Origin of the sequence: Pseudomonas sp. Leaf15 (assembly GCF_001421425.1) — a bacterium.
Classification (GTDB): domain Bacteria; phylum Pseudomonadota; class Gammaproteobacteria; order Pseudomonadales; family Pseudomonadaceae; genus Aquipseudomonas; species Aquipseudomonas salomonii.
Genome location: NZ_LMKI01000001.1, coordinates 225,126 through 280,795 on the forward strand (window position 1 = coordinate 225,126; position 55,670 = coordinate 280,795).

The window sequence follows — 55,670 nt, forward strand, 5'->3', positions numbered from 1 at the left end:
ACTGGGCCATGGCTACTCCGCCTGACAAACACTTGTTTGAAACATACGTTTCAGGGTGTGTCTTGTCAAGCCTGCGAGTCCGTTTTCCGGCCGGGCAGTCATCTATTTCATCGCTATTTAATCACATCCTTCGCGCCCTGTAGGCAGCGCTGTCTATGCCTTGTAGGAAGAGTGACAGACGACCGTCCAGCGGCGTGCCAAAAAAGGATGATTGCCAAGCGCAGTTCACTGTATATAATCCCAGTCACTGTATAAAAAGACAGAGCGATCAACATGCTAAAACTGACGCCACGCCAAGCTGAGATTCTGGCTTTTATCAAGCGCTGCCTCGACGACAACGGCTACCCGCCGACGCGAGCGGAAATTGCGCTGGAACTGGGGTTCAAGTCCCCCAACGCCGCCGAAGAACACCTCAAGGCCCTCGCCCGCAAAGGCGCGATCGAGATGACCCCGGGTGCTTCACGCGGTATTCGTATCCCGGGTTTTGAAGCCAAGGCCGACGAATCGACCCTGCCGATCATCGGCCGTGTCGCCGCTGGTGCGCCGATCCTGGCGCAGCAGCACGTCGAAGAGTCCTGCAACATCAACCCGACGTTCTTCCATCCGCGTGCCGACTACCTGTTGCGCGTACACGGCATGAGCATGAAGGACGTGGGCATTTTCGACGGCGACCTGCTGGCCGTCCACACCACTCGCGAGGCCCGTAATGGCCAGATCGTCGTCGCCCGTATCGGCGATGAAGTCACCGTCAAACGCTTCAAGCGCGAAGGCAGCAAGGTCTGGCTTATGGCCGAGAACCCTGAGTTCGCCCCGATTGAAGTGAACCTGAAAGATCAGGACCTGGTGATCGAAGGCTTGAGCGTCGGCGTCATTCGCCGCTAAAGGAGGCACCATGCAGCTCGTGCACACCCCGCAACACACACAACTGTCGCTGTTCGAGGCCTTTATGGCCCAACCCCTTGCGCCCATCCTCAAGGAAACGGTCGAGGCCCCTTGGGGCTCCGAACCTGAGGCGTTCAGTGAGCTGTCGTTGCGCGGTGCTGCCGGGAGCTGCCTGAGCCTGCTGGCGCCGATTCTTCGCGAATTGAGCGAAGAGCAGGACGCACGCTGGCTGACGCTGATCGCCCCACCTGCAAGCCTGACCCAGGCCTGGCTGCGGGACGCCGGCCTCAACCGTGAGCGCATCCTGCTGCTGCAACCACGCGGCGCGCAAAGTGCTCAGCAGTTGACGTGTGAAGCCTTGCGCCTGGGGCGTAGCCATACGGTGGTGAGCTGGTTGAACCCACTGAATGCGGCCGCCAAGCAACAGCTGGTCAGCGCCGCGCGCACGGGCGATGCGCAGAGTTTGAATATTCGATTGGGGTAATGGGGTCTGCTGCAGGCCAGCCCTGTGGACGGGCTTGTTGTGGCAGGCGAGCTTGTTGTGGCGAACGGGCTTGTTGTGGCGAGCGGGCTTGCCCCGCGTTGGGCTGCGCAGCAGCCCCAAAAATCAGGCACCGTGGAATACCTGATACACCGCATTAAAATATTTCAGGGCCGCTTCGCAGCCCAACGCGGGCCAAGCCCGCTCACCACAAAAAACCTGCTCACCACAAAAAAAGCCTGCTCACCACGCAAGCACGCTCATCGCGAAGACTCAGTGAAGCACCCGCGGCCCATCTTCCTTCTCCGGCTCGCCTTCGGCCAGGCGACCAGCCATCTGCACACCCACGCTCAACATGGCTTTTGCCACTTCCACATGCTGGCCTTGCAGGAACGCTTTTGCGTCCTCGGAAAAATCCAAAATAACCAGAGAACCCTCGTCCTCAGCCCGGCGCAGCTCGATTCGGCCGTCAGGCAGTTCAACAATTTCCAGAAAGGACGTTGGCATATAAGTCTGTTCTCCACGAAAGGCCGGGATTATATCAGTCATCCACCCAGCCTCGCAGAGGATCTGGACAGGTTTCTTGACGGCTTGATGAATGGTGCTCTGGGAGGGTTGCTCTCAATGTGGGAGCTGGCTTGCCTGCGATTGCGGTGTATCAGCAAAAGGCTGGCAAGCTGACCCAGCGCTATCGCAGGCAAGCCAGCTCCCACCTTGGCTCAGCGCAAACCTCTTAACACTCGTTCAAGCCTTCGCGAAACCGCAACGCCATCTTCTTCAACTCCTGACGCCAGCTTTCCAGCTCTTCACGACTCAGCGGCTTGGGCTCATCCTCTTCCAGCGCAACGGCCACGATCAGCGGCTGTGTCACATCGCCCTTGGGCACATGGGGCACACGCGGCGGCTGGAACATGTCTGCGTGAGCCTTGAGCAAGCGGGCGACCCAGCTGTCCGGGCTCTGCGCCATTTCTACCAGTTCGGCCAACTCGGGAATCGCCATGCTGTCCAGCACTTCGCGGTTCATGATCATTTCTGCGCGGGGCGCGCCTGCCTGGGGCAAGCGGTAGAACCCGGCAATTTCATGGCACAAGCCCAGCAAAGCGCCATAAAGGTGGAACAACGCCGCCTCACGCCCGGCCTGGACCAGCGCGATGGCATTCATCTCCTTCCCTTCCTCGGCGCGGCCAAGGGCTTCCAGGGACAAACCCGCGAAGTAAATTTTCTGATTGGTACGGGTATAGAGTTCGTTGGCCATAACGGCAATCTCCACAACGAAATAAGCGTGATGCTGGCTGAACAGTGTCACGGATCAGCCAAGTTTCCTGCAAGCGCAAAAAAAGGCCGCCTTTTCAGGCGGCCTTTGTAGTAGGCAGATCAGCCGATCAAGCGCCCTGGCGCTTGTCCTCGACCTTCCACTTGCCGCCGTCGTAGAAGGCTTTCCAGCCGGTAGGCTTGCCGTCCACTTCGGTCTGCACGTACTGCTCCTTGGTTTTGCGGCTGTAGCGGATCACGGACGGGCGACCGTCGGGATCCTTCTTCGGCGCTTCACACAGGAAGTGGTACTTCGGATCGATCTCGTCCTTGTGTGGCACGATCTCCATCACCAGCGGGGCACGGGTCTCGCGGTTTTTCGGGAACTGGCTGGCCGCCAGGAACAGGCCCGAAGCGCCGTCACGCAGGATGTAGGTGTCGTTGACCTTCTCGCACTTGAGTTCAGGCATCTTCACCGGGTCCATCTTCGGCGGCGCCGCGTCACCGCTTTTGAGCAGTTTGCGCGTGTTCTTGCAGGTCGGGTTGGTGCAGCCGAAGAACTTGCCGAAACGGCCGGTCTTGAGCTGCATCTCGCTGCCGCACTTGTCGCATTCCAGGCTCGGACCTTCGTACCCTTTGATGCGGTAGGTGCCTTCTTCGATCTCGTAGCCATTGCAATCCGGGTTGTTACCGCAGATGTGCAACTTATGCTTCTCGTCGAGCAGGTAGGCGTCCATCGCCGTGCTGCAGATCGGGCAACGGTGCTTGCCACGCAGTACCAGCGACTCGGACTCACCCTCGTCGTCGGCGGCAATCTCATCGCCTGGCACCAGGTTGACGGTGGCCTTGCAACGCTCTTTGGGCGGCAGGCTGTAGCCCGAGCAACCGAGGAACACACCGGTGGATGCGGTACGAATCTGCATCGGACGGCCGCACGTCAGGCATGGGATGTCGGTCATCACCGGCTGGTTGGCGCGCATGCCGCTGTCAGGGCTTTCGGCTACTTCGAGTTTCTTTTTGAAGTCGCCGTAGAACTCATCCAGCACGTTTTTCCAGTCGCGCTCGCCCTGGGCCACGTCATCGAGGTTCTCTTCCATGCCGGCGGTGAAGCCGTAGTCCATAAGGTTGGAGAAGCTCTCGGACAGGCGTTCGGTGACGATGTCGCCCATCTTTTCCGAGTAGAAGCGGCGGTTGTGCAGCGCCACGTAGCCACGGTCCTGGATGGTCGAGATGATTGCGGCATAGGTCGAAGGACGACCGATACCGCGTTTTTCCATCTCTTTTACCAGGCTGGCTTCGGAGTAACGCGCCGGCGGCTTGGTGAAGTGCTGGGACGGGTCGAGCTTGATCAGCTTCAACGTGTCGCCCTGGGCCATGTCCGGCAGTACGTCATCATCGCCTGGCTTGGCGATCTGCGGCATCACACGGGTATAGCCGTCGAACTTGAGGATACGGCCCTTGGCACGCAGCTCGAAGTCGCCTGCGCCCACGCTGACGGTGGTGGACAGGTATTGCGCCGGCAGCATCTGGCAAGCCAGGAACTGGCGCCAGATCAGCTCGTAGAGGCGCTCAGCGTCACGCTCCATGCCAGTCAGCTTGCTTGGCTCGGTGTTGGCGTCGGAAGGACGAATCGCTTCGTGAGCCTCTTGTGCGCCTTCCTTGCTGCTGTAGACGTTCGGCTTCTCCGGCAGGTACTTCTTGCCGAACTCGCTTTCAATATAAGTACGCGCCATCGCCACCGCGTCTTGCGACAGGTTGGTGGAGTCGGTACGCATATACGTGATGTAGCCGGCTTCGTACAAACGCTGGGCCATCATCATGGTCTTCTTCACGCCAAAGCCCAGGCGGTTGCTCGCGGCCTGTTGCAGCGTGGACGTGATGAACGGCGCCGACGGCTTGCTGCTGGTCGGCTTGTCTTCGCGCTTGACGATGCTGTAGCTGGAAGCCTTGAGCTTCTCCAGCGCGGCCATGGCCTGGGCTTCGTTCAGCGGCTTGAAGGCCTCGCCTTTCTCACGGGCCACTTCAAAGCGCACGTTGGCGCCCTTGGCAGTGCCCAGGTCGGCGTGGACTTCCCAGTATTCTTCGGGGTTGAACGCACGGATCTCACGCTCACGCTCCACCACCAGCTTGACCGCTACCGATTGCACACGGCCGGCGGACAGGCCACGGGCGATTTTCGCCCACAGCAGTGGCGAGACCATGTAACCCACCACGCGGTCGAGGAAACGACGCGCTTGCTGGGCGTTAACACGGTCGATATCCAGCTCGCCCGGCTTGGAGAAGGCTTCCTGGATGGCTTTTTTGGTGATTTCGTTGAACACCACACGCTTGTAGCGGCTGTCATCACCGCCGATGGCTTCGCGCAGGTGCCAGGCAATGGCTTCCCCTTCGCGGTCCAAGTCCGTCGCGAGATAGATGGTGTCGGCATCTTTGGCGAGCCGGCGCAGCTCTTCGATGACCTTTTCCTTGCCCGGAAGGATTTCGTACTTGGCCTTCCAGCCATGATCCGGGTCCACACCCATGCGTGAGACCAGCTGCTTGCGCGCTTTCTCTTTAGGGCTGAGCACCGGACCTTCGCCCGCAGCCGCCTTGCCGCGCTTGGCGGCAGGCTCCTTGCTGGCGCTAGCCGAACCGCTGGTGGGCAGGTCTCGGATATGGCCGATACTCGACTTCACCACGTACTCGTTGCCCAAGTACTTGTTGATGGTCTTGGCCTTAGCCGGGGATTCCACAATGACCAGCGATTTGCCCATGGATCGGAAAATTCCTGAATTCGAGAAGTGAAAGGCAGTTGGCGCCTGTCGCGGCAACGCTATATATAGTGGCAACAAGGTGAGGTCAAGCGCAGCATTCTGCGCGGCCTGCCGTTATTGCCCTGAAAAAAGACTGGGTTCGACCTGCACCAAAGCAAAGCGCGGGACCTGCTCGCCGTCAACTTCGACGGTCTGAAGGAACATGCTCAATGGGCGCACCCAAAAGCCGTAATCGCCATACAGTGCTTGGTAAAACACCACTTCTTCTTCGGTCTCGGAGTGCCGTGCCACATTAAAAACACGGTACTGCGGGCCCTTGTAATGTTGGTAGAGCCCTGGTTCGACTTTCATGCTTTGGCCCTCGTGCAAAATTTGTTGAAAAAAAATATTAAAAATTCCAAAAAACAAAAACCGGGGCACTGGGCCCCGGCTTCCGTCAGCGAAACGTTTAGATACGTTCGAAGACGGTGGAAATGCCTTGGCCGAGACCAATGCACATGGTTGCAACCCCGAGGTTGCCGCCATTTTGCTTCATCACGTTAAGCAAAGTGCCGGAGATACGTGCACCGGAGCAACCGAATGGGTGGCCCAGGGCAATCGCGCCGCCGTGCAGGTTAACCTTCTCGTTCATCTTGTCGAGTACTTTCAAATCTTTCAGCACTGGCAGGGCCTGTGCGGCGAAAGCTTCGTTGAGCTCGAAGAAGTCGATATCGGAGATGGTCAGGCCCGCGCGCTTCAAGGCTTTTTGTGTGGCCGGTACTGGACCATAGCCCATGATTGCCGGGTCCACACCTGCCACTGCCATCGAACGGATCACCGCCATCGGCTGAATGCCCAGGTCCTGGGCACGCTGCGCCGACATCACGATCATGCACGAAGCACCGTCGGTGATTTGCGACGACGTACCGGCTGTCACGGTGCCGCCCTTTGGATTGAAGGCGGGCTTCAAGGCCGCCAGGCTTTCCAGGGTGGTATCCGGACGAATGGTTTCGTCGTAGTCGAACAGTTTGAGGAAACCGTTCTCGTCATAACCGTTCATCGGGATGATTTCATCCTTGAACTTGCCTTCCACGGTCGCCTTGTGGGCCAACTGGTGGGAGCGCACGCCGAATGCGTCCTGGGCTTCGCGGGTAATGCCGTGCATTTTGCCGAGCATTTCTGCGGTGAGGCCCATCATGCCCGAGGCTTTTGCCGCGTACAGCGACATGTGCGGGTTAGGGTCGACGCCGTGCATCATGCTGACGTGGCCCATGTGCTCCACGCCGCCGACCACGAACACATCGCCGTTGCCGGTCATGATCGCTTGTGCTGCGGTGTGCAGCGCGCTCATCGACGAGCCACACAGGCGGCTGACGGTCTGGCCAGCTGCCGTGTGCGGGATCTGGGTCATCAACGACGCCATGCGCGCGATGTTCCAGCCCTGCTCCAGGGTCTGGTTGACGCAACCCCAGATCACGTCTTCGACTTCGTTAGGGTCGACCTTGACGTTGCGCTCCAGCAACTTGCTGATCAGGTGCGCCGACATGTCTTCGGCGCGGGTGTTGCGGTGCATGCCGCCCTTGGAGCGGCCCATTGGCGTGCGACCGAAGTCGACAATCACCACGTCTCTTGGATTCAAGCTCATAAATATTCTCGCTCTAGTCGTCTGGGCGCTTAACCGAAGAAGCTTTGGCCGTTTTTGGCCATTTCACGCAGCTTCGCGGTCGGGTGGTACAGCGGGCCCAAATCAGCGTATTTGTCAGCCAGGGCAACGAACTCAGCCACACCGATCGAGTCGATGTAACGCAGCGCACCACCACGGAATGGAGGGAAACCAATACCGTACACCAGGCCCATATCGGCTTCGGCGGCGGTTTCAACGATGCCGTCTTCCAGGCAACGCACGGTTTCCAGGCACAGGGCGATCATCATCCAGTTGATGATGTCCTCGTCGGACACCTCACGCTGTTCGTAGATAACCGGAGCAAGCACTTCGTGAACCGACGGGTCGGCCACTTTCTTCTGCTTGCCCTTCTTGTCAGCCTCGTAGGCGTAGAAGCCCTTGCCGTTCTTCTGGCCCAGGCGCTTGGCCTCGTAGAGCGCGTCGATCGCCGAGCGGCGGTCGTCTTTCATGCGGTCCGGGAAGCCTTCAGCCATCACGTCACGACCGTGGTGGCCGGTGTCGATACCGACCACGTCCATCAGGTACGCCGGGCCCATTGGCCAGCCGAATTTTTCCATCACTTTGTCGATGCGCACAAAGTCGACACCGGCGCTGACCAGCTTGGCGAAACCGCCGAAGTACGGGAACAGCACGCGGTTGACCAGGAAGCCCGGGCAGTCATTGACCACGATCGGGTTCTTGCCCATTTTCTTGGCATAGGCAACAGTAGTGGCAACGGCCAGCTCGCTGGACTTCTCGCCACGGATCACTTCCACCAGCGGCATCATGTGCACCGGGTTGAAGAAGTGCATGCCGACGAAGTTTTCCGGACGCTTGAGGGCCTTGGCCAGCAGCGAGATGGAAATGGTCGAGGTGTTCGAGGCCAGGATGGTGTCGTCTTTTACCTGGGCTTCCACTTCAGCCAGTACGGCTTGCTTGACCTTCGGGTTTTCGACTACCGCTTCGACCACCAGGTCGACGTGGCCGAAATCGCCGTAGGACAGCGTAGGACGAATGCCGTTAAGCACTTCAGCCATCTTCGCGGCGGTCATGCGACCTTTATCAACGCGGCCCACCAGCAGCTTGGCGGCTTCTGCCAGGCCTTGCTCGATGCCGTGCTCGTTGATGTCTTTCATCAGGATCGGCGTGCCTTTGGACGCCGACTGATAAGCGATACCGCCGCCCATGATGCCGGCGCCGAGTACGGCCGCCTGTTTCACGTCGCGGGCAATCTCGTCGTAGGCCTTGGCCTTTTTCTTCAGTTCCTGATCGTTCAGGAACAGGCCGATCAGGCTCTGGGCAGCCGAGGTTTTCGCCAGTTTGACGAAACCGGCGGCTTCCACTTCCAGAGCTTTGTCGCGACCGAAGTTCGCAGCTTTCTGGATGGTCTTGATCGCTTCAACCGGCGCCGGGTAGTTCGGGCCGGCCTGGCCTGCGACGAAACCTTTGGCGGTTTCGAACGACATCATTTGTTCGATGGCGTTGAGCTTGAGTTTTTCCAGCTTCGGCTGACGCTTGGCCTTGTAGTCAAATTCGCCGCTGATGGCGCCTTTGATCAGGTTCAGAGCGGCTTCAGCCAGTTTGTCCGGGGCAACCACAGCGTCGACGGCGCCGACTTTCAGCGCATCTTCGGCACGGTTTTCTTTACCGGCGGCGATCCATTCGATCGCGTTGTCTGCACCGATCAGGCGCGGCAGGCGCACGGTGCCACCAAACCCTGGGTAGATGCCCAGTTTGACTTCAGGCAGGCCGATTTTGGCGGTGGCCGACATGACGCGGAAGTCTGCAGCCAGGCACATTTCCAGGCCGCCGCCCAACGCGATGCCATTGATGGCAGCTACGGTTGGCACGTTGAGGTCTTCGAAATCGCTGAAAATCTTGTTGGCTTCGAGGTTGCCGGCCACAAGCTCTGCATCGGGCAGCTTGAAGTTGTCGACGAATTCGGTGATGTCAGCGCCGACGATAAACACGTCCTTGCCGCTGGAGACGATCACGCCCTTGACCGAAGCATCTGCTTTGATGGTGTCTACGGCCTGACGCAGTTCGTTCAGGGTTAGACGGTTGAACTTGTTGACGGACTCACCCTTGAGGTCGAATTTCAGTTCGACGATGCCACTTTCAAGAGCCTTAACCGTGATGGCTTTACCTTCGTAAATCATCAACTGATCTCCACGATATGGAAGCTGAACAGTACACACTGGACGCTGGCCTATTGGTTGGACATTGATAGTTGCGTCAATGCTCATGCCAATCCGCCAGGCACACCCGCCAATGCGCTAGTCGGGGTTCTGTATGAGCCGTCTGACAGACAAACGCTCAATTCATACGCCCGTTTGATTTGGGTACGTCACCTTCATCCAATTCAGGGCAATTGTCAATCGCCCGAAAGGCCAGGAAAAACGCGACTTTCCAGTCAGTTCAGAACCCCACGCCCACGCCTGCGCCCTGTCAATATTCAAATATTCACAGAATCAATAATAAAAAAGATGTGGGAAAAGGCTGTACAGAATCGGATATGCCGCTAGGCTTGCGACAACCGCAAAGCGCCCGTGATGAACACCCGGCGCGAGGAACACAGAATTACCGGCCTGCCTGGCCAACTCCAGCCCGATGATGATGTCGGGCTTTTTAATGCCTGGCTTTTAACGCTACGGCGTCATGCCAGGGCCTTGAGCAGCGTATCGATGTCCTTCAGCACGCTGGCCTCGCCCTTCTCGCCCCAATACAAGGCGATCATTTGCTTGTCGGCCTCGACCTTGTAGACGTTGGCCGGCAACTTCGCAAAATGCGGCAACAACTTTTCATCCTCACACACTTCACGCCACTGATTGACCCACACGCCTGGCGACATTTGCCAATAACTCCACAGCGCCGGCGTGCTGCCGCGCCGTGGCCTGCAGTACTGCGCGCAGGGGCTCGGCGGCTCTTGGGCAAGCCAGTGCGGCCACTCCTGCGGCGCCAATTGCATGGCCAAACCGATGCGGCGCGCCTCCATACGCAGGGCCATGCGCCCACTCTGATGGCGCGACGGGCGCAGCCATGCCAGGGGACTCAGAACCACCAGAAGGATTGACACCACTATCCAGACCGTCATATGTGTACTCCCGAATTTCTAGATGCTCGGATTTGAGCTGACGCAACCCCATCCGCTTGAAACCAGCCATACTGAACTTATTGCAGTCTCCTGGAGGAACGCGCCATGCCCAACGAACATTCCTACAAACATATCCTGGTCGCTGTCGATCTGACCGAAGAGTGCGACCCGGTTATCAAGCGCGCGCAGGCTTCAGCAATCGCCAACGGCGCCAAGTTGTCACTCGTGCATATCGTCGAGCCCATGGCCATGGCCTTTGGTGGCGACGTGCCCATGGACCTTTCCCAGTTGCAGCAACAGCAGTTTGATCAGGCCAAAGAGCGCCTGGATCGTTTGATTCTCAAATACCCGCACTTGAAAAAGGAAGACTGCCACCTCACCTACGGCCAGCCTCGCCAGGAAATCCATCACCTGGCCAAAGAGCAGAACTGCGACCTGATCGTGGTCGGCAGCCATGGTCGTCATGGCCTGGCGTTGTTGCTGGGTTCTACCGCCAATGACGTGCTGCACGGCGCGCCGTGTGATGTGCTGGCGGTGAAACTGGTGAAATCCTCGTAAGACCGATGAAGATCAAATGTGGGAGCTGGCTTGCCTGCGATGCAGGCACCTCGGTGCTTCAGGCAGACCGAGGTGCCTGCATCGCAGGCAAGCCAGCTCCCACATTTCGAATCGCATTTCATATAAAAAAGCCCGGCGCTCATAAAAACGAGCGCCGGGCTTTTTATTACCAACGAATCACTCAGGCATCCAGCTCAGCCCAACGCTCCATCAGCACTTCCAGCTCCTGGTTCAATGTTTCCAGGGAAGCAATCACCTTGGCGGTTTCCGCCGCCGGGCGCAGGTAGAAACCCGCGTCAGCCATGTCTGCTTCTACCGCAGCGATCTGCTGTTCCTTGGCGTCGATATCACCCGGCAAGGCTTCCAGCTCGCGTTGCAGTTTGTAGCTGAGCTTCTTTTTGGCGGCCGGTGCAGCGTCCGCAGCCGGAGCGGCAGCAGCGGCCACAGGCGCCACGACGGCCGAACTCAGGTCGGCCTTGCCGGATTTGCTCTCAGTCACGCCCAGCAGGCGCGGCGAGCCGCCTTGGCGCAACCAGTCCTGGTAACCACCAACGTATTCACGCACCTTGCCTTCACCTTCGAAGACCAGGGTGCTGGTCACCACGTTGTCGAGGAATGCCCGGTCGTGGCTGACCATCAGCACGGTGCCGTTGAAGGTCAGCAAGACCTCTTCCAGCAGCTCGAGGGTTTCCACGTCGAGGTCGTTGGTCGGTTCGTCGAGTACCAGCAGGTTGGCCGGTTTGCTGAACAGTTTGGCCAGCAACAGACGCGCACGCTCACCCCCGGACAAGGCTTTTACCGGTGTACGTGCGCGCTGCGGGCTGAACAGGAAGTCGCCCAGGTAGCTCAGCACGTGGCGGCTCTGACCGTCGATGTCGATAAAGTCGCGGCCTTCGGCAACGTTGTCGATCACGGTTTTTTCCAGGTCCAACTGGTGGCGCAACTGGTCGAAGTAGGCCACGTCGATCTTGGTGCCTTCCTCTACCTTGCCGTTGGTCGGCTGCAGGCCATTGAGCATCAGCTTGAGCAAGGTGGTCTTGCCGGTGCCGTTGGCGCCCAGCAGGCCGATACGGTCGCCGCGCTGCAGGACCATGGAGAAGTCCTTGATCAGGAACGGGCCGTCCGGGTGATGGAAACTGACGTTTTCCAGCACCATCACTTGCTTGCCCGATTTGTCGGCGGTATCCAGTTGGATATTGGCCTTGCCAGTGCGCTCGCGACGTTCGCTGCGCTCGTTGCGCAAGGCTTTCAGGGCGCGCACACGGCCTTCATTACGGGTGCGACGCGCCTTGATGCCCTGGCGGATCCAGACTTCTTCCTGGGCGAGCTTTTTGTCGAACAGCGCGTTGGCGGTTTCTTCAGCGGCCAGCGAGGCTTCCTTGTGCACCAGGAAGCTGGCGTAGTCGCCGTTCCAGTCGATCAGGCCACCACGGTCCAGCTCGAGGATGCGCGTGGCCAGGCTTTGCAGGAAGGCCCGGTCGTGCGTGATAAACAGCACGGCGCCCTGGAAGTCCTTGATGGCTTCTTCAAGCCAGGCGATTGCACCGATGTCCAGGTGGTTGGTTGGTTCGTCGAGCAGCAGCAGGTCGGGCTCGGACACCAGCGCCTGGGCCAGCAGCACGCGACGACGCCAGCCACCGGACAACTCGGCGAGGGTCTTGTCGGCCGGCAGTTGCAGGCGGCTCAGGGTGCTGTCGACCAGTTGCTGCAAGCGCCAGCCGTCACGGGCCTCGAGGTCTTGCTGGACGTGCATGAGCTTGTCCAGGTCGGCTTCGGTGACGCAGTTCTGCGCCAGGTGATGGTACTGCGCGAGCAACTCGCCCACGCCGTCGAGGCCTTCGGCAACCACGTCGAACACTGTCCGTCCGTCGGCCACCGGCAATTCCTGCGGCAATTCGCCAATCTTGAGGCCCGGCGCGCGCCATACAGAGCCGTCATCGGGCTTCTGGTCGCCTTTCACCAGCTTCATCATGCTGGACTTGCCGGTGCCGTTGCGGCCGATGATGCACACCCGCTCACCACGGGCGATCTGCCAGGACACCTTGTCCAACAACGGCATAGCGCCGAAAGCAAGGGACACATCGCTGAATTTGAGCAGGGTCATACGCTTCTCCAAAAACTGGGCGCGCATTCTACCTGACTTGAGGGTGGGATGCGGCCGGCATTTTTGCCACAGACACGTTCTGTAGGACATTTACGGTGAACTGCTGCCAGCCGGCCGGCAAAGCTTTCGCCTGCCGCAGGCAAAAGGCTAAGCTAGGGGCAATCAGTGTCGGCGATGCCGGTGCTAGTCGTGATTTCTCTGCACGGACGTCTCATGCGCAGTCGCCTTTTCAACTTTTTATCTTGTCTGCTTCTTTCCGCCACCGCCGTTCAATCCGCCCAGGCCGTGGACCTCACCACCCAACGTCAATATTACGATGAAGCCAAACGCGCCCTCGCCAAAGGCGACAGCGGCCCGTACATGCAATACAGCCAGGCCCTGGCCGACTACCCGCTCACGCCGTACCTGGCCTACGACGAGCTGACCGCGCGCCTCAAAACCGCGAGCAACGAGGAAATCGAGCAGTTCCTCGCCAAAAACGGCGACCTGCCCCAGGCCAACTGGATGAAACTGCGCTGGTTACGCTGGCTGGCCGACCGGGGTGACTGGCAAACCTTTGAAAAGTACTACGACGCCAAGCTCAATTTCGTCGAGCTGGACTGCCTGCATGGCCAGTACCAGCTGACGCACAACCTCAAAGCCGAAGGCTACAAGACCACCGAAAAACTCTGGATGACCGGCAAATCCCAGCCTGCCGCCTGTGACGCCACCTTTGGCCAGTGGGCCGCCGATGGCCAACTCACCGAACAGAAAATCTGGGACCGCGCCAAGCTCGCCGCCGAAGCCCGCAACTACGCGTTGGCCAACAGCCTGGTGAAAACCCTGCCAACCCTCGGCGCCCAAGGCCGCTTGATGATCGACGTGGCGCAAAAGCCCGACATGCTCAGCGACCCGTCGCGCTTCCTGCCGGCCAACGAGGCCATGTCTGACGCCGTGGGCCTGGGCCTGCGCCGCCTGGCACGCCAGGACCCGGACAAGGCCATGGCCCTGCTCGACGGCTATGCCAGCAGCATGCACTTCTCCCGTGACGAAAAAGTGTCGATCGCCCGCGAAATCGGCCTGACCCTCGCGCGCCGCTACGACCCACGCGCCCTGGACGTGATGACCAAGTACGACCCCGAGCTGCGTGACAACACCGTCTCCGAATGGCGCCTGCGCCTGCTGTTGCGCCTGGCGCGCTGGGAAGATGCCTACCAGTTGACCCGCAAACTCCCACAAGACCTGGCCACCACCAACCGCTGGCGCTACTGGCAGGCGCGCAGCCTGGAGCTGGCCGAGCCAAAAAACCCGCAGCCACTGGTGCTGTACAAAAACCTCGCGCAGGAACGTGATTTCTACGGTTTCCTCGCCGCCGATCGCTCCAAAGCGCCGTACCAGTTGAAGAACAAACCGCTGGTGATGAGCCAGGCGTTGATCAACAAAGTGCGCAACACCCCCGGTGTGCGCCGCGCGATGGAGTTCTACGCACGGGGCCAGATTGTCGATGGCCGCCGCGAGTGGTACCACGTCAGCCGTCACTTCAACCGCGATGAAATGGTCGCCCAGGCCAAGCTGGCCTACGACATGAAGTGGTACTTTCCGGCGATCCGCACCATCAGCCAGGCGCAGTACTGGGATGACCTGGATATCCGTTTCCCGATGGCCCACCGCGACACGCTGGTGCGTGAAGCCAAGGTACGCGGCCTGCATTCAAGCTGGGTGTTTGCCATCACCCGCCAGGAAAGTGCCTTCATGGACGACGCCCGCTCCGGCGTTGGCGCCAGTGGCCTGATGCAATTGATGCCCGGCACCGCCAAAGAGACCGCACGCAAATTCAGCATCCCGCTGGCCTCCCCGGCCCAGGTGCTGGACCCGGACAAAAACATCCAGCTGGGCGCCGCCTACCTGAGCCAGGTACACAGCCAGTTCAACGGCAACCGCGTACTCGCCTCCGCCGCCTACAACGCCGGCCCCGGCCGTGTGCGCCAGTGGCTGCGCGGTGCCGATCACCTGAGTTTCGATGTGTGGGTGGAAAGCATCCCGTTCGACGAAACCCGCCAGTATGTGCAGAACGTGCTGTCTTATTCGGTGATCTACGGGCAGAAGCTCAATTCACCGCAGCCGCTGGTGGATTGGCATGAGCGGTATTTTGATGATCAGTAAGACTGACTGAAGTGCGATCAGCAGGCTTGCTGTGGCCAACAGGTTTCATTTGGCCACCAGGCTTCCTGTGGCAAGTAGGCTTGTTGTGGCGAGCAGGCTTGTTGTGGCGAGCAGGCTTGCCCTGCGCTGGAGTGCGAAGCGCTCCCCATTCAGCCCCGCCGCGGTGTAACTGATAGACCGAGTCGGCAGGTTTTGGGGCTGCTACGCAGCCCAACGCGGGGCAAGCCCGCTCGCCACAACAAGCCTGCTCACCCTACTAACCTGCTTGCCCTACTAGCCCGCTCGCCACATAGATCGAGCTAGCCTTGGTTTTTCACAGCCTCACCGCCATCACTGAACTGCAACGCCGCTAACCGCGCATACAACGGGTTGCTCGCAATCAACTGTTGATGCGTGCCCACTGCCACCAGCTTGCCCTGGTCCATCACTGCAATGCGGTCGGCGTTCTTCACCGTGGCCAGCCGATGCGCAATCACCAGCGTGGTACGGCCCTGCATCAGCTGCGGCAAGGCTTGCTGGATCAAGTGTTCACTCTGCGCATCGAGGGCGCTGGTGGCTTCGTCCAGCAGCAGGATCGGCGCGTCCACCAGCAACGCGCGGGCAATGGCCAGGCGCTGGCGTTGGCCGCCGGAGAGGCCCATGCCGCCGTCGCCCAGATGGGTCTGGTAGCCGTCGGGCATTTGCAGGATGAAGTCGTGGGCGTGGGCGATGCGTGCCGCGGCTTCGACCTGTTCGCGGGTGGCGGACGGGTTGCCGTAACGGATGTTCTCTTCAACGCTGCCGAAAAACAGCGCCGGGCTCTGGGACACCAGCGCGAAATGACGACGCAGGTCCATCGGCTCGAGTTCGGTCAGCGCGTGCCCTTCGAGCAGGATGCGGCCCTGCTGCGGGTCGTAGAAGCGCAGCAGCAAATCAAAGATCGTCGATTTACCCGCGCCGGATGGCCCGACCAACGCGAGGGTTTCGCCGGGGTTGATGCTCAGGCTCAAGCCGTCGATGGCGTAGCTGTCAGGCCGCGACGGGTAGGAAAAGCGCAGGTCTTGCAGCTCCATACGACCACTGACCCGCTCCGGCAACTGCACGGAGCCTTCGGCGGGCGCCTGGATATCGTTGCTTGATTGCAACAGTTCGCCAATCCGCTCGGCGGCACCGGCGGCACGCTGCAACTCGCCGAGCACTTCGCTCAGGGTGCCCACCGCACTGCCGACGATCAGGCTGTAAAACACGAACGCCGCCAGCTCACCGCCGGAAATCCGCCCACTGATCACATCCATACCGCCCACCCACAGCATCACACCCACGGCGCCGAGCACCAGCATGATCACCAGCGTAATCAGCCAGGCGCGCTGTGCGATGCGTTTACGCGCGGTGGCAAACGCCTCTTCCACGGTGACGGCAAAGCGCTGTTCGTCCTGCACCTGGTGGTTGTAGGCCTGCACGGTCTTGATCTGGCCAAGCGTCTCCGACACGTAGCTGCCCACATCGGCAATACGGTCCTGGCTCAGCCGCGACAGGCTGCGCACGCGACGACCGAAGATCAGGATCGGCGCCAGCACCAGCGGCAGCGCCACCACCACGATGCTGGTGAGTTTGGGGTTGGTGACAAACAACAGCACGATGCCGCCGATGACCATCAAGGCATTGCGCAGGAACAGCGACAGGGACGAGCCGATCACCGATTGCAGCAAGGTGGTGTCGGTGGTCAGCCGCGACTGGATCTCCGAACTGCGGTTGTTCTCGTAAAAGCCTGGGTGCAGGTAGATCAGGTGATTGAAGACTTGCCGACGAATGTCCGCCACCACCCGTTCGCCGATCCACGACACCAGGTAAAACCGCGCAAACGTACCCACGGCCAGGCCCAGTACCAGCACCATGAACAGGCCAATGGACTGGTTGAGCAGGTGCGGCGACTGGGTCATAAACCCCTGGTCGACCAGCAGGCGAATGCCCTGCCCCATGGACAAGGTGATGCCGGCGGTGACAATCAGCGCCAGCAAGGCGCCCAGCGCCTGCCAACGGTAGGGCGCGATAAAGCGGCTGGCCAGGCGAATGGCGCGGCGTTGACGGACTGAGAACATGGCGGGCATACCGATGAGGAACCTGTACACCAACATTGGGGGAACTTAGCTAAATAACAATGCGTCAGGTTAATTATGCCCGCCGATGTCGATGCCTAGAGGCTATCGGTCTAACGCCTGGGTGGAAATTTGTATCGGTTTCTGCTGGACTGGGCGTTCGAACCGGTGATCGTGTAAGGAGTTGTAATAGCGCGGTCACGCGGGGGGATTAGATTAGGTACACAACCTGATGAGGAGACAGGCCATGACCTTGCAAAACAGCAGTGATGCCAAAATTAAAGTGATTCGCCAGCCGCAGCACCTGCCGTGCTCGTATATCGACGCCCAGGGCCGCGAAGTGCAGATTACCGAAGAAATGATCCAGCAAGCGTGCAGCGACCTGGAACAGCGACTGGTCAAACCTGCCAAGCAAGGCTGACGCGCCCACGCTCTTTCAGACCCGGCCTCTATGGCCGGGTTTTTTATGCCTGTAATTTTTGTGCTCTGTTTTGCGTGGCAGTCCTATAAAGGCACGGCGCCCAATGCAGTGACGATGTTCGACAACACTGCCGACTCGCCATTGATCCGCACCTTCAAGCCATCGATCTCGCGACGCTCCGGGTAGTGCTTGCGCAGCAGGTCAAACGCCTTGCGCTGCTCTTGCACGGTGCCTACGAGACTGCGGCGGAAATCCGCATCATCGCGGCGCGGGTCATACACACTGCGGCACAAGGTCGCCAGCGCCCAGGCCGGGTCTGTCGAGGCATTAAGATGCACCTCGGCCAGCCATGGCTGCGGCAGCAAATCCGCCAACCGAATACCGGGTTCCTGGTCCAGATAGGCGCAGAACGCCTGGTAGATCTGCGCCGTGCCGCGCTGCTTGCCGTCGAGGCTGTAGCCGGCGATATGCGGTGTGGCCAGCACGCACAGGTCGGCCAGGTCGACGTCCACTTCCGGCTCGCCTTCCCACACGTCCAGCACCGCTTGCAGGTCTTCGCGCTCCAGCAGCACCTCGCGCAGGGCCGCGTTATCAACGACAGGGCCGCGACTGGCGTTGATCAGCCAGGTGCCGGGCTTGAGGCGGCCGAGGCGTTCACGATCAAACAGGTGCCAAGTAGAGCCATTGCCGGATTTGGTCAGCGGTGTGTGCAGGCTGATCACGTCGCACTGCTCGATGATCTGCGCCAGGCTCACGTAATCGCCGTCTTCGGCGATCTGGCGTGGCGGGTCGCACACCAGCACGTTCCAGCCCAGGCCTTTGAGCACCTTGACCAGGCGCCCGCCCACTTCACCGGCACCGACGACGCCATAAGTGCGCTGGTTCAGGTCGGCGCCTTCGATTTCGGCCAGGGTCTGCAAACTGCCCAGCACGTAGTCCACCACGCCGCGGGCATTGCAGCCTGGGGCGCTGGACCAGGTGATACCGGCCTGCTTGAAGTAATCCAGGTCCAGGTGATCGGTACCGATGGTGCAGGTGCCCACAAAGCGCACCCTGGAGCCGTCCAACAAGGCACGGTTGACGTTGGTGACCGAGCGCACCAGCAGCACATCGGCCTGCTCGACCGTGGCGCGGTCAATGGAACGCCCGGGTACGCGGCGAATCTCGCCAAACCCTTCGAAGAAGGCATCGAGCAGCGGAATATTTTCGTCGGCAACAATCAACATGGCAGGCTCCTTTCGCGGATTCGCAGTGTACAGGGATGCGTAGTTTGAGTGTGGGAGCCAGCTCCCACATGGGCCAGTTCCCACAGGGATTTATCCTCTACCGGGAAAGCGCATTACAAATCAGCAACACAGGTTTTTTCCTGACCACTGCGTCAAAGCGTAGACTTCGCCGTCCTTTGCACCTCTTTTACTGGACACCCGCACGTGAACACCGCCACCGCCACCCTCTCCCGCCCCGCCCGCGTCAGTCGCGAGGTCCGCAGCCTGCTGACCCTGGCCCTGCCGATCATGATCGGCCAGCTCGCCACCACGGCCATGGGCTTTGTCGATGCGGTGATGGCCGGGCGCGTGAGCCCGCGAGACCTGGCGGCGGTGGCCTTGGGCAACTCGATCTGGATTCCGGTGTACCTGCTGATGACCGGCACGCTGCTGGCCACCACGCCCAAAGTCGCCCAGCGCTTCGGCGCCGGTCACCACACGGAGATTGGCCCGCTGGTGCGCCAATCCCTGTGGCTGGCAGTGGTGGTGGGCATCACTGCCTTGCTGATGCTGATCAGCGCCGAGCCGATCCTGCACGCAATGAATGTCGACCCCGAGTTGATCAAGCCCTGCATGGCCTACCTGCACGGCATCGCGTCCGGCATGCCCGCCATCGCCCTGTATTACGTGTTGCGTTGCTTCAGTGATGGCCTGGGCCGTACGCGCCCCAGCATGGTCATGGGCCTGTGCGGGCTGGCGTTGAACATTCCACTGAACTACGTGTTCATTTATGGCCACTTCGGCGTGCCGGCCATGGGCGGCGTGGGCTGTGGCTGGGCTACAGCCATTGTGATGTGGGTGATGATGCTCGGCCTCGCCGCCTGGACCCGCTGGGCACCGGCGTATCAGAGCAGCGAGTTGTTCAAGCGTTTCGACTGGCCGCAATGGGCCGTGATCAAGCGCGTGCTGGGCATCGGCCTGCCGATCGGGATCGCCGTGTTTGCCGAATCGAGCATCTTTGCGGTGATCGCCCTGCTGATCGGCAGCCTGGGCGCCAACGTGGTCGCCGGGCATCAGATCGCGCTGAACTTCAGCTCGCTGGTGTTTATGATTCCCTATTCGCTGAGCATGGCGGTCACGGTGCGGGTCGGCCAGGCATTGGGCCGTGGCGAGCCGCGTGAAGCACGCTTTGCCGCCGGGGTTGGCATGGGCACGGCACTGGCCTACGCGTGCCTGTCCTGCAGCCTGATGCTGCTGTTTCGCGAACAGATTGCCACGATTTACACGCCTGACCCGCGGGTAATCCACGTGGCATCGATGCTGATCGTGTTTGCGGCGCTGTTCCAGTTCTCCGACGCGATCCAGGTCACCGCTGCCGGCGCGCTGCGTGGCTACCAGGACACACGGGTGACCATGGTGCTGACCCTGTTTGCTTACTGGGGCGTGGGGTTGCCGGTGGGTTATGCCCTGGGGCTGACCGATTGGCTGGGCGCAGCGAGTGGGCCGAGTGGGCTGTGGCAAGGGCTGATCGTGGGCTTGAGCTGCGCCGCGGCGATGCTGGTGATCCGCCTGGCACGCAGCGCGCGCCGGCGGATTCGCCTGGTTTAAGCGGACTTCTTGCGAATCCAGTACAGGTATTTGCCGGCGTGTTCCTGCTGATCCACCAGTTCGTGGTCGAGGAACACGCAGAACTTGGGAATATCACGGCGGGTCGACGGGTCGGTGGCGATCACCTTGAGCAAGCCGCCCGGCGGCAGGTCGCGGATGTGCTGGTGCAACATCATCACCGGTTCCGGGCAGTTGAGGCCGGTGGCGTCGAGGGTGCGGTCGACAGGCAATTCAATACTCATAATCACTCCTGAAACTGGCCCGTTCCAGTGTGGGAGCGGGCTTGCCCGCGATGACCGGGGCACATTCAACATAGATTTCAACCGTTATACCGCTATCGCAGGCAAGCCAGCTCCCACATTTAAACTGAGCCAGACACACAATCAGCGGGATTTAGGTTTCTTCATATCCACCAAGCGACGCAAATGGCAGGTCACTTCCTCACGGTCGTGATACAGCTGTTTGCAGCCGATCTCCACCCGAATGCCACGGGCCTTGAAGCCCTCTTCGATGCGCTCAAGCAAACGTTTCACTTCAGCATAACGCTGCTTCATCGGCAGTTTCAGGTTCACCACCGCTTCGCGGCAATGCCCTTCGCCAATCCAGGTTTCCAGCAGCGCGGCGTTACGCGCCGGTTTCTCGACGATATCGCAGACCATCCAGTCCACCGGCTGCTTTGGCACGAAGGTGAAGCCGTCGGCCATCAAGTGCTGCACCAGGCCGGTGTCCATCAGGCTTTCGGCCATGGGGCCGTTGTCGATGGCGGTCACCAGCATGCCACGGTTGACCAGTTGCCAGGTCCAGCCGCCGGGTGCTGCGCCGAGGTCGACGCCGGTCATGTCGCCGTGCAGGCGTTCGTCCCACTGGTCGCGAGGGATGAAGTGGTGCCAGGCTTCTTCCAGCTTCAGGGTCGAACGGCTGGGCGCGTCACGCGGGAACTTGAGACGCGGGATGCCCATGGGCCACATCGCCGAGTTGTTCGACTCGGCCAGGCCCATGAACACTTCGCGGCCGCTTTTGAAGGTCAACAGCAGGCGTGGCTTGCTCGGGTCGTCCACCAGCTTGCCGGCATTAAGCAGGGCTTTGCGCAGGTGCACTTCGAATTTCTTGCAGAAGTTCGACAGCTCCTTGCCGTCGTTGGTGTCGACCATCTCCAGCCACAGGCTGCCACACACCGGGAACTCGCGCAGGTGGGCGAGGATCACGCTGATGCGGTCGGTTTCCGGCAGGTCGATAAATACCCCGCGCGCCCACTGCCTTGGGAAGATCAGCTCGGCAAACCGCTGGCCGTGCATCAAGCGCTGGGCGCCGTCTTCTTCGGTGCAGACAAATTCGGCGCAGGCGCTGCCGGTCTTGGCCTTGGCGTAGCCGGAAACGTTCAGGCGCGCGGCGTGTTCCGCGATCTCGGAACAGACTTCGCCTTCAAAACCCGGGCGGCAGTGCATAAAAAGGGTGTTCATCAACTCTCCTGGTGACTCAACCGGCCTTGCGCTATCGCAATACCTGTCATGAAAACGCGCGCATGATAGCCGAGTTCGGAACCTTGGACTTAACGATAGAGTCCAGTTATTAGCCTGCTAATGAAAACAGGGCTAAGTTGAAAGCTCTGTTCGTCCCGTCAGGTCCGTAGCCGTGCGGACCATAAGGAGTCATGTAATGTCATCGCTAGATAGCCTGAGAACCCTCAAAACCCTGCAGATCGACGACAAGACCTACCACTACTTCAGCCTGCCCGAGGCCGCCAAGAGCCTGGGTGACCTGGATAAGCTGCCGATGTCCCTCAAGGTGCTGCTGGAAAACCTGCTGCGCTGGGAAGACAACAAAACCGTGACCGGCACTGACCTCAAGGCCATCGCCGCCTGGCTCAAAGAGCGCCAGTCCGACCGCGAGATCCAGTACCGCCCGGCCCGCGTATTGATGCAAGACTTTACCGGCGTCCCCGCCGTGGTCGACCTGGCCGCCATGCGCGCCGCCATGGCCAAGGCCGGTGGCGACCCGCAGCGCATCAACCCGCTCTCCCCTGTGGACCTGGTGATTGACCACTCGGTGATGGTCGACAAGTTCGGCAACGCCGACGCATTCGAGCAAAACGTCGACATCGAAATGCAACGCAACGGCGAACGCTACGCCTTCCTGCGCTGGGGCCAGAACGCTTTCGACAATTTCAGCGTGGTGCCACCGGGCACCGGCATCTGCCACCAGGTCAACCTCGAATACTTGGGCCGCACGGTGTGGACCAAAGACGAAGACGGCCGCACTTACGCCTTCCCCGACACGTTGGTGGGCACCGACTCCCACACCACCATGATCAACGGCCTGGGCGTGCTCGGCTGGGGCGTGGGCGGCATCGAAGCGGAAGCGGCGATGCTCGGCCAGCCGGTGTCGATGCTGATTCCGGAAGTGATCGGCTTCAAGCTGACCGGTAAATTGAAAGAAGGTATTACTGCCACCGACCTGGTGCTGACCGTCACCCAGATGCTGCGTAAAAAAGGCGTAGTGGGTAAATTCGTCGAATTCTACGGTGACGGCTTGGCCGACTTGCCCCTGGCCGACCGCGCCACCATCGCCAACATGGCCCCTGAATACGGCGCCACTTGCGGCTTTTTCCCGGTGGATGAAGTGACGCTGGACTACCTGCGCCTGTCCGGCCGCCCGGCAGAAACCGTGAAGCTGGTGGAGGCCTACACCAAGGCCCAGGGCTTGTGGCGCAACGCCGGCCAAGAACCGGTGTTCACCGACACCCTGGCGCTGGACATGGGCAGCGTCGAAGCCAGCCTGGCCGGGCCGAAACGCCCGCAGGACCGCGTGTCGCTGCCGAATGTCGGCCAGGCGTTCACGGACTTTCTCGACCTGCAGTTCAAACCCGCCAGCAAAGAAGAAGGCCGCCTGGAAAGTGAAGGCGGCGGCGGTGTTGCCGTGGGCAATGCGGATTTGGTCGGCGAGACCGACTACGAGTACGACGGCCACACCTACCGCCTCAAAAACGGCGCGGTGGTGATCGCCGCGATTACCTCCTGCACTAACACCTCCAACCCCAGCGTGATGATGGCCGCAGGGCTGGTGGCGAAAAAGGCCGTGGAAAAAGGCCTGACCCGCAAGCCGTGGGTGAAAACCTCGCTGGCGCCTGGCTCCAAAGTGGTGACCGACTACTACAAGGCGGCGGGTCTCACCCACTACCTCGACACGCTCGGCTTTGATCTGGTCGGCTACGGCTGCACCACCTGCATCGGCAACTCCGGGCCATTACCCGAGCCAATTGAAAAAGCTATTCAGAAGGCCGACCTGGCCGTGGCTTCGGTGCTGTCGGGCAACCGCAACTTTGAAGGCCGCGTACACCCACTGGTGAAAACCAACTGGCTGGCCTCGCCGCCGCTGGTGGTCGCCTATGCCTTGGCCGGCACCGTGCGCATCGACATCAGCAGCGAGCCGCTGGGCGAAGGCAAGGACGGCAAGCCGGTGTACCTCAAAGACATCTGGCCGAGCAGCAAAGAGATTGCCGACGCTGTTGCGCAGGTCAGCACCGGTATGTTCCACAAGGAATATTCCGAGGTGTTTGCCGGTGACGAGCAGTGGCAGGCGATTGAAGTGCCACAGGCCGCGACCTATGTGTGGCAGAAGGACTCGACCTACATCCAGCATCCGCCGTTCTTCGACGATATTTCCGGGCCACTGCCGGTAATCGAAGACGTCAAGGGCGCCAACGTGCTGGCCCTGCTGGGCGATTCGGTGACCACCGACCACATCTCCCCCGCCGGCAATATCAAGACCGACAGCCCCGCTGGCCGCTACCTGCGCGAACAGGGCGTGGAGCCGCGTGACTTCAACTCCTACGGCTCACGCCGGGGTAACCATGAAGTGATGATGCGCGGCACCTTTGCCAATATCCGTATCCGCAACGAAATGCTCGGCGGCGAAGAAGGCGGTAACACGCTGTACATCCCCACCGGCGAAAAAATGCCGATCTACGACGCCGCCATGAAGTACCAGGCCTCGAGCACGCCGCTGGTGGTGATTGCAGGCCAGGAATACGGCACCGGCTCAAGCCGCGACTGGGCGGCCAAGGGCACTAACCTGCTGGGGGTCAAGGCGGTGATTGCCGAGAGTTTCGAGCGGATTCACCGCTCCAACCTGGTGGGCATGGGCGTGTTGCCGCTGCAGTTCAAGCTGGACCAGAACCGCAAGGCGCTCAAGCTGACCGGCAAGGAGAAGATCGACATTCTGGGGCTGACCGATGCCGAGATCGAACCACGGATGAACCTGACGCTGGTAATTACCCGCGAAGATGGCAGCAGCGAGAAGGTTGAGGTGCTGTGCCGGATTGATACGCTTAATGAGGTGGAGTACTTCAAGGCCGGTGGCATTCTGCACTATGTGCTGCGCCAACTGATCGCGTCCTAAGCAACACTGGAGCTCAAATGTGGGAGCTGGCTTGCCTGCGATAGCGGCAGGCCAGCCAACCTACGTTCAACTAACAGACCGCTATCGCAGGCAAGCCAGCTCCCACAGTTGTGACCGCGTTTCAGATCAGCCGAACAGCCACTTCCACAGCAGCACTAGCACAACCACCGCCAGCACCGGCCGCGCAATGCGGTAGGCCTTCGGATGCTTGCGCTTCCACTGCTTGACCACACCACTGAACTTGTCGCTGAAGGTCTTGCTCCAGGCATAGGCCTGGTTGATCCCGCCCACCCGTTCGTCATCCAGGTTTTGCGGCGCCGTCGCACGACCCAACTGCTTGCTGACCCAGCGGTTGATGCTGGTCATGATGCGGTTGCTCAGCGGCCGTTCGATGTCGCAGAACAGAATCACACGGGTGTGCTCGGTTTCGTTTTTCACCCAATGCACGTAGGTTTCATCGAACATCACGTCTTCACCGTCGCGCCAGGCGTAAACCTGGCCGTCGACGAAGATGCGGCAGTCGTCGGAATTCGGCGTGGACAGGCCCAAGTGATAACGCAGGGAGCCGGCAAACGGGTCGCGGTGCGGGTTGAGGTGGCTGCCGCCCGGCAACAGCGCGAACATCGCGCCCTTGACGTTGGGGATGCTGCTGACCAAGGCCACGGTTTTCGGGCACAGCGCCTCGGCCGATGGCAGCGGTTTGTCATACCACTTGAGGTAGAAACGCTTCCAGCCCTTCTTGAAGAACGAGCCGAAACCGGCGTCGTTGTTCTTTTCGGCGGCGCGAATATAACCCTCGTCGAACAGGTGCATGGCCTCTTCACGGATCACTTCCCAGTTGTCCTTGAGCACATCCAGTTCCGGGAACTTGCTGCGGTCCAGGTACGGCTTGGACGGCACGGCGGAGAACAGGTACATCAAGGCGTTATAGGGGGCGAACAGTGCCGAATGGTTGACGAACTGGCGCAACACCGGCAAACGCGCCTTGCCGCGCAAGTGCACATACAGAATGCTGCCGATAAACAACGCCAGCACCGACAGTTTGGCGGCCAAAGAAAAGGTCATGCAGCAACTCCTGAAAATAAGCGCCTGGCCAGCAACCTCCCGTCAACGGGAAACCAGACGTAGCAGCCGGCCATGATAAACACTTGGGCCATTATGCAGAAGGCCCAGGCCGACCGGCTGATATACATCAACTCCGATGATGAGCGGAGCCGTCGTGGCAAGCAGGCTTGTTGTGGCAAGCAGGCTTGTTGTGGCGAGCAGGCTTGCCCTGCGTTGGAGTGCGAAGCACTCCCCATTCAGACTACGCGGTGTACCTGATAGACCGATTCGACGGTTTTAGGGCTGCTTCGCAGCCCAGCGCAGGGCAAGCCTGCTCGCCACAGAAGAGCATCACGCCTGGGTTTCTTGCTCGGTAAACAGGTCACTGAACAACATGCTCGACAGGTAGCGCTCGCCGGAGTCCGGCAGGATCACCACGATGGTCTTGCCCTGCATTTCCGGCTTCTCGGCCAGACGCACGGCCACCGCCATGGCGGCGCCGCAGGAGATACCGCACAGAATCCCCTCTTCCTGCATCAGGCGCAGGGCCATGGCCTTGGATTCGTCGTCGGTCACCAGTTCCACGCGGTCAACCATCGACAGGTCGAGGTTCTTCGGCACAAACCCGGCGCCGATGCCCTGGATTTTATGGGGGCTCGGCTTGATCTCCTCACCGGCCAGCGCCTGGGTGATCACCGGCGATACCCTCGGCTCAACCGCCACCGACAGAATCGGCTTGCCGGCAATGTTCTTGATATAGCGCGACACGCCAGTGATGGTGCCGCCGGTGCCCACGCCCGCCACCAGCACGTCCACGGCGCCATCGGTGTCGTTCCAGATTTCCGGGCCGGTGGTTTTCTCGTGGATCGCCGGGTTGGCCGGGTTTTCGAACTGGGCCGGCATAAAGTAGGTGGCCGGGTCGCCGGCGACGATTTCACCGGCTTTGTCGATGGCGCCCTTCATGCCCTTGGCCGGCTCGGTCAGCACCAACTCGGCGCCCAGGGCCTTGAGCACTTTGCGTCGCTCGATGCTCATGGAGGCCGGCATGGTCAGCAGCAGCTTGTAGCCACGGGCGGCGGCGACAAATGCCAGGCCGATGCCGGTGTTGCCGGAGGTCGGTTCGACAATGGTCATGCCCGGCTTGAGTTTGCCGGTGCTTTCGGCGTCCCAGATCATGTTGGCGCCAATGCGGCATTTTACCGAATAACCCGGGTTACGCCCCTCGATCTTGGCCAGAATGGTCACGCCACGCGGCGCAATGCGGTTGATCTGCACCAGGGGCGTGTTACCGATGGAGTGCGCGTTGTCGGCAAAGATACGGCTCATGACGGGTCCTTAAGGCAATTTCAAGAAGGCCCCAAGGGTATGCCTCAGGCCTTTGGGCGTCCAGTCAGAGGAACGTTGCGCCCGCGCGTGCGGTCCATCGCCTATACCGTTGGAGAGCATTGACATGAAACGTCGCTACAGTGGGCTGCTATGGATCGTCGCCGTACTGGTGGTAGTACTGATCGCCCTGGACCTGGCCCTGCCCTATCTGGTGCGCAATTACCTGAACGACAAGCTGGCCGACATGGGCGATTACCGTGGCCAGGTCACTGACGTGGACCTGGCCTTGTGGCGCGGTGCCTACCGTATTAATGGCCTGAAAATTATCAAGGTCGACGGCAAAGTGCCGGTGCCGTTCGTCAACGCGCCGCTGATTGAATTTGCGGTCAGCTGGCACTCGCTGTGGTACGACCATGCCGTCGTCGCCGAGGGCCATTTCGTAAAGCCTGAAATCAACTTCGTCGACGGCGGTGCCAACAAACAGGCGTCCCAAACCGGTAAGGGCACCGACTGGCAGCAACAGTTGAAAAAACTGCTGCCGATCACGCTGAATGAAGTGCGCATTGAAGATGGCAAGATCGCCTTTCATAATTTCAGCTCCAAGCCCCAGGTGAACATCAAGGCCACCGAGGTCAATGCCAGCCTGTACAACCTGACCAACGTGGTAGACCTCAAAGGCAAACGCGACGCGCGATTCGAAGGCAAGGCCCTGCTGCAGGGCCAGGCCCCTATGGAGGCCAACGCAACCTTTGATCCTTTAAATAATTTTGAAGACTTCGAATTCCGCTTCCGCGCCCGCGACTTGCAACTTAAACGCATGAACGACTTCGCCTCGGCCTATGGCAAATTCGACTTCAAGGCTGGCACCGGCGACGTGGTGATTGAAGCCCAAGCGGAAAAAGGCCAGCTCACTGGCTATATCAAGCCGCTGCTGCGCGATGTAGAAGTGTTTGACTGGAAACAGGACGTGGAAAACAAGGACAAAAACATCTTCCGCTCGATCTGGGAAGCCGTGGTAGGCACCAGCGAAACCGTGCTCAAGAACCAGAACAAAAACCAGTTTGCCACCCGCGTGGAACTCAGTGGCAGCGTGCATCAGCAAGATATCAGCGCGTTCTCTGCGTTTTTGGCGATTTTGCGTAATGGTTTTATTCAAGCGTTCAACGCGCGCTACGAACAACCCAAGCCTTCCGCCAACTAACCCTGGGAGCTGGCTTGTGTGGGAGCTGGCTTGCCTGCGATAGCATCAACTCAGTCTGCCTGAATCACCGAGGTGCTCGCATCGCAGGCAAGCCAGCTCCCACACAAGCATAAGCATGACCCCGCAGCAGAACTGCGATGTGACCGGCCATTCAGAGACTGAATAACCCGTCTGCGTTCACAGTCGCCGGGGCCGCGCGGTATAGTCCGGGCATTGATGAATTCGAGGAATGACCGATGAAGTTCGAAGGCACCCAGGCCTATGTGGCTACCGATGACCTGAAACTGGCCGTCAACGCCGCCATCACCCTGGAGCGGCCGCTGCTGGTCAAGGGCGAACCGGGCACCGGCAAGACCATGCTTGCCGAACAATTGGCCGAGTCCTTCGGCGCCAAGCTGATCACCTGGCACATCAAGTCGACCACCAAGGCGCATCAGGGCCTGTATGAGTACGACGCGGTCAGCCGCCTGCGCGACTCGCAACTGGGCAATGAGAAAGTCCACGATGTGCGCAACTACCTGAAAAAGGGCAAGCTCTGGGAAGCCTTCGAGGCCGAGGAGCGCGTGATTCTGCTGATCGATGAAATCGACAAGGCCGACATCGAGTTCCCCAACGACCTGTTGCAGGAACTCGACAAGATGGAGTTCTACGTCTACGAAATCGACGAGACCATCAAGGCCAGGAAACGCCCGATCATCATCATTACTTCCAACAACGAAAAAGAGCTGCCGGACGCCTTCCTGCGCCGCTGCTTCTTCCACTACATCGCCTTCCCCGATCGCAGCACCCTGCAAAAAATCGTCGACGTGCACTACCCCGACATCAAGAAGGACTTGGTCAGCGAAGCGCTGGACGTGTTCTTCGACGTGCGCAAAGTGCCGGGCCTGAAGAAAAAGCCGTCCACCTCCGAACTGGTCGACTGGCTCAAGCTGTTGATGGCCGACAACATTGGCGAGGCCGTGTTGCGCGAACGCGACCCGACCAAAGCCATTCCGCCGCTGGCCGGCGCCCTGGTCAAGAACGAGCAAGACGTACAGCTGCTGGAGCGTCTGGCGTTCATGAGCCGTCGCGGTAATCGCTGATGCTGCTCAACCTGTTCAATGAGATGCGCGCCGCCAAGGTGCCGGTGTCGGTGCGCGAGCTGCTGGACCTGATCAACGCGCTTAAACAGCGCGTGGTCTTCGCTGATATGGACGAGTTTTATTACTTGGCCCGGGCGATTCTGGTCAAGGACGAACGGCATTTCGACAAGTTCGACCGCGCGTTCGGCGCCTATTTCAATGGCCTGGAAAAGCTCGACGACCACTTGCAGGCGTTGATCCCCGAAGAATGGCTGCGCAAGGAATTCGAACGTTCGCTGACCGACGAGGAGCGCGCGCAGATCCAGTCCCTTGGCGGCCTGGACAAGTTGATAGAAGAGTTCAAGAAACGCCTGGAAGAACAGAAAGAACGCCACGCCGGCGGCAACAAATGGATCGGCACCGGCGGCACCAGCCCGTTTGGCTCCGGCGGCTACAACCCGGAAGGCATCCGGGTTGGTGATGCCGGCAAACGCCAGGGCAAGGCGGTAAAGGTCTGGGACCAGCGCGAGTACAAAAACCTCGACGACCAGGTGGAACTGGGCACGCGCAATATCAAGATCGCCCTGCGCCGCCTGCGCAAGTTTGCGCGTCAGGGTGCGGCTGAAGAGCTGGATATCGACGGCACCATCGACCACACGGCGCGGGATGCCGGCTTACTGAATATCCAGATGCGCCCGGAGCGGCGCAACACCATCAAGCTGTTGCTGCTGTTCGATATCGGCGGTTCGATGGACGCTCACGTGAAGATCTGCGAAGAGCTGTTTTCGGCGTGCAAAACCGAGTTCAAGCACCTGGAGTACTTCTACTTCCACAACTTCGTGTACGAGTCGGTGTGGAAGAACAACCAGCGCCGCACTTCGGAGCGCACCTCGACCCAGGATCTGCTGCACAAATACGGCGCCGACTACAAAGTGATCTTTATCGGCGATGCGTCAATGGCGCCGTATGAAATCACCCAGGCCGGCGGCAGCGTCGAGCACTGGAATGAAGAGCCTGGGTATGTGTGGATGCAGCGCTTCATGGCCAAGTACAAGAAGCTGATCTGGATTAACCCCTACCCGAAAGACACCTGGGGCTATACGGCGTCGACGGCGATTGTGCGCGAGTTGGTGGAGGATCAGATGTATCCGCTGACGTTGCGCGGGTTGGAAGAAGGGATGCGTTTTCTTTCCAAGTAAATGAAGATCGATCGTTCCCACGCTCCGCGTGGGAATGCAGCCCAGGACGCTCTGCGTCCCTGAGCGTGACGCGGAGCGTCACAAGAGGCATTCCCACGCAGAGCGTGGGAACGATCAGTTGAACTGTCGCAAAAACTCGATGTGCTGCCGATGCGCGGTCTCCTGCACCACTGGCGCCAGCCTCACCTTCTCCCCCGGCAAACACTGCGCCAGCCGCGCCAATGCCAACGGCGTCAGCGCGCCCAAACGCGGATAACCACCGATTGTCTGCCGATCATTGAGCAACACAATCGGCTGCCCATCCGGCGGCACCTGGATCGCGCCCAACGGGATGCCTTCAGAGATCAACGACGGCCCCTGGTACTGCAACGGCGTGCCCAGCAGGCGCATGCCCATGCGGTCGGCGCGGCTGTCCAGCGACCAGTCGGTATTGAATGCATCGAACAGGCTCTGCCCACTGAACTGGCCGATCTGCGCGCCGACAATCACGTCCAGCGGCGCTTTTGCCGGCAGATCAGGCGTGCTCAGCACGTTCATCGCACCGCCCGTACCGGAATAAACCAACCGCCCGCCTTCGGCCAAGGCCTTGCCGAAACCGTCCAGCCCACCCAATGCCTCACGTACCACCGTGGAACAACTGCCCAGCACAGCCGGCGCATCAAACCCGCCGGGCGCCGCCAGGTAAGCCCGCGCACCACTGAATGGCTGGGTAAAGCGCAGACGCTGACCCTTTTGCAGGATAAAACTGCGCCCGGGACTGATGGCGCGTTCGTCGATATAGGCGCCCAAATCCGCCCCGGCCAATGCCAGCAAACAATAGTCTTCGGCCTGCACGGTAAACCCGCCCAAGGTGATTTCCACCACCGGTGCATCCAGCGTATTACCCAGCAGCCAATTGGCCCAAGACATCGACACCCAGTCCAGCGCACCGCCCTGGGTCACGCCCAGGTGGCGCACGCCAAAGCGTCCGGCGTCCTGTAACAGGCACAGCGGCGTGCTGGCCTCGATCAACAAGCGGCTCATGCCTGCGCCTCCAACGGCGTGTCATCGCCACCCAAATGGATAAATTCGGCGTGATCAACTGCTTCGAAACGCACCGTGTCGCCCGGCTGCATCAGGCTGTAGCCGTCACGCTCGCGGTCGAACAGTTTGGCCGGGGTGCGACCGATCAGGTTCCAGCCGCCCGGCGACACCACCGGGTAGGCGGCGGTTTGCCGCTCGGCAATGCCGACACTGCCGGCCGCCACGCGTTTACGCGGCGTGTTGAGGCGTGGTGTGGCGAGGATTTCGTCGACCAAGCCCATAAAGGCAAAACCGGGCGCGAAGCCGAGGGCAAAAACTTGGTATTCGTGGGCACTGTGGCGATGGATCACCTGCTCGATCGACAACCCGCTGCGCTGGCTGAGCAACGTCAGTTCCGGGCCGACACTCAGGTCGTACCACACCGGCAACACGTGGCACTGGCCGCTGCCCTGCGCCTGGGGTTGCAAGTCAGTCAGCGCGCGGTCGATCAGTTCCCGCGCCTGGGCCGGGCTTAACGCTGTGAGGTCGTAATGCACCATCAAGGTGGTGTAGGACGGCACCAGATCCACCAGCGCGTCACCAAAACCTTCACGCAGACGTTGGGTGGCGGCGAGCATCCACGGCATGTTGGCTTCCGCAATCACCTCAAACAGACGCACCATCAGGCAGTCGATGGCCACCACTTCAATGCGTGGCTTCATGCTGGTTTCAACGCCTCGCGGATGCGCTGCACAGCGGCGATCGAGCTGGCGTTGTCGCCGTGTACGCACAGGGTGTTGGCCTGCAACACCAGAGCGCTGCCGTCGCTGGCCGTCAGGGCTTGCCCACGGGAAATGGTCAGGGCTTGCTGCACGATGGTGTCGGCGTCGTGATGGACCGCGCCCGGCAACTGACGCGAAACCAGATGGCCCTTAGGGTCATAGGCGCGATCAGCGAAGGCTTCGAACCACAGTGTCAGGCCGAATTCATCGCCCATCGCCTGGGCTTCGCTGTTGTCGCTTTTGGCCAGCAACATCAAGGGCAAATCGCCATACGCGGCCACAGCCTGCATCACCGCGCGCAGTTGCGCCGGTTTGGCCATCATGTCGTTGTACAGCGCACCATGGGGTTTGACGTAGCTGACGCGGGTACCCTGCGCACGGCAGATGCCCTCAAGGGCGCCGATCTGGTAGTGCATGAGGTCCTGGATTTCCTGCGGCGTATAGGCCATGGAACGGCGGCCGAACCCTTGCAGGTCCTGGTAGGCCGGGTGCGCACCTATTTGCACGCCATGCTTGAGTGCCAGGCTGACGGTCTGGCGCATGATGCTCGGGTCGCCGGCATGAAAACCACAGGCCACGTTGGCGCAATCGATGAACGGCATGACCTCGGCGTCCAGACCCAGGGTCCAGTTACCAAAGCTTTCGCCGATGTCGCAATTCAAAAGCAGACGGCTCACGGTGGTTGCTCCTGTAGGCTTTGTATTTTTTGTAGTGTGGGATTTTTTACGCAGAACTCGCAACTTGTCCTGACACCCTAACGGCGCTTATCGTGGAATGCCTCGATTTTTGGCGTTTGCCGGGTGCGGCGTCCAACTAATAAAAACCGATCCAAGCATAAGAAAAGTTGATCCCATGAATTTGAAGTTCCTCGAAACCTTCGTCTGGGTGGCCAAGCTCAAGAGCTTCCGCCTGACCGCCGAGAAGCTGTTCACCACCCAGGCCTCGATTTCCAGCCGCATCGCCGTGCTCGAGAGCGAGTTGGGTGTGAAGCTGTTTCTGCGCGACTCACGCGGCGTCAGCCTGACCCCGGAAGGCTTGAAGGTGCTCGATTATGCCGAGCAGATGATGGTCACCATGCAGGGTTTGAAGCAGTCCCTGGAGACCACCAGCAGCAAGGTTGGGCGCATCCGCATCGGTGCCATGGACACGGTGATCCACACCTGGCTAAGCCAGTTGGTGGCGCAATTGATGGAGCACTTCCCGCGAGTAGAAATCGAACTGGTCGCCGATACCGCGTTAAACCTCAGCGATCAGCTGCAAAAAGGCTTCCTCGACCTGATCCTGCAAACCGACCTGCTGCGCCTGGAAACCGTGCGCAGCCTGGAGCTGGCCAGCCATCCCATGGCCTGGATCGTCGCCAGCCAGTCTCTCTACAACCGTGACTACGCCTCCCTCGCCGAACTGGCCCAGGAGCGCATCATCACCTACTCGAAAAACTCCCACCCGCACCAGGATGTGCTGAGCCTGATGCAAGCCAACGGGGTGGCCTCGCCACGCATGAACTGCGTGAACTCGGTGTCGGCGATTACCCGCTTGCTGCGCGATGGTTTCGGCATTGGCGCGTTACCGCCGGTGCTGGTGATGGAAGAATTGGCCCGCGGAGAGCTGGTGATGCTGCCCATGGCGCAACGCCTGCCGAATTTGCAGGTGGTGGTGTCGTGGCGTGTGGGGGTGGAGTTGGTGGAGGAGATTGTGGGGTTGTGCCAGAAGGTCGTGGCGCGGTATGCCGAGGAAGTGGGTGAAGAAAGGATGGTACTAAGCCAATGATCGTTCCCACGCTCCGCGTGGGAACGCAGCCCGGGACGCTCTGCGTCCCAAAGCCTGACGCAGAGCGTCACAAGAGGCATTCCCACGCAGAGCGTGGGAACGATCATCTTTAGAGGCCTTTAAGGTCGCGCTCTTCGATCGGCCGGCTCTGGCGCAGGCGCTTGCCGCCCAACACCACCCAATCGATCAGGCGGAACAGGCATTCGAGGCCGAACGACAACAGCATCGCCCCGCCCAAGCCCCAGCCCATCGCCTCAGGCGTCAGCAAAATCTGGTAGCTGTAGCCATTCCAGGTTTCCAGGCGGATATCCGGGTCGGCAGCCACCGCCACTTGCAGCGCGCGGATGTACCACGGGCCTTGCATGGCCTGGAACTGCTTGTCCAACGCCACCTGACGATCGAGCAAAGTGCCCAGGCTGTTGGCATCGCTGCGAAACACCGGGTCATCACTGGCGCGGTAATGGGCCACCAACGCCTGCAAGTCCCCATTGAAGAACTGCTGCGCCGTGGCATCAAAGCCGCGCAGGCCGGTCTGGGCTTCGATCAAATGGGCTTCAACGCGCTTGGCGTAGTCGTTGATAAACCCCGGCACTTGTACGCCGACCAACAAGCCAATGGCAAACAGCACCAACCGCAGATAACTGAGCAACATGGTCGATATCCTTACTCGGTAACGCCTTGACTGACGCATTCACCGCGTCGCCACAGGCTCCATTGGCCCGGTTCGTAGCGGGTCCAGTTTTCATTGTCGGTCAAGGGTTCGGTGGCGATCACCGTGACCACGTCATTGGGCGTGGTTTCGGCCTGAAAATCGACGATCACGTCGACATCTTTCAAGCGCGCCGGGCCAAACGGTGCGCGCCGGGTGATCTGTGCCAGTTTGGTCGAGCAGTAGCAAAACAGCCAGTCACCGTCACTGAGCAGGCAGTTGAACACGCCTTTGCTGCGGTACTCCGCGCAGGCGGCGATCAAGTCCGGCAGCACTTGCTCGATTTCCACCGGTTCCGGAAAGGCTTCGCGCACGCGGTTGAGCAGGTCGCAGAACGCCGCTTCGCTGTCGGTATCGCCCACCGGCCGGTAGAACGTGGCGCGCGGGTTAAAATCGGCCAACTGGCCGTTATGCGCAAAGCACCAGTTACGGCCCCACAGTTCGCGCACGAACGGGTGCGTGTTGGCCAGGCTCACCTTGCCCACATTGGCCTGGCGGATATGGCCGATCACCACTTCACTTTTGATTGGATAACGCTGCACCAGCAGCGCAACTTCCGACTCGCTGCTCGCGGCCGGGTCCTGGAACAGCCGCAGGCCACGGCCTTCGTAAAACGCGATGCCCCAACCGTCGCGGTGGGGGCCGGTACGCCCGCCGCGCTGCATCAGCCCGGTAAAGCTGAACACGATATCGGTGGGGACGTTGGCACTCATGCCCAATAATTCACACATGCCAGGGCTCTCGCTGCAGGGCTTACAACGTTAAAGGCGCGGCTCAACCCGCAGATTGCCGGCAGGCGCCGGGCGACGGAAAGGTTCGTCGTCTTCGTCTACCGGTTCGGCGGCCAGGGCGGCGTCAGCGGCGGCCTTGCGCTCACGACGGGCGTTGGCGGCGCGCTCGATGGGCCAGCGGATCAACACGATCACGATATACACGCCAAACGCGATCATCGTGTACATGAACAGGTCGGAGATGGCCCGCCAGGCGTTATTGCCCACATGCAGCACCAGGTCCAGGGCGGTAATGGCCACGGCTGGCGCAAACTGGGTCTTGACCGGGTCGACGATGGTCGGGCTGAACAGCAACACCGCCATCAGCAATTGCAGCGGCTCGCGCAGCCAGCGCCAGATCCAGCGGGTCATGCGCCACCACACCAACAGGCAGCCCAAAGCGGCGAAGGCGTATAGGCCCCAAGCGGTCAGATAGTCGTTCTCGGTCATGGTGTCCATGGCAAGGCTGGCAAAGAGGCGGCTATGATAACGGCTTTTGCGTGTCTCGGCTGCAATGCCTGCCACCATCCGCCAGACAGAGAGTGATCCATGCCTATATCGACCGCCCCGATCGCCCGCAAGGCCCAAGGCCCAGACCCGTACGCCTGGTTGCAGGAACGTGACACAGCTGAAGTGCTCGACTACCTCAAAGCCGAAAACGCCTGGCAGGAAGACCAGCTCGCCGACCAGCAAGCCCTGCGTGAAAGCCTGTTCGAAGAGATCAAGGGCCGCATCCTGGAAACCGACCTGTCGTTGCCTTCGCCGTGGGGGCCCTACCTGTATTACACCCGCACCACCGCCGGCGATGAATACGCCCGCCACTACCGCTGCCGTCGCCCGGCGGATGACAGCAACACCGTGGACGAAAGCAGCGAAGAACTGCTGCTGGACCCGAACGTGCTGGCCAACGGCGGCTTTTTCTCCCTCGGTGCGTTCAGCATCAGCCCCGACCACCAGCGCCTGGCCTACAGCCTCGACACCAGTGGTGAAGAGATTTACACCCTGTACGTGAAGGAATTGGCCACCGGCAAGGTCAGCGAACTGGAGTTTGAAGACTGCGACGGCAGCATGACCTGGGCCAACGACAGCCTGACGCTGTTCTTCGGCGAACTGGACGACACCCACCGCCCGCACAAGCTTTACCGCTACCGCCTGGATGGCACGGCGGCGCAGGAAGTGTTCCACGAGCCCGACGGGCGGTTCTTCCTGCATTGCTACCGTTCCAGCTCCGAGCGCCAGTTGCTGCTGGCTCTGGGCAGCAAGACCACCAGCGAAATCTGGGCGCTGGACGCCGACCAGCCACAGCAGGCTTTCACCTGCCTGGCGCCACGGGTCGAAGACCATGAATACGATGTCGACCACGGCATGCTGGATGATAAATGGACCTGGTTTATCCGCAGCAACCGTGACGGTATCAACTATGCGCTGTTCGTCGCCGCCGACACTGGCAGTGTGCCGACTGAGGATCAATGGCTGAACCTGATCCCCCACAGCGATGACGTGATGCTCGACGGCGTGACCCTCAATGCCGGCGCCATGACCTTGAGCCTGCGTATCGGCGGGCTGCCGGTGATCGAAGTGCACCCGCAGGGTTCGAGCGCCTATCGCGTGGAATTGCCTGACGCCGCCTACAGCCTTTACGTGCAGAACAGCCTGGAATTTGCCAGCGACAAGATCCGCCTGCGTTATGAAGCCCTGAACCGTCCAGCCCAGGTGCGCCAGCTTGAACTGGCCAGCGGCGCGCAGGTGGTGCTCAAGGAAACCCCGGTTCTCGGCGTGTTCAACGCCGACGATTATGTCAGCCAACGGCTGTGGGCGACGTCTGCAGATGGCACTCAGGTGCCGATCAGCCTGGTGGTCAAGCGTGATCAACTGGGCAAACCCACGCCGCTGTATCTCTATGGCTACGGCGCCTACGGTTCAAGCCTCGACCCGTGGTTCTCCCATGCGCGCCTGAGCCTGCTGGAGCGCGGCGTGGCATTTGCCATCGCGCATGTACGCGGCGGCGGTGAGCTGGGTGAAGCCTGGTACCGCAATGGCAAGCAGGAACACAAACAGAACACGTTCAGCGACTTTATCGCCTGCGCCGAGCACTTGATCGCCGAAGGGCTGACCACCTCCAAGCAGCTGGCTATCAGCGGCGGCAGTGCCGGCGGCCTGTTGATCGGCGCGGTGCTCAACCAACGCCCGGAGCTGTTCCAGGCGGCGATTGCCGAAGTGCCGTTCGTCGACGTACTCAACACCATGCTCGACCCGGAACTGCCGCTGACCATCACCGAGTACGACGAGTGGGGCAACCCGCAAGAACCCGATGTGTATGAGCGCATCAAGGCCTACGCGCCCTATGAAAACGTACAGGCCCAGGCTTACCCGCACATGCTGGTGATTGCCGGCTACAACGACAGCCGCGTGCAGTATTGGGAAGCGGCCAAGTGGGTGGCCAAATTGCGCGACACCAAAACCGACCACAACCTGTTGCTGCTCAAGACCGAGCTCGGTGCCGGCCATGGCGGGATGAGCGGGCGTTACCAGGGATTACGTGACGTAGCGCTCGAATATGGATTTGTCTTCAAGGCCCTGGGCCTCGTTTAAGGAACTTAGCAAGGCGGTCCTGTCTGAACACAAGACCGCCCGACTTGATTGATGGACCAAGATTGCAGCTATGCCACTACCGACTCTGATGAACAACGAAATTCGCGACATGCTCATGGATTGCGGCCTGTTCGACCCGCTGTTGCCGGAAGATTTTCACGTGGCCGCCGGCTACTTCAATATCAGCAGCATTGCCCGCGACGAGGTGATTTTCCTCGAGGGCGATGCCGGCACCTTTATGTGCATCCTGCACAGCGGCCAGGTGGCCGTGCAGAAAACCAATCACACTGGCCAGCGCCTGACCATCGCCACCCTGCGCAGTGGCCGGGCCTTTGGCGAAATGGCGGTGCTTGACGGCGAGCGGCGCTCTGCCAGCTGCGTGGCCGCCAGTGATTGCGTGCTGTTGAACCTGGGCAAGGATGCGCTGGAAAAAATGCTCAACGAAGCCCCCAGGGTGGCGGCCAAGATCATTCGCGCGATTGCGATTGCCTTGTCCAAGCGCCTGCGCATGGCCGACGGGCAATTACTCTCCCAGCCATTTTAACCGCCGGGCGTCTTCGGCTTGCTGTCATTTTGCAGCAGGCCGGGCACGGTCTGATCCTTGGGCGGCGTTGGCAACACAATCGGCACCAGCGCCGGTGAGCCGTTCGCGGAGGCTTTGGGCGCCACGGGCGGGGTGACTTGCGGGTACAAGGTGGGCGTCGGCGTGCCCGGCGCACCGGGGGTTGGCGCAGGCGCCACCAGCACGGTTTGCGCCTCTTGCGCCTGCGCGGCACCCAATGTGAGCGCGCTCAACGCAATGACCGTTAGAATGCTGCACTTCATCGATGGCTCCATGGCCTGACCGGAATGTCGTAAGGCTACTCCCAACCGCGCAAGAATGCCCTTCCCAATGAGATTTCCATGAAACGTTTCGTTCTGCTCGACACCACTCCGATCCCCGACAACGGCGGTGCCCTGTGCCTGTTCGAATACGGCGAGGATTTTGTCATCAAGATCCAGGGCGGTGACGGCGGTCAGTTGATGAACACGCGCATGCATGGCTCCGAAGACGCGCTGGCGGAGATTCCGTGCCGTAAAGTCGCTGGCCGGCCGGGTTCGCGGGTATTGATCGGCGGCCTGGGCATGGGATTTACCTTGGCTGCGGCCCTCAAGCATTTGGGCAAAAGCGCCGAAGTGGTGGTGGCGGAATTGGTGCCCGGCGTAGTGGAATGGAACCGTGGCCCGCTGGGGGAAAAATCCGGCCGCCCGCTGCTGGACCCACGCACGGTGATCCGCATGGAAGACGTGGCCAAGGTGCTGCAGGCCGAGCCGCAAGGCTTTGACGCGATCATGCTGGATGTGGACAACGGCCCCGAAGGCCTGACGCAAAAGGCCAACAGCTGGCTGTATTCGGCCGGTGGCCTGGCCGCGTGTGCCAAGGCGCTGCGGCCTAAAGGCGTGCTGGCGGTATGGTCTGCCAGCGCCGACAAGCTGTTCAGCGACAAACTGCGCAAGGCCGGGTTCAAGGCCGAGGAAGTGCAAGTGTTTGCCCATGGCAACAAGGGCACCCGGCATACCATCTGGATTGCCGAGAAGCTTAAGGGCTGAGGCCCCCATACACCACAAACTCCCTGTGGGAACTGGCTTGTGTGGGAGCTGGCTTGCCTGCGATTGCATCACCTCGGTCTACCTGAGTCACCGAGGTGCCGGCATCGCAGGCAAGCCAGCTCCCACATAAGCCAGCTCCCAAGTTTTGGCCTTTTATCAGCCTTTGGATTTGCGGTAATCGATCACATACGGCACTTTTTTCTCGAAGGTCTTGTCCAGCTCGCCCTGGTCCAGCTTGGTCATACCGCCCAGTTGCCTGGCAGTAAAACCGCTGCTTCCCACCTGTGAACCCGGCGCCAGGCTGACCATGCGCTTGGCGACCGCTTCAATCGCGTCCTTGTAGCCGCCCTTTTTATTCAGGTTGTACGCCTTCAAATCAATCTGCGTACGCAGCCAGTTGCCCCAGTAGAACTCCAGGAATTCCGGCGCAATTGCGCCATCGTCCGGCTTGCCGTAGGCGGCCTTGCGGGTGAAATACACCAGGCTGCGAAAGGTGTCGTCCTGCAGGTTCTTGAAGCCCAGGTGCGCAGGCAGTTGCTGCGGCGACAGGGGCTTGCCCTGATTGTCCTTGAGCCAGACCTTGCGGGCCGCCTCCATACGCTGCCAGAAGGTATTCATGTCGGCGCTGTTACTGAAGTCATCGGTCACCTTGACCCACATTTTCAACTGCGGGCCGCCGCCGGGCACTTCCCACAAGGTGGTGAAGCTGTGGTGACCGTCAGTCAGGTACAACTGGCCGCCGGGGCCGACCACCACGGTTTTCATGTCGTCGGGGTGGGTGCCCACCGGGTCCTTGCAGGTGAAGCTGTCGGGTTGGTGCAGGTCGGCTTTCTTCGGCACGTTGTCGGCGGCGCCCTGGCCGTTGGTTTCGCAGTATTCGTCGAACACCTTGGCCGGTTTGTCGGCGAACAGCCCCAGGCTGTAGTAGATCTGGTCAAAGCCCACCACGGCCTGGGTCGGGTGCAGTTGCTCGAGGGCCACCTCGATCACCTGGCCCGGCCTTGGTGTGGAGAACGCCTGGGCTTGAGCGGCCAGCACGCTGAGCAGCAGGGCTGCGGTCCATGTGTACACACGCATAGGTTTCAGGTCCTTGTGAAGTGAATGTGCCGATACTACAAACCTTCGCTCAAGCCCGGCTGTACCGCGGCTGAAAAAGCCAGCGGTCATTTGCCGCGCGAGCGGCTAGAATCAACCCTATCCGTGAACCCCCAAATAGCCAGGAGCCATGATGAGCTCGACCAACCCGCCCTCCCACACCGCCAAGCTCGACCGCATCCTCGCCGATGCCCAGCGCGACCGGGAAATGGGCTACCGCGACAAAGCCTTGAAGATGTACCCGCACGTGTGCGGCCGCTGTGCCCGTGAGTTTGCCGGCAAACGCTTGAGCGAACTGACCGTACACCATCGCAACCACAATCATGATGACAACCCCCAGGACGGTTCCAACTGGGAGTTGCTGTGCCTGTACTGCCACGACAACGAACACTCGCGCTACACCGACCAGCAGTACTTCGGCGAAGGCTCCACCAGCAGCCCGACCATTGCCAAGGCCACGCACAACCCGTTTGCGGCGTTGGCGGGGTTGATGAAGAAGGACGACTGAAGCCCTTCTTTGTCTGTGCGGGCCTCATCGCAGGCAAGCCAGCTCCCACAGGGGAATGCATTCCAAGTGTGGGAGCCGGGCTTGCCCGCGATAGCGATCGCCCAAGCAACACATGCCGCCAAGGCCGTATAATCGCGGTTTTCCTCCAAGGCACCCTTCCCCGTGGGCAATAAACGCTACAGCTGCATCGGTCTGTATAACCCCAAATCCCCCGAAAACGTCGGCTCGGTGATGCGCGCCGCCGGCTGCTACGGCGTGGCCTCGGTGTTTTACACCGGCGTGCGTTACGAGCGCGCCCGGGACTTCATCACCGACACCAAGAAGGTCCACCACGACATTCCGTTGATCGGCATCGATGACCTGAAAAAGATCCTGCCGCTGGGCTGTATCCCGGTCGCCGTGGAGCTGGTGGAAGGCGCCCGCCCGCTGCCCGAGTACACGCACCCCGACCGCGCGCTGTACATCTTCGGCCCCGAAGACGGCTCGCTGGACAAAGAGATCCGCGACTGGTGTGAAGACGTGGTGTACATCCCGACCACCGGCTGCATGAACCTGGCTGCCACCGTCAATGTGGTGCTCTACGACCGTCTGGCCAAGGGCAACAACACCCGCTCGGGCCCCAAGTACTGATATTTCGGGAACATCCACCACCTGCAAACAGTCAGCTACTTACACTTGCCTTTGTTGGAGACACACCATGAGCGACAGCAAAACCCTGCGACCTATCATCGAACACCTGCAACCAGCCGCCAAAAGCGAGCAAAACGTGCACGGGTCGGAGCGCATTCTTTCGGTTGCCGGCGGTGTGATGATGGTCGGCAAAGGCCTGCGCCGTGGCGGCATCTTCGGGCTGATCCAGGTGGCGATTGGTGGCGTGGCGCTGGTGCGCGGCGTGACCGGGCACAGCTCGCTCAAGGACAAGCTGGAGCAAGGCCGCCAGGAAATGAACAGCGTGCGTACCAAGATCGAACGCGCGGGCGAAGAGTTGAAGAACTTGAAGACCAAGGCTGAAGTGGCGGCGGAGAAAGCCACTAAATAGCCCGGCCAACCCCAATCAACTGTGGGAGCTGGTTTGTGTGGGAGCTGGCTTGCCTGCGATGCCGGCACCTCGGTGTTTCAGGTAGACCGAGGTGATGCAATCGCAGGCAAGCCAGCTCCCACAGTTGTTTTGCGTCAACGCAATAATTTGTTGTCCAGCACCACCGACGACTCGCCGATCACACTTTCAGCCAACTGCACAAACTCCGCCGTATTCACACTGTTCGCCCGCATCACCGCCTGCGCCAGATCATCCAGCGAGCGCTTGTTGTGGGTCTTGACGCGGATCTCGCGGTCCAGCTCCTGCAACACCAGCACCGCCTGCGCCACGATGGCAGTGTTGACGTGATCGCCGCGCAGGCTGGTCACGCCCTTGCTTTCCTTGGCCAACCGCGCCTGTATCGCCGCATAGCGCTCATCGGTAATGCCGCCGGCACGCCGCAGCAGTTCAATGGCGTAATACTCGCCCAACCCTTCGCTGATCCAGTCACTGGTATCGTGGTCGTTAAAGCGGCCAATGGCTTGCACCACTTCACGCAATAATGGGCTGCTGCCGTTTTCACTGATCAGCGGCGTGCGGCTGTTGAGGTAGATCGAGTCGCGCGCCGAGACAGCGCCACGGCGCATCGGGTCGCTGGCGCCGACGATCAACAGCTTGGCCGGATGGCGCGGCAGTGCGGCCTCCACTTGCGGCCACACGAACGTCAGCAGCGTCAGCACATCCATGCGGCGCATGGCCTGGCCCTTGGGCGAGGCCACGGTGACGTCGGTGTCACCCAGGCGCACGCGACGGCTGCCGAGGTTACCCGCGAGCATCCAGCCGGTAGGCCGGTCGAACAGGCGGGACACATTGTCGATACGAAATTTATGCTTGCCGATACGCGGCCAGGCGGTTTCGACGCTCTTCCAGCCGGCCGGCAATTCAAACATCAGGCGCGACACCAACTCGGTACCGTCCTGTTGGTCCAGCCGCGCAGCCGGCACCAGGTCTTCGCCGCGAAACAGCGCCCAGCTCGGCGTCATGCGCGCCTCATACACGCCCGGCTTGCGCCCATGGGTAAGGCGCACGCGATAAGTCAGGCTGGCCTTGTCGGCGCTGGGTTGCCACAGGCCACGGCTGCCGGTGACCTGCCACTGGCCGTCGGCCTTGAAGTCGCTGTAGTCGCCGTCACGGCCCAGGTCGAAGTTCAGGCTGCGCACGGCCGAGCCCTGGGACAGGCTCACGCGTACCTCGGCCTGATCACTCTGGGGCAGCAGTTTGACGTGATAATCCAGGTCAACTTTCTTCGCACACCACGCAGGCAGGCTCAGTGTCAGCAGCACTAAAGATGCCGCCAGCCGGGTTGCCACCCTCATACACACTCCTTTTTTCAGCCTGCGCGGAAGATCAGGTAATCCTCCCAGTCATCTTCGGGCACGCTGCCTTCGGCGAGCATGCGGCCGGACTGGGAAATGCGTTCATGGTGCACGGCATCGCGGTCGCCACACACCAGGTGGTGCCACAGCGGCAGGTCCTTGCGTTCGCTGACCAGCCGGTAGCCGCAGGTCGGCGGCAGCCATTTGAACTGGTCGGCCTGGCCCGGCGTGAGCTGGATGCAATCGGGCACCGAGGCACGACGGTTGGTGTAGTCGCTGCACTGACAGGTTTTCAGGTCGAGCAATTTGCAGGCGATGCGCGTGTAATAGACGCTGTTGTCGTCTTCATCCTCAAGCTTTTGCAGGCAGCACAGGCCACAGCCGTCGCACAACGACTCCCACTCCTCCTGGTCGAGGTGTTCAAGGGTTTTGCGTATCCAGAAAGGTTCGACTTTGGCGGCCATGGCTCTACATCAGTATCGGTAGGTGAAAAGGCTGCCAGTCTAGTGCCCAAGGCGCCTGGGGCCAAGCGCTTACGACTGGCGGTGCAACAACACTTGTCAGCCCAGTGGGCGCGCAGTAGCTTTGAAGGCCGAATTGACGATCAGGAACTGCCCATGACACGCGTTGCCGATTACCCGATCCACACCCAATTCACCGAACGCTGGTCGCCCCGCGCCTTTACCGGCGAAAGCATCCCGCAAGAGACGTTGCTGAGCTTCTTCGAAGCCGCTCGCTGGGCGCCGTCGGCCTACAACTCGCAGCCATGGCGCTTTCTCTATGCGCGTCGCGACACGCCAAACTGGGAGCGTTTCCTGGGTTTGCTCAATGAGTTCAACCGTGGTTGGGCGCAACACGCGTCAGCTCTGGTGATCATCGCCTCGAAAACCGACTTCATCGCCCCCGGCGCCACTGAAGAAACCCCGGCGCTGTGGCACACCTTCGACACCGGTTCGGCCTGGGGCCACCTGGCGCTGCAAGCCAGCCTCAGCGGCTGGCACACCCACGGCATGGCCGGTTTCGATCAGGAGCTGACCCGCAAGGAACTGAAGATTCCAGAAGGTTACGCGCTGCACGCAGCCGTAGCGGTGGGCAAGCTGGGGGATAAGTCGAGTTTGCCGGAGTACCTGCAAGGTCGTGAAGCGCCAAGCCCGCGTCGGCCGCTGAGCGAGCTGGTGTCCGAGGGTGATTTCAGCCTGTAAGCCTTGCATAGATCCAATGTGGGAGCGGGCTTGCTCGCGAAAGCGGTGTATCAGTCGACACATTTTGTGCCTGACCCTCCGCTTTCGCGAGCAAGCCCGCTCCCACATTTTTTCCGGCGTTGTGTCAGTAACCCCTTTCGAAGCTGACTTCCCCGCGCAACGCGTCCTTGGCCTGATAAGCCCGCAGATTCTGCACAAACAACTCCACCATCATCCCCGGCGACGTCGGCGCCGAGCTGTGCCCGGTCAGCAGCAAGCCCCAGGCGGTCCAGAACGGATGGCGTTGCGGCAAGGGCTCCTGACGGCACACGTCGATCACCGCACCGGCCAGGTGCCCTTCTTTGAGCGCCTCGACCAGATCGGCATCGACCACCGCCACGCCGCGCCCGACGTTGATAAACAACCCGGTCGGCTTGAATTGCTTGAACAGCGCCGCATCGTACAAATCATGGGTATCAGGCGTGTTCGGCAGCAGGTTGATCACGTAATCCACCTCGCCCACCAGCCGGCTCAGTTGGTCCAACCCGGCCACTTCGATAAACGGGGCCTGTTCCCGCGCGCTGCTGGCAATCCCGTAGAGCTTGACGCCAAACGGCAGCAAAAAATCGGCAACGCTCTGGCCGATATCGCCGGTGCCAACCACCAGCACCTTGCGCCCCGCCAGGCTCTGGCCCATGCGGTTGTCCCACTTGCGCTCGACCTGGCTGACCAGCCGCGCCAGCACTTCGCGCTCATGCCCGAGCATATAGGTGAGCACGAACTCGGCCATGACCTGGCCAAAGATGCCGACTGCGCGGGTCAGGCGATAGTCACGCGGCAAGCCATCGGCCAGCAGCGGCGTGATACCCGCCCAGGTCGATTGCAGCCATTGCGGCTTATGGCCCTGGCGCAGCAAGGTGGCGAGCAGGTCCGGCTGGCCCAGCCAAACCGGGCAATCGGCGGCCAGGCGCGACAATTGGGCCGAGTCACCGCTGGTCAACACCTCAACGTCCGGGGCCGCTTCGCTCAGCAATTGGGCGTAAAGCGGGTGATCCTGTTCAGCAATCAGAACACGCATGGTTCAAACCTTTCAAAAACAGTGCAGACGGCCGCCCGCTTCCTTACGGCCACCGCCAATCGAATACGAGTCCATAAAAGAATGTGCCCTGGACAGGGCACTGAACGGTTACATCGGGTCGTTGCGGCGCAGCAGCTCTTCGGGCAAGTGTTCGATGTACTCGTCCTCGGCCGGCGGCATTTGCAGGTGGTAGCCCTGTTTGTCGAGGTTTTCCAGGACCACGGTGATGTCCTCGCGCGACAGCTTGCGCTCGGGCGTCAGTATCATCTCGAACGCGAGATGGGCCTTGCCGAAGGCGGCCATCAACGGCTCCGGCACGCGCTCCAGCGCATCGCTTTTGAGCACGTAGAGGTACATCCCGTCTTTTTTCAAGCTGCGATAGATGGAGCAAATACGTTTCAAGGCTGTTCTCCGGCAGTGGCCAGGCTGTCGAGCAGCGCCTGGCCCATCAACTCGCGGCGCCAGCCACGCAGCGAGTCTGGCAATGTATAAGGCCCATCGGGGTAGCCACTTTTAACCAGGGCTTCGAGGGTTTTCTTGCGCAGCATCAGTTCCGGCGCCATCTCCAGGCGCTCGGCCTCGGCCTGGCCCAGGGCGCGCAGTTGCTTGATCAGCGCAGCGGCATCCACCGGCAACGGCTCGGCCACGGCGGGCGGCCACTGGTCCATCGACACGCTGGCGGCACGTTTGATCAGGTCCAGCAGGAACTGGCCGTCCTGACGCACGGTGCGCGGGTGCATGTCTTCGATCTTGCCCAACGCGGCGAGGTTATCCGGCTGAGACTTGGCCAGGGGCCACAACGAATGTTCGCGAATGATGCGGTTACGCGGCAGGTCTCGGGCGCGGGCCTGCTGCTCGCGCCAGGCGCACAGTTCACGCAACACCGCGAGCTGGGCACGCGAAAGTTTCCACGCCAGCTTGGCGTCGCGGTACACCTCATACGGGTCGACTTCGCGGCGCAGGTTGGCCACCAGTTCGGCGCCGTCTTCCAGTACCCAGGCGTATTTGTCATCCGACAGTTGCGGGCGCAAGCGCACATAGACCTCGGCCAGGTGCACCGCGTCTTCGGCGGCATAGCTCACCTGCGTCTCGGACAATGGTCGCTGCAGCCAGTCCGAGCGGGTTTCGCCCTTGGGCAGTTCGATATCCAGCACGGCCTGCACCAGGCGCGAGTAACCCATGGAGAAACCGAGGTTCAGGTAAGCCGCCGCCAATTGAGTGTCGAACAACGGCACTGGCAGGCTGCCGGTCAGGCGCAACAGCACTTCCAGGTCTTCGCTGCAGGCATGCACCACCTTGATCACTGCCGGGTTCTCCAGCAAGGCGGCCAAGGGTTGCCAGTTGTCGATGGTCAGGGGGTCGATCAGGTAAGCGCGAACGCCATCACCGATCTGGATCAGCCCGGCAATGGGATAAAAGGTGTCGACCCGCATGAATTCGGTGTCGAGGGCGACGAATGGCAACTGCTGCCATTCGGCGCAATGCTGGCCGAGGCTATCGTTGTCGCAGATCCAGTGAATATCGATGGCCACACGGCTCTCCCTTGAAGAATGGCGCGCAGTATATATCGCGAAAGGGACTTGCGAGCATCCGCAGTGCACACACCATCATGAAAACTCTGACAAGAGATGGAGAATAGTCCGACAGACTGGAGTTAGCCCCTCTTACGCAAAACATAGACACGCCACAACTTGGAGCCCGGCAGGAACTCCTGGTGATGAAGGACTTTGAACCCGGCCTGGCGGAATTCGTCCTCCACCGGCGTGCGCGAGTTCACTGAGACAATCACTGTATCGCGGCTGACACGGTGGAATTCGCGCAACAGCGCTATTCGCACGTCACTGCTGGGCACATGACGAAACAGTTCCAGGCAGAAAATACAGTCCACCGCGTTGGCCGACAGGCCGATGGAAAATGCCGAGCCCTGAAACGTCTTGACCCGCTTGAGCAGCGCCGCCGGGTGATGGGTGCGCGCGTGGTCGAGCATGGCCTGGGAATTGTCCGAGGCCAGGATCACCCGGTTGACGTGTTCGGCCAACACCGGCCAGAACCGGCCCGAGCCACACGCCAAGTCCAGGATCAACCCAGGCTCGCCCGCCACTTTCAACGCCTGGCGCACCAACCGTTCATCACGCCAGGCCGCCAGACGCTTGAGCAGCGCGGGCGGACGCGTGTCGCCGCAGACCTGGGCATGCTCGCGGTCACAGCGTTCGGCGAATTCAATCTCGATAGAGGATGGTGGTTGTGGCGACATTGCGGGCTCATGTGAGTGGAACGGTGGTGAACGACCTTGAACCGCAGCTTAACCACTGCAACGTGAAAAAAAGGTTGAAACCGTGACGGCTATAAAACACCGGTGATCGACTGTGGGAGCTGGCTTGCCTGCGATGCAGACACCTCGGTGTATCAGGTACACCGAGTTGATGCCTTCGCAGGCAAGCCAGCTCCCACAGAAAAGCAGCGCTTCGGTGTATCCAAATCTGCTGCCAGCGGATCACGCCTGATGCAGGTACCAGCGCCAATCCTGCTCGCCCACCTCCCCCATGAACTGGCGATATTCCTCACGTTTCACCGCCAAATAGACGCCGAGGAACTCACTGCCAAACGCTTCCCGCGCCCAGCTTGAACCGTCCAGCCAGTCGGTGGGCAGCAATGCATTGGCCTGGGCGTACCCGTTGCCTTCCACCGGCGCCCCGGGGTCGCGCTGTTCGCGAATGCCCCGGTGAATACCCGCCAGGATGGCAGCAGCCGCCAGGTATGGGTTGGCGTCGGCCCCGCAAATCCGGTGTTCGATATGCCGCGAATGAGCCGGCCCGCCCGGTACGCGCAGGCTGACGGTGCGGTTATCCACGCCCCAGGTGGCCGCCAGCGGCGCATAGCTGTTGGTCTGGAAGCGCCGGTAGGAGTTGGCATTCGGGCAAAACATCAGCAGCGAATCGAGCAAGGTGCTGAGCATGCCGCCCACCGCCTGGCGCAGCAGCGGCGTGCCATCGGCGGCCTCACTGGCAAACAGGTTATTGCCCTGGGCATCCGCCAGGCTCACATGCATGTGCATGCCGGTGCCCGCCAGGTCATCGAATGGCTTGGCCATAAAGCAGGCGGTCATTCCGTGTTTATGCGCCACGCCCTTGACCAGGCGCTTGTAGCGCACCGCTTCGTCCATGGCTTGCAGGGCATCGGCGCGATGTTCCAGGGTAATTTCCACCTGACCCGGCGCGTATTCGGAAATCGCCGTGCGCGCCGGAATGCCTTGCAGCTTGCAAGCGCTGTAGAGGTCGGCCAGGAACGGCTCGATCTGCTCCAGCTCGCGCAGGCCGTACACCTGGGTCGAGCGTGGGCGATTGCCGTCAACATCCCGCGCCGGTTGCGGGCGGCCGTTGCTGTCGGGTTTCTGGTCGAGCAGGTAAAACTCCAACTCCGCCGCCATCACCGGGTAATAACCGTCGGCCTTGAGCCGGTCGATCACCTTGGCCAGCACATGCCGAGGGTCAGCCACGGTGGCCGGCAAGCCTTCGGTGGGGTGCATGCTGACTTGCACGGCGGCGGTCGGGATCATGCGCCACGGCATGCGCTGCAAGCTGCCGCTGACCGGGTAGGCGCGGCAGTCGATATCGCCGACTTCCCACACCAGCCCGGAGTTTTCCACGTCGTCGCCGTTAATCGTCAGGCCCAGGATGGTGCTGGGCAACGGGCGGCCACTTTCATACACCGCCAACAGCTCATCGCGGTGCAGCAACTTGCCGCGTGGTACGCCGTTGTTATCGAGGATAAACAGCTCGAACATTTCGATATCCGGGTGCTGTTCAAGAAAAGACCGGGCTTCTTGCAGGCTGGCAAAAACACTCATGGGAACTCTCATACGTTTGCGTCAGGCAGGCGCACAGGCGCCGCCGGGCAGATGCGCACAGGTGCGCGTTATCCATGGGGCAGAACAACGTAAGAGCAAGGTATCCGGTGGGCGCGCGTGTCGGCAGTGGAACAAGGCCCAGAAGGCCAGCGCGGACGGCAGTGTCGCGAGGTGAGTGTCGGGAGAGCCGTCCATGCAAGATTCACAGTGAGGTAGATGCCCGGCAGCGTCACACGCGTGCAAAGGTTGTTCAATTGCGGGTTGACGGAGTTTGGTTGCGGCCTGGCTAAACAATTGCCATCCCCGCATTTAGCTGGAAATAATGGCGACCCGAGCATGCCCCAAGGATTCGACCGCATGAAAGCTCCCCTGGCCTTCTGTTTACTGGCAAGCGTGGCCACCCACGCCCTGGCCGATTCACGCCTGGACGAGGTGCTGCAAACCGGCACCCTCAGCGTCTGCACCACCGGCGACTACAAGCCCTACACCTCGCTGCGTGCCGATGGGCGCTACGAAGGCATTGATATCGCCATGGCCGAGTCCCTGGCCAAGAGCCTCAACGCCAACATCAAATGGGTGCCCACTACCTGGAAAACCCTGATGCCGGACTTCCTCGCCCAGCGCTGCGACATCGCGGTGGGCGGAATTTCGGTGTCGTTGGAACGCCAGAAAAAAGCCTTCTTCAGCCAGCCCCTCGGCGTCGATGGCAAGATCCCGCTGGTGCGCTGCGCCGATGTGCAGCGTTACCAGAGCGTCGAGCAGATCAACCAGCCGCAGGTGCGCGTGATCGAGCCGGCGGGCGGCACTAATGAGGTGTTTGCCCGCGCCCACCTGGCCAAAGCGCAGATCCGCCTGCATGACAACGTGACGATTTTCGACGAACTGCTGGCGGGCAAGGCCGACGTGATGATCACCGACGCCAGCGAAGCGCGCTTCCAGCAAAAACAGAAGCCCGGGCTGTGTGCGGTCAACCCCGAGCGGCAGATGCAATACAGCGAAAAAGCCTTTTTGCTGCCCCGCGACGACGTGGCGTGGAAAAGCTATGTCGACCAGTGGTTGCACCTGAGCATGGCCACCGGGGTGTATGACGGCATCGTCAATCAATGGCTGGCGGCGCCCTGAGCCGGAGCCGTCTACGCTGTGGTCACATCAACAATAATGAGGGACGGATAATGAAGGGACTCTTGCAACTCACCTGGCTGCTGCTGTTGGGTTTCAGCCAGGTGCACGCGGCCACTCAGGAAGAGGACGCCCAGGCCGCCAAGGCGTTACTGGAAAAGGCCGTCACCTACTTTCAAAGCAACGGCGACAAGGCGTTCGCCGCGTTCAGCCGCCAGGGTGAGTTTATCGACCATGACCGCTATGTGTTCGTGGTCGATACCAAGGGAGTGCTCTTGGCCAGCGGCGGGCCCTCCTCTGCCTTGATCGGCCGCGATGTGTCCGAGGTGCTTGGGCCAGACCTGCAAGCCTCATTTAAACAGGCGCTGGCCGTGCCCGAAGGCCAGGGCATCCAACAAGCCGACTATCGCTGGCAGAACTGGAACGACGGCAAGGTTGAGCACAAGCATGTGTTTTATCAGCGCGTGGGCGAGCGCATCCTGGCGGTGGGTTACTACCTGCCACGGGCCACGCCGGAACAGGCCCGGGCGCTGCGCAACAAGGCAGTGAATGCGCTGATCAAAGATGAAGCCGGCACGCTCAAATCGATCAATTCATTACAGGGCGGCTTTCTGCAGGATGATCTGTATGTATTTGTGGTCGACCTGAACACCGGGCGCTATGTGGCGCACGGCACCAACCTGCGACTGATCAATACCGACTTCGGCAAGATCAAGGACCCGGATGGCAAGCCGGTGGGTGAGCCGATTCTGAAGCTGATGGCCGAGCAGGATCAGGGGGAATACAAGTACCGCTGGAAGAACCCGGTAACCGACAAGGTTGAGAACAAGCATGCATACGTGCGCAAGGCCGGGCATTTCATGGTGGCGGTTGGGTACTACAGCCCCTAAGGCTTAAACGCAGTCAAAAATGTGGGAGCTGGCTTGCCTGCGATAGCGGTGGGTCAGCTCGCCTATGGGAAACTGACACACCGCTATCGCAGGCAAGCCAGCTCCCACAGTTTGATCACTGTTGTGTCAGTTATTTCGCTTTGTCTTCACGGCCGCGCAGCACACGATTGGGCATCGCAATCGCCGCCGCCAACCCCAGCAACGACACCGCCGCACTCACCATCAGCAAATGCCGGAATGTCACCGCCAGTTCCCCGCGCAAGGCATCCTGTGCAGGCCCCGGTGCGGCGTTGAGGCCGTCGAGCAACACGTTGCCGGAACTGCCTTCGGCCCCCAGCGCACCAGTAGCCAAATGCGCGAAGCTGGAATCCTGCAACAACGCCAGCAGCAGCGCCGACATGCACGCCACACCGACCGCCCCGCCCAACGAACGGAACAGGTTAGTGGTGCTGGTGGCCACGCCAATATCGCGCTGCTCCACCGAGTTCTGCGTGCCCACCAGGGACGTCGGAAACTGCATCCCCGCCGCAATTCCGCACAGCAGCATAAACACCGCCGTGAGCGCCACCGCCTGCGGCGGGCTATAAGCCATGCCGAAAATCGCCAGCGGGCTCAAGCATGCGCCGGTGAGGATCATCGGTTTATAACGCCCGGTCACCGAGGTCATGCGCCCGGCGAAATAAGCGCCCATCGGCAAGCCCATGGCCAACGGCAGCAAGTGCAAGGCGGCGCTGTCGGCACCCGAGCCGGTCACCGTCTGATAACGCAACGGCATCAACACCGTCAGGGAAATGGCCTGGAAGCTGGTGAAGAAAATCGTGCACCAGCACAGCACCGCGCTGCGATTGGCGAACAGGTGCATCGGCAACAACGGCTCGCGTGCCCGACGTTCGTGCCACACGAACACCGTCAAGGCCACCAGCGCGCAGGCCAGCAGCCCCAGCACTTGCTGGTCACGCCAATGATGGCCCTGGCCGATTTCGGTGATGCCCAGCAACAAGGCGGTCAGGCCGATGATCATCAGCACCGTGCCGAGGTAATCGATGATCGGCTTGCGCTGCGGCACCGGCAGGCCCACCAGTGTGCGGTGCGCCACGTACCAGGCGCCGGCGCCCAGCGGCAGGTTGATCAAAAACACCCAGCGCCACGACAGGTATTCGGTCATGTACCCGCCCAGCACCGGCCCGGCCACACTGGCCACCGCGTACATGCTGCTGAAATAGCCCTGGTAACGCCCACGCTCACGGGGCGGGATGATGTCGCCAATGATCGCCTGGCTGACCGAGATCATGCCGCCGGCGCCGATGCCCTGGAGAATCCGCGCCAGTACCAACTGCTCCATGCTTTGCGCCATGCCGCAGAACAGCGACGCCAGGGTGAACACACCCATGCCGATCAACATCATCGGGCGACGCCCATACAAGTCGCCGAGCTTGCCGTAGATCGGCACGGCCACGGTCATCGCCACCATGTAGCCGGAGATCACCCAGGCCAGCAGGTTTACATCATGAAACTGCGCGGAAATCGCCGGCATCGACACGGCGACAATGGTCTGGTCCAGCGCGCCCAGAAAGATTGCCAGCATCAAGGCGGCGAGCACACTGCGAACGGCGGGAGCGGGTTGAGTAGGCTGAGCGGGTAGGTTGAGGCGAGTCACGGCAGAACCTTCGAGCAAGGCCCGCAGGCAAGGAAGGGCCTGCGGGAACGCCGGATACGATAGCAGGCTACTCGATAGCTTCGTAAGGAAGCCCGACGTAATTTTCTGCGATGGTCTGGCGCCCCGCCTGTGAGTGGATGAAATACTCCAGCTCGCTCTGCGCAATGCGCTGGCTGAAGCCGTCGGCTTGCGGGAACTGATGCAACATCGAGGTCATCCACCAGGAAAACCGCTCGGCTTTCCACACCCGGCGCAGGCAGATGGCCGAGTATTTTTCCAGCAGGTCCACGCGGCCCTCGCGGTACACCTTGAGCATGATCCGAAACAACGTGCTCACATCACTGGCCGCCAGGTTCAAGCCTTTGGCGCCGGTGGGCGGCACGATATGCGCGGCGTCACCGAGCAGGAACAGGCGCCCGTACTGCATCGGCTCCACCACAATGCTGCGCAGCGGCGCGATGCTTTTCTCGATCGACGGCCCGGTCACCAGTTGCTCGGCCAACGGGCTGGGCAGGCGGGTTTTGAGTTCGGCCCAGAAACGCTCATCCGACCAATCATCCAGCGGCTCATCGACCGGCACCTGCAGGTAATAACGGCTGCGGGTCGGCGAACGCATGCTGCACAACGCAAAGCCACGCGCATGTTTGGCATACACCAGCTCGTCATGCACCGGCGGCGTATCGGCAAGGATGCCCAGCCAGCCGAACGGATAGACGCGCTCGAACACCTGTAACGCCTCAGGCGGAATCGCCTGGCGCGCCACCCCGTGGAAACCGTCGCACCCGGCGATGTGGTCGCAGTCCAGGCGAAAGGTTTCGCCGGCATGCTCGAAGGTGAGCCAGGGCCGATCAGTTTTAAGGTCATGGGGCTGCACGTCGCGCGCTTCGTACAGCGTGACGGCGCCGGCGGCCTCGCGGGCGGCCATCAAGTCGCGGGTGACCTCGGTCTGGCCGTAGATCATCACCGACTGGCCGCCGGTCAAGCCCTTGAGGTCGATATGGGTCAGTTGGCCATTGAGTGCCAACTCAAAACCGTCATGCACCAGGCCTTCGGCGTCCATGCGTCGGCTCACGCCCGCCTCGCGCAGCAGGTCGACCATGCCTTGCTCCAGCACCCCGGCGCGGATGCGGCCTTGCACGTAATCGGCGCTCTGGCGCTCTAGAATCAGGGTCTGGATACCGGCGTTGTGCAGCAGTTGACCGAGCAGCAATCCGGAGGGACCGGCGCCAATAATGGCGACTTGGGTTTTTAGCGTTTTCATTATTTTTATGGCCCGCAAGCTTCACCCGAACGGATAGGGTGAAAGAGTTGTCATTCATCTTGTTGCTGATCATTTTTCACTTGAGTGGCCGCCATAAGAAGGTGAAAACTGAGACAAAGCCTGCGCTTTTTGCCAATTGGGGCGATTACCGCACCACTATCCTGAGTATCGGATTGAAACCATGACCAAAACTGCCAGTACCGCGATTCCGGTCTTCAAGCTTTACGGAGAAAGCCAGCAATGGCCGACTCCGGATTTGTTGCACTGTGAAACCATTTCCCGACGGAGCCGGGAATACCAGTGGGAAATCCAACCCCACCGGCACGCGGATCTGTGCCAGTTGCTGTACGTACACAGGGGCCAGGCGCAACTGGAAATCGAAGGCCAGCGCACCACACTCAGCGAAGCCACCTTGCAGGTGCTGCCGCCTTTGTGCGTGCACGGGTTTCGGTTTTCTGAAGAGGTGGAAGGTTTTATCGTGACGCTGGCCGCGCCGCTGGTCAGCCATTTGCAGACCCAGCTGGGCGCGACGGTGGACGGTTTGCAAGCCCTGGGCAACTACCCGGCCGGCAAGGACAGCGACTACCTCAACAGCCTGTTCGCGCGCCTGCAGGACGAATACGCCGATGAACAACCGGCCCGCGACATGATGATGCACGCCCTGGTCAGCGTGCTGCTGGTGTGGATCAGCCGCCAGGCGATCCAGCGCCGCCATCCGCGCGCGCCGCGCGGGCGTGAATATTTTCGGCGCTTCACGCAGTTGGTCGAGCAGCATTACCGCGAACACCCGAAGATTGAAGACCTGGCCCACAAGCTGGGTATCTCGGTCTCACACCTGAACGGCACGTGTCGGGAATTGGGTGGGCAGCCTGCCTTGCAGATCATGCATGACCGCCAGTTGCTGGAGGCCAAGCGCCTGCTGACCTATACCAGCATGACCATCAATGAGATGTCGGAGGTGTTGGGGTTTTCCGACCCGACCA

53 protein-coding genes (2 of these 53 cut by a window edge) are annotated in these 55,670 nt (G+C 60.9%); 21 read left to right on the forward strand and 32 right to left on the reverse strand.

The features are described 5' to 3' along the window. Positions 1 to 10, reverse strand: partial view of a TetR/AcrR family transcriptional regulator gene (locus tag ASE80_RS01105; protein WP_056857283.1) — the 5' end (the start) only. It extends 698 nt beyond the left edge of the window; the window shows 10 of its 708 coding nt (coding positions 1–10); its start codon is at positions 8 to 10; its stop codon lies off the left edge, out of view. A 263-nt stretch (positions 11 to 273) separates the two neighbouring features. Between ASE80_RS01105 and lexA the strand changes: the two genes are divergently transcribed. Both lexA and sulA read left to right on the forward strand, forming a co-directional pair. Then, positions 274 to 882 carry a transcriptional repressor LexA gene (lexA, locus tag ASE80_RS01110; RefSeq protein ID WP_017137423.1) on the forward strand — a complete coding sequence of 203 codons (609 nt, stop codon included), beginning with the start codon at positions 274 to 276 and terminating at the stop codon, positions 880 to 882. A 10-nt stretch (positions 883 to 892) separates the two neighbouring features. After that, the gene (gene sulA / locus ASE80_RS01115; RefSeq protein WP_056857284.1) at positions 893 to 1,366 is read left to right on the forward strand and encodes an SOS-induced cell division inhibitor SulA; all 474 of its coding nucleotides are present in this window, start codon (positions 893 to 895) and stop codon (positions 1,364 to 1,366) included. A gap of 270 nt (positions 1,367 to 1,636) precedes the next feature. Here sulA and ASE80_RS01120 read toward each other — a convergent pair whose 3' ends face one another. From ASE80_RS01120 to ASE80_RS01150, 7 genes are all read right to left on the reverse strand, one after another. Next, the gene (locus tag ASE80_RS01120; protein WP_017254451.1) at positions 1,637 to 1,870 is read right to left on the reverse strand and encodes a hypothetical protein; all 234 of its coding nucleotides are present in this window, start codon (positions 1,868 to 1,870) and stop codon (positions 1,637 to 1,639) included. A 226-nt stretch (positions 1,871 to 2,096) separates the two neighbouring features. Continuing rightward, the gene (locus ASE80_RS01125; protein ID WP_056857642.1) at positions 2,097 to 2,618 is read right to left on the reverse strand and encodes a DUF6586 family protein; all 522 of its coding nucleotides are present in this window, start codon (positions 2,616 to 2,618) and stop codon (positions 2,097 to 2,099) included. Positions 2,619 to 2,745: 127 nt separating this feature from the next. Continuing rightward, positions 2,746 to 5,367 carry a type I DNA topoisomerase gene (topA, locus tag ASE80_RS01130; RefSeq protein ID WP_056857285.1) on the reverse strand — a complete coding sequence of 874 codons (2,622 nt, stop codon included), beginning with the start codon at positions 5,365 to 5,367 and terminating at the stop codon, positions 2,746 to 2,748. A gap of 114 nt (positions 5,368 to 5,481) precedes the next feature. Next, a complete protein-coding gene (locus ASE80_RS01135) occupies positions 5,482 to 5,718 on the reverse strand; it encodes a DUF1653 domain-containing protein (protein WP_056857286.1) in 237 nt (78 codons plus the stop codon). A 97-nt stretch (positions 5,719 to 5,815) separates the two neighbouring features. Next, a complete protein-coding gene (gene fadA, locus ASE80_RS01140) occupies positions 5,816 to 6,991 on the reverse strand; it encodes an acetyl-CoA C-acyltransferase FadA (protein ID WP_017137418.1) in 1,176 nt (391 codons plus the stop codon). A gap of 29 nt (positions 6,992 to 7,020) precedes the next feature. After that, the gene (gene fadB, locus ASE80_RS01145) at positions 7,021 to 9,168 is read right to left on the reverse strand and encodes a fatty acid oxidation complex subunit alpha FadB (RefSeq protein ID WP_017137417.1); all 2,148 of its coding nucleotides are present in this window, start codon (positions 9,166 to 9,168) and stop codon (positions 7,021 to 7,023) included. A 497-nt stretch (positions 9,169 to 9,665) separates the two neighbouring features. After that, on the reverse strand, positions 9,666 to 10,103 hold the full coding sequence (locus ASE80_RS01150; RefSeq protein WP_056857287.1) for a hypothetical protein: 438 nt from the start codon (positions 10,101 to 10,103) through the stop codon (positions 9,666 to 9,668). 105 nt (positions 10,104 to 10,208) lie between these two features. On the opposite strand from ASE80_RS01150, the gene ASE80_RS01155 reads away from it, so the two are divergent. Next, positions 10,209 to 10,661 (forward strand): universal stress protein, encoded by a 453-nt coding sequence (locus ASE80_RS01155; protein ID WP_056857288.1) that lies wholly within the window; start codon positions 10,209 to 10,211, stop codon positions 10,659 to 10,661. Between the two features lie 181 nt (positions 10,662 to 10,842). On the opposite strand, the gene ASE80_RS01160 is transcribed toward ASE80_RS01155, so the two are convergent. After that, a complete protein-coding gene (locus ASE80_RS01160) occupies positions 10,843 to 12,765 on the reverse strand; it encodes an ATP-binding cassette domain-containing protein (RefSeq protein WP_056857289.1) in 1,923 nt (640 codons plus the stop codon). A 213-nt stretch (positions 12,766 to 12,978) separates the two neighbouring features. Between ASE80_RS01160 and ASE80_RS01165 the strand changes: the two genes are divergently transcribed. Next, positions 12,979 to 14,907 (forward strand): transglycosylase SLT domain-containing protein, encoded by a 1,929-nt coding sequence (locus tag ASE80_RS01165; protein WP_017137413.1) that lies wholly within the window; start codon positions 12,979 to 12,981, stop codon positions 14,905 to 14,907. A gap of 299 nt (positions 14,908 to 15,206) precedes the next feature. Here the strand turns inward: ASE80_RS01165 and ASE80_RS01170 are convergent, their stop codons facing one another. Beyond that, on the reverse strand, positions 15,207 to 16,994 hold the full coding sequence (locus ASE80_RS01170) for an ABC transporter transmembrane domain-containing protein (protein WP_162238840.1): 1,788 nt from the start codon (positions 16,992 to 16,994) through the stop codon (positions 15,207 to 15,209). A gap of 235 nt (positions 16,995 to 17,229) precedes the next feature. On the opposite strand from ASE80_RS01170, the gene ASE80_RS31055 reads away from it, so the two are divergent. After that, entirely contained in the window at positions 17,230 to 17,403 is a 174-nt protein-coding gene (locus ASE80_RS31055) for a PA1571 family protein (protein WP_056857290.1), read from the forward strand. Between the two features lie 83 nt (positions 17,404 to 17,486). On the opposite strand, the gene pdxB is transcribed toward ASE80_RS31055, so the two are convergent. Then, positions 17,487 to 18,629, reverse strand: a complete 1,143-nt coding sequence (gene pdxB / locus ASE80_RS01180) for a 4-phosphoerythronate dehydrogenase PdxB (protein WP_056857291.1) — start codon at positions 18,627 to 18,629, stop codon at positions 17,487 to 17,489. A gap of 204 nt (positions 18,630 to 18,833) precedes the next feature. On the opposite strand from pdxB, the gene ASE80_RS01185 reads away from it, so the two are divergent. After that, the gene (locus ASE80_RS01185; RefSeq protein ID WP_056857292.1) at positions 18,834 to 20,216 is read left to right on the forward strand and encodes an MATE family efflux transporter; all 1,383 of its coding nucleotides are present in this window, start codon (positions 18,834 to 18,836) and stop codon (positions 20,214 to 20,216) included. On the opposite strand, the gene tusA is transcribed toward ASE80_RS01185, so the two are convergent. Both tusA and rlmM read right to left on the reverse strand, forming a co-directional pair. Continuing rightward, the gene (tusA, locus tag ASE80_RS01190) at positions 20,213 to 20,458 is read right to left on the reverse strand and encodes a sulfurtransferase TusA (protein WP_056857293.1); all 246 of its coding nucleotides are present in this window, start codon (positions 20,456 to 20,458) and stop codon (positions 20,213 to 20,215) included. The genes ASE80_RS01185 and tusA overlap by 4 nt on opposite strands. Before the next feature lie 141 nt (positions 20,459 to 20,599). After that, entirely contained in the window at positions 20,600 to 21,676 is a 1,077-nt protein-coding gene (rlmM, locus tag ASE80_RS01195; protein WP_056857294.1) for a 23S rRNA (cytidine(2498)-2'-O)-methyltransferase RlmM, read from the reverse strand. 196 nt (positions 21,677 to 21,872) lie between these two features. Between rlmM and acnA the strand changes: the two genes are divergently transcribed. After that, positions 21,873 to 24,614: an aconitate hydratase AcnA gene (acnA, locus tag ASE80_RS01200; RefSeq protein ID WP_056857295.1), complete on the forward strand. Its 2,742-nt coding sequence runs from the start codon at positions 21,873 to 21,875 to the stop codon at positions 24,612 to 24,614. A 126-nt stretch (positions 24,615 to 24,740) separates the two neighbouring features. Here acnA and ASE80_RS01205 read toward each other — a convergent pair whose 3' ends face one another. Next, positions 24,741 to 25,679 carry an aspartyl/asparaginyl beta-hydroxylase domain-containing protein gene (locus ASE80_RS01205; protein WP_056857296.1) on the reverse strand — a complete coding sequence of 313 codons (939 nt, stop codon included), beginning with the start codon at positions 25,677 to 25,679 and terminating at the stop codon, positions 24,741 to 24,743. A 330-nt stretch (positions 25,680 to 26,009) separates the two neighbouring features. Further along, positions 26,010 to 26,984 carry a cysteine synthase A gene (gene cysK, locus ASE80_RS01210; RefSeq protein ID WP_056857297.1) on the reverse strand — a complete coding sequence of 325 codons (975 nt, stop codon included), beginning with the start codon at positions 26,982 to 26,984 and terminating at the stop codon, positions 26,010 to 26,012. Positions 26,985 to 27,108: 124 nt separating this feature from the next. Between cysK and ASE80_RS01215 the strand changes: the two genes are divergently transcribed. The 3 genes from ASE80_RS01215 to ASE80_RS01225 all read left to right on the forward strand — a co-directional run bounded on the left by ASE80_RS01215 (position 27,109) and on the right by ASE80_RS01225 (position 30,445). After that, a complete protein-coding gene (locus ASE80_RS01215; protein WP_056857298.1) occupies positions 27,109 to 28,185 on the forward strand; it encodes a DUF748 domain-containing protein in 1,077 nt (358 codons plus the stop codon). Between the two features lie 236 nt (positions 28,186 to 28,421). Then, positions 28,422 to 29,267, forward strand: a complete 846-nt coding sequence (locus ASE80_RS01220; protein WP_056857299.1) for an AAA family ATPase — start codon at positions 28,422 to 28,424, stop codon at positions 29,265 to 29,267. Beyond that, positions 29,267 to 30,445 carry a vWA domain-containing protein gene (locus tag ASE80_RS01225; RefSeq protein ID WP_056857300.1) on the forward strand — a complete coding sequence of 393 codons (1,179 nt, stop codon included), beginning with the start codon at positions 29,267 to 29,269 and terminating at the stop codon, positions 30,443 to 30,445. Before ASE80_RS01220 ends, ASE80_RS01225 begins: the two co-directional genes overlap by 1 nt. 114 nt (positions 30,446 to 30,559) lie before the next feature. Here the strand turns inward: ASE80_RS01225 and ASE80_RS01230 are convergent, their stop codons facing one another. Genes ASE80_RS01230 through ASE80_RS01240 form a run of 3 tightly spaced genes read right to left on the reverse strand, consistent with a single transcriptional unit; the run spans position 30,560 to position 32,906 of the window. After that, on the reverse strand, positions 30,560 to 31,468 hold the full coding sequence (locus ASE80_RS01230; RefSeq protein WP_056857301.1) for a biotin-dependent carboxyltransferase family protein: 909 nt from the start codon (positions 31,466 to 31,468) through the stop codon (positions 30,560 to 30,562). Then, on the reverse strand, positions 31,465 to 32,169 hold the full coding sequence (gene pxpB, locus ASE80_RS01235) for a 5-oxoprolinase subunit PxpB (RefSeq protein WP_056857302.1): 705 nt from the start codon (positions 32,167 to 32,169) through the stop codon (positions 31,465 to 31,467). Before pxpB ends, ASE80_RS01230 begins: the two co-directional genes overlap by 4 nt. Then, a complete protein-coding gene (locus ASE80_RS01240; RefSeq protein WP_017137398.1) occupies positions 32,166 to 32,906 on the reverse strand; it encodes a 5-oxoprolinase subunit PxpA in 741 nt (246 codons plus the stop codon). The genes pxpB and ASE80_RS01240 overlap by 4 nt, the downstream gene beginning before the upstream one ends. A gap of 175 nt (positions 32,907 to 33,081) precedes the next feature. Here ASE80_RS01240 and ASE80_RS01245 point away from each other — a divergent pair, with 175 nt between their 5' ends. After that, complete coding sequence (locus tag ASE80_RS01245; RefSeq protein WP_056857303.1) at positions 33,082 to 33,996, forward strand: LysR family transcriptional regulator; 915 nt, start codon at positions 33,082 to 33,084, stop codon at positions 33,994 to 33,996. Between the two features lie 109 nt (positions 33,997 to 34,105). Here the strand turns inward: ASE80_RS01245 and ASE80_RS01250 are convergent, their stop codons facing one another. The 3 genes from ASE80_RS01250 to ASE80_RS01260 are packed head-to-tail and all read right to left on the reverse strand — an operon-like array spanning position 34,106 to position 36,003. Then, a complete protein-coding gene (locus ASE80_RS01250) occupies positions 34,106 to 34,648 on the reverse strand; it encodes a DUF2937 family protein (protein ID WP_056857304.1) in 543 nt (180 codons plus the stop codon). Between the two features lie 11 nt (positions 34,649 to 34,659). Next, positions 34,660 to 35,436, reverse strand: a complete 777-nt coding sequence (locus tag ASE80_RS01255) for a class II glutamine amidotransferase (protein ID WP_056857305.1) — start codon at positions 35,434 to 35,436, stop codon at positions 34,660 to 34,662. A gap of 30 nt (positions 35,437 to 35,466) precedes the next feature. Continuing rightward, positions 35,467 to 36,003 carry an MFS transporter gene (locus ASE80_RS01260; RefSeq protein ID WP_065929160.1) on the reverse strand — a complete coding sequence of 179 codons (537 nt, stop codon included), beginning with the start codon at positions 36,001 to 36,003 and terminating at the stop codon, positions 35,467 to 35,469. A 21-nt stretch (positions 36,004 to 36,024) separates the two neighbouring features. Between ASE80_RS01260 and ASE80_RS01265 the strand changes: the two genes are divergently transcribed. Then, positions 36,025 to 38,067 (forward strand): S9 family peptidase, encoded by a 2,043-nt coding sequence (locus ASE80_RS01265; protein ID WP_056857306.1) that lies wholly within the window; start codon positions 36,025 to 36,027, stop codon positions 38,065 to 38,067. 70 nt (positions 38,068 to 38,137) lie between these two features. After that, a complete protein-coding gene (locus ASE80_RS01270) occupies positions 38,138 to 38,611 on the forward strand; it encodes a cyclic nucleotide-binding domain-containing protein (protein ID WP_056857307.1) in 474 nt (157 codons plus the stop codon). Here ASE80_RS01270 and ASE80_RS01275 read toward each other — a convergent pair. Further along, complete coding sequence (locus ASE80_RS01275; RefSeq protein ID WP_056857308.1) at positions 38,608 to 38,892, reverse strand: hypothetical protein; 285 nt, start codon at positions 38,890 to 38,892, stop codon at positions 38,608 to 38,610. The genes ASE80_RS01270 and ASE80_RS01275 overlap by 4 nt on opposite strands. Positions 38,893 to 38,970: 78 nt before the next feature. On the opposite strand from ASE80_RS01275, the gene ASE80_RS01280 reads away from it, so the two are divergent. Continuing rightward, positions 38,971 to 39,657: a spermidine synthase gene (locus ASE80_RS01280; RefSeq protein ID WP_056857309.1), complete on the forward strand. Its 687-nt coding sequence runs from the start codon at positions 38,971 to 38,973 to the stop codon at positions 39,655 to 39,657. A 156-nt stretch (positions 39,658 to 39,813) separates the two neighbouring features. Here the strand turns inward: ASE80_RS01280 and ASE80_RS01285 are convergent, their stop codons facing one another. Continuing rightward, positions 39,814 to 40,734 carry a ParB/Srx family N-terminal domain-containing protein gene (locus ASE80_RS01285; RefSeq protein WP_056857310.1) on the reverse strand — a complete coding sequence of 307 codons (921 nt, stop codon included), beginning with the start codon at positions 40,732 to 40,734 and terminating at the stop codon, positions 39,814 to 39,816. A gap of 151 nt (positions 40,735 to 40,885) precedes the next feature. On the opposite strand from ASE80_RS01285, the gene ASE80_RS01290 reads away from it, so the two are divergent. The 3 genes from ASE80_RS01290 (at position 40,886) to ASE80_RS01300 (ending at position 42,299) form a co-directional block, all read left to right on the forward strand. Then, positions 40,886 to 41,260 carry a YajD family HNH nuclease gene (locus ASE80_RS01290; protein ID WP_003210675.1) on the forward strand — a complete coding sequence of 125 codons (375 nt, stop codon included), beginning with the start codon at positions 40,886 to 40,888 and terminating at the stop codon, positions 41,258 to 41,260. A gap of 162 nt (positions 41,261 to 41,422) precedes the next feature. Further along, the gene (locus tag ASE80_RS01295; RefSeq protein ID WP_003189607.1) at positions 41,423 to 41,890 is read left to right on the forward strand and encodes an RNA methyltransferase; all 468 of its coding nucleotides are present in this window, start codon (positions 41,423 to 41,425) and stop codon (positions 41,888 to 41,890) included. 67 nt (positions 41,891 to 41,957) lie between these two features. Further along, entirely contained in the window at positions 41,958 to 42,299 is a 342-nt protein-coding gene (locus tag ASE80_RS01300; protein ID WP_056857311.1) for a YgaP family membrane protein, read from the forward strand. 134 nt (positions 42,300 to 42,433) lie between these two features. Here ASE80_RS01300 and ASE80_RS01305 read toward each other — a convergent pair whose 3' ends face one another. Beyond that, entirely contained in the window at positions 42,434 to 43,654 is a 1,221-nt protein-coding gene (locus ASE80_RS01305) for a hypothetical protein (RefSeq protein ID WP_056857312.1), read from the reverse strand. 14 nt (positions 43,655 to 43,668) lie between these two features. Continuing rightward, entirely contained in the window at positions 43,669 to 44,118 is a 450-nt protein-coding gene (locus ASE80_RS01310) for a YcgN family cysteine cluster protein (RefSeq protein WP_056857313.1), read from the reverse strand. 153 nt (positions 44,119 to 44,271) lie between these two features. Between ASE80_RS01310 and ASE80_RS01315 the strand changes: the two genes are divergently transcribed. After that, a complete protein-coding gene (locus tag ASE80_RS01315) occupies positions 44,272 to 44,856 on the forward strand; it encodes a nitroreductase family protein (RefSeq protein ID WP_056857314.1) in 585 nt (194 codons plus the stop codon). Positions 44,857 to 44,980: 124 nt separating this feature from the next. Here ASE80_RS01315 and ASE80_RS01320 read toward each other — a convergent pair whose 3' ends face one another. The 5 genes from ASE80_RS01320 to ASE80_RS01340 all read right to left on the reverse strand — a co-directional run bounded on the left by ASE80_RS01320 (position 44,981) and on the right by ASE80_RS01340 (position 49,760). After that, entirely contained in the window at positions 44,981 to 45,913 is a 933-nt protein-coding gene (locus ASE80_RS01320; RefSeq protein WP_056857315.1) for a D-2-hydroxyacid dehydrogenase, read from the reverse strand. Positions 45,914 to 46,021: 108 nt separating this feature from the next. Then, positions 46,022 to 46,315 (reverse strand): YcgL domain-containing protein, encoded by a 294-nt coding sequence (locus ASE80_RS01325; protein ID WP_056857316.1) that lies wholly within the window; start codon positions 46,313 to 46,315, stop codon positions 46,022 to 46,024. Further along, complete coding sequence (gene rnd, locus ASE80_RS01330; RefSeq protein ID WP_056857317.1) at positions 46,312 to 47,445, reverse strand: ribonuclease D; 1,134 nt, start codon at positions 47,443 to 47,445, stop codon at positions 46,312 to 46,314. Before rnd ends, ASE80_RS01325 begins: the two co-directional genes overlap by 4 nt. Before the next feature lie 122 nt (positions 47,446 to 47,567). Continuing rightward, on the reverse strand, positions 47,568 to 48,167 hold the full coding sequence (locus ASE80_RS01335; protein WP_056857318.1) for a class I SAM-dependent methyltransferase: 600 nt from the start codon (positions 48,165 to 48,167) through the stop codon (positions 47,568 to 47,570). A 240-nt stretch (positions 48,168 to 48,407) separates the two neighbouring features. After that, entirely contained in the window at positions 48,408 to 49,760 is a 1,353-nt protein-coding gene (locus ASE80_RS01340) for a glutamine synthetase family protein (protein ID WP_056857319.1), read from the reverse strand. A 357-nt stretch (positions 49,761 to 50,117) separates the two neighbouring features. On the opposite strand from ASE80_RS01340, the gene ASE80_RS01345 reads away from it, so the two are divergent. Next, entirely contained in the window at positions 50,118 to 50,882 is a 765-nt protein-coding gene (locus ASE80_RS01345) for a transporter substrate-binding domain-containing protein (protein WP_056857320.1), read from the forward strand. Positions 50,883 to 50,932: 50 nt separating this feature from the next. Further along, the gene (locus ASE80_RS01350; RefSeq protein ID WP_056857321.1) at positions 50,933 to 51,769 is read left to right on the forward strand and encodes a cache domain-containing protein; all 837 of its coding nucleotides are present in this window, start codon (positions 50,933 to 50,935) and stop codon (positions 51,767 to 51,769) included. A 130-nt stretch (positions 51,770 to 51,899) separates the two neighbouring features. Here the strand turns inward: ASE80_RS01350 and ASE80_RS01355 are convergent, their stop codons facing one another. Together ASE80_RS01355 and pobA are read right to left on the reverse strand one after the other, a co-directional pair. Further along, the gene (locus tag ASE80_RS01355) at positions 51,900 to 53,426 is read right to left on the reverse strand and encodes an MDR family MFS transporter (RefSeq protein ID WP_056857322.1); all 1,527 of its coding nucleotides are present in this window, start codon (positions 53,424 to 53,426) and stop codon (positions 51,900 to 51,902) included. A gap of 67 nt (positions 53,427 to 53,493) precedes the next feature. Then, positions 53,494 to 54,687, reverse strand: coding sequence for a 4-hydroxybenzoate 3-monooxygenase (pobA, locus tag ASE80_RS01360; protein WP_056857323.1), 1,194 nt, complete (start codon positions 54,685 to 54,687; stop codon positions 53,494 to 53,496). A 181-nt stretch (positions 54,688 to 54,868) separates the two neighbouring features. Between pobA and ASE80_RS01365 the strand changes: the two genes are divergently transcribed. Continuing rightward, on the forward strand, positions 54,869 to 55,670 hold the 5' portion of the coding sequence (locus tag ASE80_RS01365) for a helix-turn-helix domain-containing protein (protein WP_056857324.1). Its footprint extends 74 nt past the window's final position; the window shows 802 of its 876 coding nt (coding positions 1–802); its start codon is at positions 54,869 to 54,871; its stop codon lies beyond the right edge, outside the window.

What these genes read in the sequence shown, in the direction of transcription:
- lexA (WP_017137423.1), top strand. Translation starts at nt 274, where the DNA reads ATGCTAAAACTGACGCCACGCCAAGCTGAGATTCTGGCTTTTATCAAG.
- sulA (WP_056857284.1), top strand. Translation starts at nt 893, where the DNA reads ATGCAGCTCGTGCACACCCCGCAACACACACAACTGTCGCTGTTCGAG.
- ASE80_RS01120 (WP_017254451.1), bottom strand. Translation starts at nt 1,870, where the DNA reads ATGCCAACGTCCTTTCTGGAAATTGTTGAACTGCCTGACGGCCGAATC.
- ASE80_RS01125 (WP_056857642.1), bottom strand. Translation starts at nt 2,618, where the DNA reads ATGGCCAACGAACTCTATACCCGTACCAATCAGAAAATTTACTTCGCG.
- topA (WP_056857285.1), bottom strand. Translation starts at nt 5,367, where the DNA reads ATGGGCAAATCGCTGGTCATTGTGGAATCCCCGGCTAAGGCCAAGACC.
- ASE80_RS01135 (WP_056857286.1), bottom strand. Translation starts at nt 5,718, where the DNA reads ATGAAAGTCGAACCAGGGCTCTACCAACATTACAAGGGCCCGCAGTAC.
- fadA (WP_017137418.1), bottom strand. Translation starts at nt 6,991, where the DNA reads ATGAGCTTGAATCCAAGAGACGTGGTGATTGTCGACTTCGGTCGCACG.
- fadB (WP_017137417.1), bottom strand. Translation starts at nt 9,168, where the DNA reads ATGATTTACGAAGGTAAAGCCATCACGGTTAAGGCTCTTGAAAGTGGC.
- ASE80_RS01150 (WP_056857287.1), bottom strand. Translation starts at nt 10,103, where the DNA reads ATGACGGTCTGGATAGTGGTGTCAATCCTTCTGGTGGTTCTGAGTCCC.
- ASE80_RS01155 (WP_056857288.1), top strand. Translation starts at nt 10,209, where the DNA reads ATGCCCAACGAACATTCCTACAAACATATCCTGGTCGCTGTCGATCTG.
- ASE80_RS01160 (WP_056857289.1), bottom strand. Translation starts at nt 12,765, where the DNA reads ATGACCCTGCTCAAATTCAGCGATGTGTCCCTTGCTTTCGGCGCTATG.
- ASE80_RS01165 (WP_017137413.1), top strand. Translation starts at nt 12,979, where the DNA reads ATGCGCAGTCGCCTTTTCAACTTTTTATCTTGTCTGCTTCTTTCCGCC.
- ASE80_RS01170 (WP_162238840.1), bottom strand. Translation starts at nt 16,994, where the DNA reads ATGCCCGCCATGTTCTCAGTCCGTCAACGCCGCGCCATTCGCCTGGCC.
- ASE80_RS31055 (WP_056857290.1), top strand. Translation starts at nt 17,230, where the DNA reads ATGACCTTGCAAAACAGCAGTGATGCCAAAATTAAAGTGATTCGCCAG.
- pdxB (WP_056857291.1), bottom strand. Translation starts at nt 18,629, where the DNA reads ATGTTGATTGTTGCCGACGAAAATATTCCGCTGCTCGATGCCTTCTTC.
- tusA (WP_056857293.1), bottom strand. Translation starts at nt 20,458, where the DNA reads ATGAGTATTGAATTGCCTGTCGACCGCACCCTCGACGCCACCGGCCTC.
- rlmM (WP_056857294.1), bottom strand. Translation starts at nt 21,676, where the DNA reads ATGAACACCCTTTTTATGCACTGCCGCCCGGGTTTTGAAGGCGAAGTC.
- acnA (WP_056857295.1), top strand. Translation starts at nt 21,873, where the DNA reads ATGTCATCGCTAGATAGCCTGAGAACCCTCAAAACCCTGCAGATCGAC.
- ASE80_RS01205 (WP_056857296.1), bottom strand. Translation starts at nt 25,679, where the DNA reads ATGACCTTTTCTTTGGCCGCCAAACTGTCGGTGCTGGCGTTGTTTATC.
- cysK (WP_056857297.1), bottom strand. Translation starts at nt 26,984, where the DNA reads ATGAGCCGTATCTTTGCCGACAACGCGCACTCCATCGGTAACACGCCC.
- ASE80_RS01215 (WP_056857298.1), top strand. Translation starts at nt 27,109, where the DNA reads ATGAAACGTCGCTACAGTGGGCTGCTATGGATCGTCGCCGTACTGGTG.
- ASE80_RS01220 (WP_056857299.1), top strand. Translation starts at nt 28,422, where the DNA reads ATGAAGTTCGAAGGCACCCAGGCCTATGTGGCTACCGATGACCTGAAA.
- ASE80_RS01225 (WP_056857300.1), top strand. Translation starts at nt 29,267, where the DNA reads ATGCTGCTCAACCTGTTCAATGAGATGCGCGCCGCCAAGGTGCCGGTG.
- ASE80_RS01230 (WP_056857301.1), bottom strand. Translation starts at nt 31,468, where the DNA reads ATGAGCCGCTTGTTGATCGAGGCCAGCACGCCGCTGTGCCTGTTACAG.
- pxpB (WP_056857302.1), bottom strand. Translation starts at nt 32,169, where the DNA reads ATGAAGCCACGCATTGAAGTGGTGGCCATCGACTGCCTGATGGTGCGT.
- ASE80_RS01245 (WP_056857303.1), top strand. Translation starts at nt 33,082, where the DNA reads ATGAATTTGAAGTTCCTCGAAACCTTCGTCTGGGTGGCCAAGCTCAAG.
- ASE80_RS01250 (WP_056857304.1), bottom strand. Translation starts at nt 34,648, where the DNA reads ATGTTGCTCAGTTATCTGCGGTTGGTGCTGTTTGCCATTGGCTTGTTG.
- ASE80_RS01255 (WP_056857305.1), bottom strand. Translation starts at nt 35,436, where the DNA reads ATGTGTGAATTATTGGGCATGAGTGCCAACGTCCCCACCGATATCGTG.
- ASE80_RS01260 (WP_065929160.1), bottom strand. Translation starts at nt 36,003, where the DNA reads ATGGTGGCAGGCATTGCAGCCGAGACACGCAAAAGCCGTTATCATAGC.
- ASE80_RS01265 (WP_056857306.1), top strand. Translation starts at nt 36,025, where the DNA reads ATGCCTATATCGACCGCCCCGATCGCCCGCAAGGCCCAAGGCCCAGAC.
- ASE80_RS01270 (WP_056857307.1), top strand. Translation starts at nt 38,138, where the DNA reads ATGCCACTACCGACTCTGATGAACAACGAAATTCGCGACATGCTCATG.
- ASE80_RS01275 (WP_056857308.1), bottom strand. Translation starts at nt 38,892, where the DNA reads ATGAAGTGCAGCATTCTAACGGTCATTGCGTTGAGCGCGCTCACATTG.
- ASE80_RS01280 (WP_056857309.1), top strand. Translation starts at nt 38,971, where the DNA reads ATGAAACGTTTCGTTCTGCTCGACACCACTCCGATCCCCGACAACGGC.
- ASE80_RS01285 (WP_056857310.1), bottom strand. Translation starts at nt 40,734, where the DNA reads ATGCGTGTGTACACATGGACCGCAGCCCTGCTGCTCAGCGTGCTGGCC.
- ASE80_RS01290 (WP_003210675.1), top strand. Translation starts at nt 40,886, where the DNA reads ATGAGCTCGACCAACCCGCCCTCCCACACCGCCAAGCTCGACCGCATC.
- ASE80_RS01300 (WP_056857311.1), top strand. Translation starts at nt 41,958, where the DNA reads ATGAGCGACAGCAAAACCCTGCGACCTATCATCGAACACCTGCAACCA.
- ASE80_RS01305 (WP_056857312.1), bottom strand. Translation starts at nt 43,654, where the DNA reads ATGAGGGTGGCAACCCGGCTGGCGGCATCTTTAGTGCTGCTGACACTG.
- ASE80_RS01310 (WP_056857313.1), bottom strand. Translation starts at nt 44,118, where the DNA reads ATGGCCGCCAAAGTCGAACCTTTCTGGATACGCAAAACCCTTGAACAC.
- ASE80_RS01315 (WP_056857314.1), top strand. Translation starts at nt 44,272, where the DNA reads ATGACACGCGTTGCCGATTACCCGATCCACACCCAATTCACCGAACGC.
- ASE80_RS01320 (WP_056857315.1), bottom strand. Translation starts at nt 45,913, where the DNA reads ATGCGTGTTCTGATTGCTGAACAGGATCACCCGCTTTACGCCCAATTG.
- ASE80_RS01335 (WP_056857318.1), bottom strand. Translation starts at nt 48,167, where the DNA reads ATGTCGCCACAACCACCATCCTCTATCGAGATTGAATTCGCCGAACGC.
- ASE80_RS01340 (WP_056857319.1), bottom strand. Translation starts at nt 49,760, where the DNA reads ATGAGTGTTTTTGCCAGCCTGCAAGAAGCCCGGTCTTTTCTTGAACAG.
- ASE80_RS01345 (WP_056857320.1), top strand. Translation starts at nt 50,118, where the DNA reads ATGAAAGCTCCCCTGGCCTTCTGTTTACTGGCAAGCGTGGCCACCCAC.
- ASE80_RS01350 (WP_056857321.1), top strand. Translation starts at nt 50,933, where the DNA reads ATGAAGGGACTCTTGCAACTCACCTGGCTGCTGCTGTTGGGTTTCAGC.
- pobA (WP_056857323.1), bottom strand. Translation starts at nt 54,687, where the DNA reads ATGAAAACGCTAAAAACCCAAGTCGCCATTATTGGCGCCGGTCCCTCC.